The following is a 54,261-nucleotide window of genomic DNA, read 5'->3' on the forward strand; positions in this document are numbered from 1 at the left end:
TGCGGCAAAGGTGGCGACGGTTTGCCCGGCCTCGGTTGGCCGATAGCCGTCCGTCAGCCGGTCAAACAGGGCAACGCCCAGGGCGGTCTCGGCCCGGGTGATCCGGCGGGATACGGTGGTGTAATTGACGCCAAGCTCGGCCGCCGCCCCCGCAAGCGAGCCGCAGCGCACAAGGCATAAGACCGTCTGAAGATCATCCCAATGCGGTTCCATGCCGTGCGTATTCGCACATGTGGGATGCAAATTCACGCGTTTTCGCATGCTGCGTGAAAATCTATGGTGCAGATACCCCAAAAATGAAGGAGACCCACATGATTTATGCCTATGCCAGCCTGACCATCACCAAACCCGAAGCGCTTGCCGCATATCGCGAAAAGGCCGCCGCTGCGCTTGCCCTGCATGGTGGTAAGATCGAAGCTGCAAGCGCTGATCTACACGCCATCGACGGTGTGCCGCCTATCCCGGATGCGGCGGCTCTATTGTCATTTCCTGACCGCGACGCGGCGCTGGGCTGGATCAATGACCCGGCCCTGGCTGACGTGCATGCATTGCGCCGCGATGCGGGTGCGTCGGATATTATCCTGCTTGGATAGGCGCGCAATCGGGCAGGGCTGCATGAAAATCCAGCCCTGTCATCCGTTCGTATGACAATGCAAACACGCATAACGGCGTATCTTGCAGGAAGATCATCCATCATCCTGAAGGAGCGCCCATGCAATCGCTTATCTATGTCAAACCGCTGCAAGATCAGCATTTGAAGTTCGACCCCAGCCAGGAAGATGCCTATTATGAAACGGCAGGCCAATGGCCATGGTGCATCCGCATCCTGGGCAAACTGCCTGCTGGCATCAAATGGGTGTGGCGCTGGGTCGGTTCTATCAAAGCCCTCCGTTCAACACCGCTTAGGCAGCGCAGGGCAAGGCATCAATGAAGGATTTCGAGGACGACCGCAGCGCCATTATCGCCGTGCTAGAGGCCGAGACCGACGCCTACCTGCGCCGGGATTATGCCGCATGGGAGGCCTGTTGGCATGACGGCCCCGAGATCCGCCGTATTCATGGCCATGCGGGCACAGGGGTGACCGTGTCCGAAGGCGCGGAAATCCGTCAGCAGATGCGCCGCATTCTGGCGGATGAGGAAGGTTGGGCGCCCCCTGTCGCCATCATCCGCGAAAACCTGAATATCGTTATGGGCACGGATATGGCCTGGGTCAGCTATGAACAAAGGGGCGATCCTGCCGGTTTTCTGACCGAAATGGCCGGCCACTATCATGAGCTGAAGATCCTGCATAAGGTGGATGGGGCCTGGAAAATCGCCTGTATCGTGGGCAATCAAGTGCAGATTGACAATATTGCCGCCCCTTTGATCGAGGTTGATGAGACGGCGCGGGTGCTCTGGATGAACCCGGCAGCGCGCGACCGTCTTCCTGATCACGCCCGGCTGGGTCTGCGGGGCAAACAGCTTTGCGCGATTGACCCGCGTGCGCAAAGCGATCTGATGGCCGCCATTGCCTGGATTGCGGAAATCCGGGACCGCCACAAGATTTGCCTTATCACCGATACCGTCAACCGCCCGATTGCGCTGGGTCAGGATGATGCCGGTCTGGCGCATATCTGTTGGGCGCTTTTGCGCGATGGCAAATGTCTGATCACATTTGATGACCCCACCCGGCTTGATTACCTGCTTTCCATCGCGACCGAGGTGTTTGGGCTTTCCAAAACCCAAGAAAAGCTGGCCCATCAGGTGATTGCGGGCTGTGATTTGTCGCAGGCGGCGCATGCGCTGGGCATCAGCCCGAATACGGCCAAGACCCATTTGCAACGGATCTATGATAAAACCGGCGTGCGCACGCAGGCTGCGCTTGTGCGCATATTACTGAGCGTGGATCGTCACGGTATGTAGGGAACCGGCCCCCGGGCGGGCCGATTATTCGGCCGCCACCCGTTTATCACTTTGCCCGCCAATATCGACAAGGGCGGCCATCACATCGTTCAACAGCGCCTTGAATGCGCCGAAATTCTCGTTCGGTTCAAGGCTGCGCTCATCCATGTAAAGCTGCCGGTCGATTTCGACCTGAATGGCGTGTTGCCCGCGCGATGGGCGTCCGTAATGCTGGGTGATATACGCTCCGGCAAAGGGCATGTTCCGCGCCACGCGTAAGCCAGCACTGGCAAAGGCGGCTTCGACCTGTTCGACGATATCACCCGAGGCCGCAGCCCCGAACCGATCACCCAGAACAATATCCGGGCGTGGGCTGCCGGGCGGGCCGACGCTGTTGAGCGCCTCATGCGGCATGGAATGGCAATCGATTAAGATGGCCTGCCCAAAGGTGTTAAAGCTTTCATCAAGCAGCGTTTGCAGCTGATCATGATAGGGACGCCAGAATTGGGCGATCCGGCCATGCGCCTCGGTCAGGCTGATCTTGCCGCGATAAATCTGCCGGCCATTGGCGACCACACGTGGAATAACGCCCAGCCCGCTGGCGATGCGCGGATTATGGGCTGACCGGCGGACACCTTCGATCAGGGCAGAATCAAGCTCATCCGCGCCCCGATTAAGATCAAGATAAGCACGCGGCGCACGGGCTTTGATAAAGGGCGCCCCATAAGTGGGCGCATCCGCAAAAAGCCGGTCGACATATGCATCTTCAGAGCTGCGTACCTCGCGCTGGTTCAGCACGCTTTGCTTCAGGAACGCATCAGGATAGTCCCGCCCGCTATGGGGCGAGGCGAAGACAACGCATGTTTTGCGCGTCTGGGGTCGGTCAAGCTGATAGGTCGTGATGGGCAAACATTCCTCCCTTTGGGTTTTATGATAGCCCGGTTTTGGAAATTACCAAAAGCCCTTGATCCCCTCTTCGACTCCTTTTATAGACCGCCGGACTGACGTGGGTATGCCTCACGTCCTATTTCGTTATAGGGCGGGCGTATTTGTGACAGATCAGGACGATTAGCTCAGCGGTAGAGCACTTCGTTGACATCGAAGGGGTCACTGGTTCAATCCCAGTATCGTCCACCATGAATTCACTGGGCCTTTGGTCCGAAACCGTAACCCAAGGCGCAATCCGCGCGCCGCGACACGAAGGAACGACCTTATGAAGGTACGGAACTCCCTCCGCTCGCTCAAGCAGCGTCATCGCGATTGCCGCGTCGTGCGCCGCAAGGGCCGCGTCTATGTGATCAACAAGACGCAACGCCGGTTCAAAGCCCGTCAGGGCTAAGCCAAGCGAAAGCAAGGATACAAAAAAGGGCCGCATCTGGGATGCGGCCCTTTTGCGTTTCAGAATGTCCAGTTTGGGGACCCTACATCAGGGGCCAAACGCGGTTTGGGATTACCATTTACGACGAAGTCGGTCGTCAAGGGATCGAGGCTTATTGGCGAAATACGAACGCCGAAACGATCGACGGTTTCCAGACCGGACTTTCGAAGACAAGGAATGAATGGCCTCAAAGCTGCCATTGGCGAACAATGCAGCGAAAGACGATGTTGAGCCTGAAGTAGCCAATGCTGCATTGCGCTCAAATGGCCGCTTTGCTAACTCGATGCGCGAGAGTGCCGTCTCAACTTAAGCGAGGCCCCATAACGAACTTGATCGGAGCAATAAGCATCCAAAACCCAACGCCGAGCATGGTGCTGCCTGTTAGGTTTCCACCCCAAAAAGACAGGTTTCTTGATCCGAACCGGCTAACGATTTGCTTTTTTATAGTTATTGCAGTCAGGGCGATGATGCTGAAACAGATCAAACCATTCAGATACATAAAGAAGCCGAGCGTAAGGATTTGGGCGCTGACGTTTCCGAGCTCTACTGCTACGAATTGCGGCAGAAATGACGTCAGCAATACTACCATCTTCGGGTTCCCCAAATTTGTTAGAAGCCCTTGGATGAAGGCTGCAATCAACGGCTCTTCCGACCGTAGCCCAGACATGTGACTGGACTGATCGCGAACGCTGCGTGACGCAAATGAAGTGCGCAGTATCTTGTATCCGATATATATCAGGTACAGGGCCCCACCGGCGCGGACGGCCATCCAGATTGCAGGCGACAAGGAGTTCACAAATTCCATTCCGAACGCAATGGCAGGGACGAAGAACAGACCGGCCGAAATAACACCAAGAATACATGCGAATGCGTGCCGCATCCCTTGAGAGGTTGCCCGTGACACAACAACGATACTGTCAGGCCCGGGTGTTAGAAACATAAGCGCATGTATTCCGACCATCACAGCCACCAAGCTCCAGTCCATAGCGTTTTCCTATCGTCAATTTTACCTAGCTTGGTCGGACGGTAGACTGCGTGAAGTTTTTTGTAAATCAAGCGTATTTCGAAATGAAGCAGACATTCATGCAGCGACAATGAGGGTCGGTTTTGTCCGCATAGCTGCCATCCGAACAGCATTTGAGCGAGCTGCGCCACCGCGAGCCCGGTTTAAGCCCATCACTACCGATGCTGCGCGGCGCACGAACGGTTGCTTTCGGAGTCCATGTTTGACAAATTAGGACATTTGTCCTAATCTACCTGAAGCAATTCTTTAGGGATTTCTATGTCACGATCAGCTACTCGCGAACGTATCGAAGAAAAGGCTGATACTCTCTTTTACGAGGCAGGCTTCGAGGCAACATCCTTTGCGGACATAGCCAATGCAGTTGGCATCTCTCGCGGTAACTTCTACCACCACTTCAAGTCCAAGGACGATATTCTGAACGCGGTTGTGAGCCGCCGCCTGGCGGCAACGCGGACAATGCTCGAAGCTTGGGAAACGGATGCGGCCCCAAAAGAACGAATACTGTCGTTTATCCGCATCCTCATCGTCAATCGGACCAAAATCATGGCGTTCGGGTGCCCGGTCGGGACGCTAACGACCGAATTGGCCAAGCTGGATCATATCGCAGGGACCCGTGCCACGGAAATTTTCGGCCTGTTTCGCGACTGGCTCGCGTTTCAGTTCAGGGCACTCGGGTACGAAGACGGTGCCGAGTCTCTGGCGTTGCATGTTCTAGGGCGATCGCAAGGCATCGCAGTGTTGGCCTCCGCTCTCAAGGACGAGGCATTCCTCAGGGCGGAAGTCTCCGCGCTGGAGGTGTGGCTCGACCAGCTTCCTGATCAATCTTCAATGAAAGACTAGACAACAGTGTTTATCATTTTTCTTCGATTCTCCGAAAACAAATCCGCCGCCCCTCATTTCATGCCTGCCCACAACGAATGGATCGCTCAGGGTTTCGAAGATGGCATATTTCAATGCGTGGGTTCCCTGACGCCGGACGGCGGTGGCGCTATTCTCGCCGCAGGAGAAAGCCGCGAAGAGATCGAGAGGCGCATCAATGCCGATCCGTTCGTTGAGCACAATGTCGTCATTGCACAGATCGCCGAAGTCGACGTCAAGAAGACGACGCCTGCGCTCGACTTTCTGAAAGCCTGAGCGATGCCGACGCTCTTCACAGGACCCGACGGCGAACCGCGCTGCAAGTGGTCAGGCGCGGCACCGGAGTTCCTAGACTATCATGATAAGGAATGGGGTTTTCCGGTTGCTGACGACACCCGTCTCTTTGAGAAACTCTGCCTTGAGAGTTTCCAGTCCGGATTGAGCTGGCGTACTATTCTGGCCAAGCGGGAGAATTTCAGGGCCGCTTTCGCCGGGTTTGACTATGCGAAAATTGCCGCGTTTGGAGACGCGGATCGTGCGCGATTGATGGAAGATACCGGCATCGTTCGGAACAGGGCCAAGATCGCGGCCACGATCAACAATGCCGGGCGCATGGCCGAGTTGGTTAAGGCTGAAGGATCGCTTGCTGCCTTCGTCTGGAGCTTTGAACCGAAGCGCGAAGAACTGGCCGAGCCACAAACGGTTTCCACGTCCGCAACTTCGCAAGCGCTTTCCAAAGAACTGAAAAAACGCGGTTGGAAATTCCTGGGGCCGACAACGATATTCGCCTTCATGCAGGCCATGGGATTGATCAACGATCATGCAAAAGGCTGTGGTATTAGGAAAAGAGTCGAACAAGCAAGGTCGGAGTTTGTCCGACCGGGCCGCTGAGGGGGCAGGTGAAAAAGCGGTCTTTGGTTCAAGCGCAGCGAATTCACACTTTGTCCCGCATAGCAGCCATCCGAGCAGCTTTTGAGCGTGCTGCACCACCGCAAGTCCGGTTTGAGCCCAAGGTGCGTGATGCTGCAAACCACATGAATGGCAGCTTCAGCACTGCCATAGCTGCTCTCTGGTATCTTTCAATCGTTGTCCTAATCGTGCCGTTTCAGATGGCTCCTTGGTCAAGAGTAATGCTAATAGCAAATTCGGGACAATTCATGAACCCAGAACAGACATTCCAACCAACGTAAAGGCTAAAAGGAAAGGCTGAATGCTCCAGGCAATCGAAATCATCAAAAATACTGTCAGCGCGATGCTGAGCCAACAACGTATGGCGCTTGTACATGTAGCAATGCTTCTAATGTTGAGCGCAAAAAGCACCGCAATTATTATGGAAACGGATCCAAAGTAGATAAGTGTCGCGGTATCACCGCTGAGCAGCGCCCTAAGAGATGTTGCTTCCCGTAGCTGCCATCGCGTTGGAAAAAAAGAAAGATAGGAAACCAAATTATAAGGGAAAAGTGCAACAATCAAAACGATTATCTTTAGTGAGATAACGTCACGGCGGTCTTGCTTGTGAATCAATAGAAATGCTGGCAACCAAACCAAAAGCAACACCAGCAAGAAGTTCGGTATCGTCAGAATTTCTATGGAAAATGGGATAGATAGAGCACTTTCTACAAGTAGCTTTGTTTCAGGATCATTGGCATTGTCGATTTGACTTAACACAATGAAAATTGAGTAAAGCATGTACCAAAGCACTGCCGTGAGAGAGTTGCCAACACCCTCCTTGCCAAGAGCAAGCCGATGCAGCGAACGCGGCCTAAGAAGCGACATGAACAGTATTTTTATTGGCAGTATGACAAAGTCAAAAACACTAGAAAAATGGTTGCTCGTACTATTCGACATGCACATAACCTAGGCTGTTCATTTAGAAACTATCGGATACGTTACAGACTTGCCCAGCGATGTCATCCTCTTGTAAGGAAATTGTTGCAACCCGATTAGTCTAACCGGCCATTTAGCCCGAAAACCTCATTAGAAGACGTTGGTCCTGCCGTAACTAAGGTCCGTTTTGTCCCGCATAACTTCCATCCGAACAGCTTTTGAGCGAGCTGCGCCACCGCAAGCCGGATTTGAGCCCGTAATGTCAAATGCTGTACATTGCAGGAATGTCCGTTTGGGGCCTCGACCATTCCAGAGCACACCCACCGCTAAATTAGCAGCAACTCTGCAGCTCAGCGCTGCCCCGACAGCAATCCTCCATCAAAAAGTTAATTAGCGCACCAATTGTCTTGAAGTCGATCCTATAGGTCAGAGTCCGGGACTGGCGGTCTTTTGTTGCGAAGCCTGACTTCGACAAAGCTGTCAAGTGAAACGACGTTCTTGACGGGCTGGCCCCGATTTTGCGTGCAATTGCACCTGCGCTCATTCCGTCCGGTCCCGCCTCAACCAAAGCCCGTATGACGTCCAAACGATCAGAATTTGAGAGCGCTCCAAAGAGTAAGGCCGCGTCCTTCGAATTCATATTTCAATACCTCTTGAAATATCTGCGTTGGTCTGTACCTTATTTCAAGAATCATTGAAATAAAAGAGGCCATGATGAACACATTGCTTGATCTTCTGGACACCCTTCAACGTCAGGACCACACGCATTCATTGGTATTTGAGACCGCTGACGGTGCAATTTCTCCGGGTTACCATGTCACTGAACTCAGGTATTCTACATCGAAAGGCGTCGACTGCGGCGGCATGATAGAGACATGGTCGGAAGCGAGACTACAGCTTCTCGATGGGCACGGACAAACCCATATGAGCGTTGGCAAGTTCTGCAGCATTGCAACCAAATGCCTTGCGGCAATTCCAGAACTCGCCAGCGCGTCGCTGATGGTCGAGTTTGGGCACGACAACGCAGAACTACGGATTATGTCGCTGCATCATCCCGAGCGTCGAGGAACCCGCGTCGTTGTTGGGCTTGGCAATTCGCGGGCAGTTTGCAAACCGGCCCAAAAGTCCGAACTTGAAAGTGGCGGCAGTGAAGCCTGTTGTGGTCACGACCAAACCGCTGCAAAAACATCTTCCTATAGCTCACCCGATGGGTTGCGGGAAAACGCCAGTCCGTGTTGCGCATAGCCGCCTACGGAACATGATCGAAGGCCAGCACTACGGCGTTAGCCCCAAGTACCTGCACCAGTATGCATGGCTGGAAGACAACCGAAGCACAGACAACGGCACACTAGCGCATGTCGTGGTCAGCAATGCGATGGACGCGCCTGTAAGCGGCAACTGGAAAGGTTATTGGCAGCGGGCTGCTTAAATCGCAGTTTTGACGAATGCGTCAAAAATAAGGCACACTTATGGAAAGACAAAGATAGACTCGCGTTAAAGGCAAAATTCCGCTATTGATGGGATCGTGAGTGGCCGGGCGGGTTCTACCAAAACCCTACCCGGCATTTTCTTAATCGCGCTGTAATCGCGATCACCTACTCACGGTAGCCTCTGATAGCCCTTATAATCAAGGGCAGTCAAGGACGCATTGCAGCGCACAACGTCCGGAAGGGACATATCGATGCAGTATGCAATGAAGCTAATTGAGCATGAAATCCAAGGTAGTCCAGTACAGCAAAGGCAGTCGGATGGCTTTATTAACGCCACCGCGATGTGCCGAGCGGCAGAAAAGCAATGGTTTGACTATAAGCGCCAAAAGACAACAGACCCTTTCCTTGAGGCGCTTAGTGCCGAAACGGGAATTCCCGTTTCGGGTTTGGTAAAGTCGATAAAAGGTGGTGAGCCACATCTACAGGGCACTTGGGTCCATCCGCAGGTCGCGGTTCATTTGGCTCAGTGGTTATCACCAAAATTTGCTGTCATGGTAAGTAAGTGGGTGTACGATTGGCTGAGTGGTCAAGGCACACAATCAGGCTATAGCTATCATTTGAAGCGCTACACTACCAATATGCAGAACGTCCCTTATGGATACTGGTCTATGTTGCAAGAAATGATGATCGGCCTTATCGGCCCGATGGAATCTCGGGGCTATGTGCTGCCTGAAAACCTTTTACCTGACATCTCCGAGGGCAAGATGTTCTGCAAATTCCTTCGCGAGGAACTGCATGTAGATACAGACTCATTGCCCACGTATCGCCACGACTTCGAGGATGGGCGTGTCGTATATCCAAAGGCGTATCCAAATGAATTGCTGCCGGCGTTCCGTGCACACTTTTTTGAGGTCTGGCTGCCGGAAAAATCATTGAATTATTTTCAGGGTCGCGACTCCAAAGCACTTGAATATCTGCCTTATCTGTTACCCAAAAAAGACGCAGCGGAATAGAATTGAGCTGGCCCTAAGGGGCCAGCCTTCACAAACACCTATCCGGCCCAAAGTCCTGCACAACCCGCCCGACATTCTGCTCGCGCTGTAACGCATGACGGACCCGCTTAAGTACATCCGCCTGCACGTCAGCATCCCAGCCCTTACAATCGATTATATGCGCCGCAATGGTCTCATCATCAGTCGGCCCTTGCCGTAGCCTGTCGCGGATCATCAGCTTCAACTCATTCCGCCCGAATAGCTGCTTGTACTTCCCACGCGGCGCGATGCCCTTAGGATCGTCCTGATAGCCGCACAGCACCAGTGCGCGGTCTATGGCGTCCAGATCGGCCTTTAGCGCATCAGCGGCTTTGAGCGCGACCTTGGGCTGGCCTGCTATCTCACCGCGCTTCTTAATCAATCCGTGTATGGTTTCCTGCATACCCGCATTATGGATTCATAGCCTTGTTTTTATAAGGTATGTTGTTGGTGCGTTTGATACATAAGGCCGCCTTATCGCGATCTGCAGCAGGGCCGTCGTCTTGGCGGGGCCTGTATCGCCCCCGCCAGTGGGCCGGTTGCTTAAGTCTGCGCGGCGATGAATGCCGCCAGCTTATCAAAGGCCTGGTTCCAGCCGCCTTCGCCGGCAGAGCCTTCAGGCACGCCGACATGCACCATTGTCATCTGGGTTTTGCCGTTTGCCTCGGATAATTCGATGATCACTTCGGTGATATCTGGGGCCCCTTCGGGCATGCCCATCGTCTGTGGCGGGATGATCGTGCCGTTTTCGTCGCACATGCTTTCGGTATAAACCAGCCGTGAAGGGCTGCTGACCTCTTTATAGACGCCGGTGAACCACATCGACATGGTGCGATCGGGGGTCTTCATCTCCATGCAGACTTTGCGGGTGCCGCCGACAACCACGTCCATTTCGGCAACCGGCACGGTCATGCCCATGGGGCCGTACCATTGTTTGAACAACTCTGGATCAGTCCACATTTTCCAGACCTGCGCAATCGGTGCATCGAATGCGCGCTGTATCTTTACCCAGGTTTGCTGATCACTCATCTTGTTGTTCCTTCATGGTTTTAAGAAGCCCGGCCATCACATCAAAGCGGTTGTCCCAGATATGCCGGTAGCGGTCGGTCCAGCTGGCCACGACCTGCAAGGGTTCGGTATTCAGGGTGCAGGGCCGGAATTGTGCGTCCCGTCCCCGTGTAATCAGACCTGCATCCTCAAGCACCCGAATATGGCGGGATATGGCAGGCAGGCTCATCTCAAACGGTTCGGCCAGGGTGTTGACCGTCGCCTCGCCCTGGGCCAGTCGCGCAAGGATGGCCCGGCGCGTCGGATTGGCCAAGGCCGCAAATGCAGCATCAAGTTGATCTGATTCCTTCATAGAGGCTTTATTACACATATCTATTAATTAACAAATATGTAAAATAATGATTGGGTCAGATTTCCCTGACTTTACAGAGTTCGCACTGGCCAACGGGCGGGCAATCGGATTAGGCTTCGCCATCAGATTAAGAAATTCAAAGGACCCCATCAAATGGCCCAATTGTTACGATTCTCAACCGCTTTGCCCCTTGCGGTGCTTGGCTTTGCTGCCCCTGCCTTTGCGCAGGATGGTCTTTGTGGTGGCAGTGGCTCTAACGGCATCTGGATCGGCGGTGATGAGGCCGCATCAGACATCGCAACCGCTGGCACCTATCAAGAACAGATGGCGCTGGTTCTGGGCGGAAACGAATACGTATCGCTGTTTACGGTCAGCGAAGGGGCTGATGTGCGGGTCGAAGCTGCGGGTCGCGGGGGTGGTGACCCTGTAATCGACCTGCTTGATGCGACAGGCAGCGTGATCCTGTCCGATGACGATTCCGGTGGCAACAGTGCCTCGCGGGCCGAGACCTATCTGGATGCCGGCACATATTGCATGTCTGTACGCAGCTATGATGGCGGGCCGATGACCGCTTTTGTCCGCGTGGGCCGGCAAGAACAAGAGGCCCTGACCGAAGGCGTGAGCTATTCCAGCGGCGGCAGCGCCGATGGCAGCTGTGATGAAGCGACCCCGCTGGGCAGTTTGGGCAGCTCTGCATCGGCATCCGTGGTCGATACCCCCTATTGGAGCTTCACCTTGGACGCCCCGAGCCCGATCAGCATCACGGCAGAAAACCCCAGCGCGGACCCTGTGATCACGCTGTACGGTCCAAATGATAACTACATTGACGACAATGATGATTTTGACGGGCTGAATTCGCGTATCGACGTGGCCGACACACTTGATGCCGGAACTTATTGCATCGCGATGGAAGCGCTGAGCGATGAATATGCCCCGATCACCGTTACCGTCAGCGCCTATGATCCTGAAGAAGCCCTGCAATCGCTTTATGATCGCGGTGATGCGGCCCCGCCACTTGATGGCAGTGTCGATGTCAAAGATCTGGGCCTGCTTGGGTCCCGTATCCGCGAAGATGTGCAGGCCAATGAAGATGTAACCTGGTTCAGCCTCGACGTGGCCGAAAACAGCCTGTTGGTGGTTGAGGCCATTGGCGGCGGTGGCAGCGATCCGTGGCTTGTTGTCTATGATGATCTGGGCCGTCAGATTGGTCAGAACGACGATTACGGTGATGGGCTGGACAGCTTGGTGATGGGCCGTGTGGAACAAGGCACTTACATCATCGGCGTGCGCCAGTTCAGCAATGATCGCGGCTTGATCCGCCTGCTGGCAGAGCGCTACGTGCGGGCTGAATAAGGCTTCGCGCAGAAAAATCGGCCTTCCCGCGTCGGTGGGGAGGCTTCTGCGAACTTACCGCAGATGAATACCGCTTGATCGGTGTTTTGAATATTCGTTTTGACACCGATGAGTTGCACATGCGCAGGGTCTCATATCCGCCCCCGATGATCGGTCATCGGTGATGCTGGGGCTTAACCCAGAAAAAATCACCAAAAAAAGACGCCGCAAACGACGTCCTTGTCTAATCATCTTTTGGCGATTTGGTGTTCTTAAAGAATGACGTTAGCCATCCTTGTAGTAGTAGCTGTATCCGTTCAGCGCAGGCGCGCCGCCCAGATGTGCGTAAAGCACCTTTGATCCTTTGGGGAAGAACCCTTTTTGCGCCAGATCGATCATCCCCTGCATCGATTTGCCCTCATAGACCGGGTCGGTCATCATCGCTTCGGTCTTTGCCGCAAGCCGGATGGCCGCATTGGTTTCCTCGGACGGGACACCGTAGGCAGGGTAGGCGTAGTTCGGGTTGATGTGGATTTCATCTTCGCGGACCTTGCGCCCCAGCCCCACCAGATCGGCGGTGTTATCGACAATCTCGCGCACTTGCGCCCGTGTCTGATCAAGCGTGCCAGACGCGTCGATCCCAATCACCCGGTCCGCCCGGTCTTGCGCCGCAAAGCCGACGATCATGCCCCCTTGGGTCGAGCCGGTGACGACGCAGACAACGATATAGTCAAACTTGAAGCCCAGCGCGGCCTCTTGTTCGGCGACCTCTTCGGCAAAGCCGATATAGCCCAAAGCGCCGTATTTATGCACCGATGCACCTGCGGGGATCGCGTAGGGTTTGCCGCCCGCGTCCTTGACCGATTGGATCGCGTCCTCCCATGATTGGCGGATGCCGATGTCAAACCCGTCATCAACCAATCGGCTGTCTGCACCCATCAGACGGGTCAGCATGATATTCCCAACCCGGTCATAGACCGCGTCGTGATGCGGCACCCATTTTTCCTGAATGACCACGCATTTCATGCCGATCTTGGCGGCTGTGGCGGCCACCATCCGTGTGTGGTTCGACTGCACTCCGCCGATCGAGACCAGCGTGTCCGCACCGCTCGCGATGGCGTCGGGGACGATGTATTCCAGCTTGCGCAGCTTGTTGCCGCCAAAGGCCAGGCCTGAATTGCAGTCTTCCCGTTTGGCATAAAATTCCACATCGGCCCCCACGGCCGCGGTCAGGCGGGGCAGATGTTCGATGGCGGTTTTGCCAAAGGTCAGGGGGTAGCGCTCGAATTTGTCGAGCAGCGACATGGGGCGGGTCTCCTGTTGTGTTTTGAAGAGCGTAACAGGCAACGGGCGAAATGTGTTTTCAAAGAAGGCCTTCTGTTTTCATCCATGGGTCGTCATGGTAGTGTTGGTGGATAGGTTTATCTCACATAGGCAATAGAAATGGAAGATTCTTCCTCAATCGATCTGGATCGAATCGACCGGAACATTCTGCGCCATCTGCAATCTGATGGGCGCTTGACCAATGCCGAGCTGGCCAAGGCTGTCAATGTCAGCCCGGCCACATGCCATAGGCGCACGCAGGCTTTGGTTGAGGGTGGCCATATTGCAAAGACCATGGCGCATGTGAACCCGGCCTCGGTGGATCTGGGCACGCTTGTGATGGTCGGGGTGATCCTTGACCGGTCCACCCCCGATAGTTTCGCCGCGTTTGAGCAGGCGGTCGACGGGATGAAAGAGCTGCTGGACTGCCACCTTGTCGCGGGGGATTTTGACTATCTTCTCAAAATCAGGGTCCGGGACATGAACAGTTTCAACGCGCTGCACACGAAAATGCTGATTGCATTGCCCGGCGTGCGGCAAATCAGGACGTTCTTTGTTCTCAAGGAAATCAAAGAAAACGCCCCGCTTGCTTTTTGATCTAACGTCCGAACGTATCAGCCAGCAGCCTGGCCAAAGTGGGCTGGTCAAGATAGCCGGTCGATGACAGCCCGTGCCGGGTCTGATAGCGGCTGATCGCGCCGCGGGTGTCGCGGTCAAAGCGGCCATCAACGCGCCCGGGGTTAAAGCCAAGCTGGTCCAGCCGGTTTTCAATCAAACGGGCCACAACCGGGTTGATGTTCAGCGCACGCTCGCGCGCGGCGGCGGCATCCGTGTCATCGTCCAAGGCGTCCAGCTTGCTGCGCGCCTCTTCCGCAAAGATGCCTTCGGGATAGCGGTCCAGATAGGCACGATACCCGGCCTCATCATCGCGGGCGCCGGTTTCTTCCCAATAGGCGCGCTCAAGGTTCAGGGCCTCTTCGCGGGCGCGGGCCTCTTCGGCCTCAATCTCGGCGGTGCGGCGGCTAGCCTGAGCGTCCAGACGGTTGATTTGTTGGGCGGTCAGAAACCCGGTCTGGGCAAAGCCATTGGTTTGCTGCCAGTTGCGGATCGCCCCGCGCGTGCCCGAACCAAAGATCCCATCTACGCCGCGCGTATTGAAATCCATCAAGGTCAGGTTGCGCTGGATGTTGCGCCGTTCGTTCCGGGTCAGTTCAAGCGCGTCTTCGGCGATCTCGGCCAGGCGAAGGGGATCGTTTTCAATCGCATCCAGGCGGCGCCGTGCCTCGCGTGCAAAGGGGCTTTCGGGATAAGCAAATAGGAAATCACGATAGCTGTCGGCGGTGTTTTCGGCCTGCGCTGCGTTCCATTCGCTCAAGGCATCAGGACGGGCGGGAACCGGCGCGGGGGCAGGGGCCTCGGGGCGAAATGCCAAAGCGCGGGGCGCGTAACCGGCAATATTCAGGCCACGCGAATTGCGTGCAAAATCCATCGCGTCACCGCCGGGCACAGTGATCGCCTCAGTCACAACACCGTCGGTAAAGTCAGGTTCGCCGTAAAAGACTGTCACGCCTTGCGGGATATCCAGCGGGCCAACACCCTGGCGCAGATATGATCCGATGGGCGTATCAGCATCCTGATCATAACCCAGGATCAGGACGGCCTGACCGGGGGTTTGGGCCAAAACCTGCAACACGCTGTCAAGCGGCACGGCATCACCCATGCCAAAAAGGGTCGGGCGCGCCGCGTCTGACGGCAACAGCCAGCTGCGGTCGCCATCGGTCACGAACCGGCCGGCCAGCCCCACAATCACCCGATCAGCATCGCCCGCATCAACTGCAAAACGCTGCAAGGCGCGCAGCATCGCATCGCTTTGCCCATTGGCCAGACTGTTCACCTGATAGCCCGCATCCCGTAGGGCCGTTGCACCATTGAGCACATCAAGCCCATTTCCAACCCGGCGAAATTCATCATATCGGTCTACGCCCATCAAAAGGGCCGTATCTTCGGCCCAAGCGGGCAAGGCGAGGGCCGAAAGCAGGGCCATCAAGATACGTTTACGCATTGCGCGTCTCCTTATCGTTCACGTCTCATAGCTGCGCCGATCCTCTATCACGAGGCCATCGCGCGGCAGCGTATCCGGGGCGAGGCACTGCACCTCGCCCTTCAATTTCAATATATCCCGAACGGCATCGGCCGCGGCGGTCTGATCAAGCTGGCCTTCAAACTGCACGATCATCGTATCTGTATCACCGGCACGGTCGGCAATCACCCGGGCGCGGTCGGCCCCGGTCTTTTTGACCAGATCGGCGACCTGTTCGGGGCGGACAAACATGCCCTTGATCTTAGTGGTTTGATCGGCACGGCCCATCCAGCCCTTGATACGCATATTTGTGCGTCCGCAGGGGCTGCCCCCCGGCAGAACAGCAGACATATCGCCCGTCGCAAAGCGGATCAGCGGATAATCAGGGTTAAGCGATGTAACAACCACCTCGCCCACCTCGCCCGCAGGCACCGGATCGCCCGTGCCGGGGGTGACGATCTCAAGGATGACACCTTCATCGACGATCATGCCCGCGCCCGGCGCCGTCTCATAGGCCAGATGGCCCAGATCGGCAGTGGCGTAGCATTGCATGCAGGTGATGCCGCGATCCTGGTAGTATTGGCGCAGCTGCGGAAACAGCGCCCCGCCCGACACAGCGGCCTTGGTGATCGCCAGCTGAACGCCCATCTCATCGGCCTTTTCAAGGATCACCTTCAGGTAATCCGGCGTGCCCGCATAAGCGGTTGTGCCAATATCGGCAGCGGCGCGCACCTGCAGCTCGGTCTGGCCTGTTCCGGCAGGCAACACCTTGGCCCCCACGGCGCGGGCACCGTTTTCAAACATCATTCCCGCCGGGGTCAGATGATAGCCAAAGCAGTTCTGCACAATATCATCGGCACCAATCCCGCAAGCATGCAGAAACCGGCCAAAGCGCCACCAATCATGGGAAACACCGCCCGGCTCATAGATCGGGCCGGGGGACTGGAACACATGGGTATAGTCGCCCATCAGAGCCCCGCCAAAGGGGGGCGTTTCCTTCTGCCATGCATGTAAGGTGGATTTGCGCAGCACCGGAAAGCGCACCAAATCGGCAAGGGCACTGATCTGACCGCTGGGAAAACATGGTCCGGCATGGGCCTGCACACGGGCGATCAACGCCTGAAGCCGGACCAATTGGTCGGCCTCGCGTTCGGCGCTGGGACGTGTCTCCAGATCATCAAAATAGGTCGTCATTGCGGTCTCCTGTCCTGCATCAAGGGCGATGCGGACATGCACCTAGCTAGGGTCCGCAGGCCGTGTTATTCAATAGCATGACCGCCCGCATGGCGCGGACATGCAGCTTTTGGCGCTGTCACTTATGGCGATCGACCCTTAACCTGAGGCATCAACTATCACTTTTCGCCTTCGACCAAAGGAAGAGGCAGCGACACAGTGATCCAGGTTTAAGGTCGATTGCATTAGCCTTTCGGATCAGGCCAGCCAGCGTTTTCGGCGGCGGTAACTGCGCACATCGCGAAATGATTTACGGCCCTCGTCTGACATGCCCAGATAGAACTCTTTCACATCCGGGTTCTCGCGCAGCTCATCTGCGGGGCCCTCCATCACGACACGGCCGCTTTCAAGAATATAGCCTTGATGGGCAAAACGCAGGGCCACATTGGTGTTCTGTTCGGCCAGCAGAAAGGACACGCCTTCCTGCTCATTAAGGTTCTTCACGATGGTGAAAATCTCTTCCACCAATTGCGGGGCTAGACCCATTGAGGGCTCATCCAGCAGGATCATCTCGGGGCGGGACATCAACGCGCGGCCGATGGCGCACATCTGTTGCTCACCGCCAGAGGTATATCCGGCCTGTGATTTGCGGCGCTCTTTGAGGCGGGGGAAATAGGTGTAGACCATATCCAGATCAGCACTGACCGCGCTGCCGCCATCACTGCGGGTATAAGCGCCGGTCAGCAGGTTTTCCTCGACGGTCAGATGTTCAAAACAATGGCGGCCTTCCATGACCTGAATGACGCCTTTCTTGACCAACGCTTCGGGCGACAGGTCCTGCACGCGTTCCCCACGGTAGGTGATCGCACCTTTTGTGACCTCACCGCGTTCCGAATGCAAAAGGTTCGAAATCGCCTTGAGCGTCGTGGTTTTGCCCGCACCGTTGCCGCCGAGCAAAGCGGTAATCCCACCTTTGGGCACCGTTAGCGACACACCTTTCAGCACAAGGATCACGTGATTATAGATCACCTCGATATTATTGACCTCCAACAGGGTCTCGGTCTTGGCAGCATCCAGCATCTTATCGCCCTCTTGGCCTTCTTATTTCGCCAAAATACTCAAATTGCGCAGGTGGCAGCGGGTGCCGCCGCCTGCATTTGTTAGATTACAGGCACCCCGGGGTGATGCTGTTTTCTGCGGCAAAGGCGGCCGAATCCTCGGCCACAAGGGGCGAGATGACGGCATCATCAGGGGCTATGAAATCGGTCAATGGCTCCCATGTGCTGCTGGAGGCATTCCATTGCTGCACAAGGCCCTGACCAGCGCCGCCGTGATCAGCGCAGGATACACTGAACTCCGGCCCAATGCCTTCCATGCCCAGCTCGGCCATGCGCGCATCGGTGATCTCCAGTGCTTCCATACCGTCACGAACCATGGCCGGGGTCACATCCGCAACGCCATGGATTTCCTGGGCCTTGGCAATCGCCTCGGCGGCCAGCATCGCAGCATACATGCCCCGGACATACAGGACCGAGCCCATGTTCGATCCATCCCCGGCCGCATTACCAGCGTCATGCACCAATGATGTGATCTCAGCCAGCACCGGGTAATCGACAACGCGGTTCATGTTCAGCGACTTATAACCATTGGCCGCTGCGCCTGCTGGGGTGACATCATGTTCCGCGCCAGCCCACCAGTTGCCAATGAAGTTCTCCATCGGAAAGCCGATATTGGCGGCCTCTTGCACGGCAACCTGGTTCATCACGCCCCAACCCCACATCAGGACATAATCCGGACGCTCACGACGGATTTGCAACCACTGGGATTTTTGTTCCTGACCGGGATGATCCACAGCCAATTGGGACAATTCAAACCCATGCATATCCGACAATGCCTCAAGCGTGCGGATCGGTTCTTTGCCATAGGCCGAGTTGTGATAGACTAGCGCGATAGATTTGCCGTTCAGATCGCCGCCATTCTCATCCAGCAAATAATTCACAGCGACCGAGGCCGCATCCCAGTAATTGGCCGGATAGTTGAACACCCAGTTGAACACTTCACCATTGGCAGCCGAGGTGCGGCCATAACCCATGGTGTGGATCGGGATTTCGTCAGCGGTGGCTTTCGGGATCAGCTGATAGGTGATGCCGGTGGACAGCGGTTGATAAATCAACGCGCCTTCGCCCTTGGTGGACTCGTAGCATTCCACGCCGCGCTCAGTGTTATAGCCGGTCTCGCATTCCACGATGCGGACAGGCTCACCGCCGATGCCGCCATCGCGGGCGTTGAGCAGATTAAAGTAATCCTGATAGCCGTCCGAAAACGGGGTGCCCCCCGCCGCATAAGGGCCGGTGCGATAGCTCAGATCAGGAATGACCAGATCCGCCAGTGCCGGACCAGAGGCAACAGCCCCCGCAAGGGCCATTGCGGCCAGTGTCTTCGTCTTCATCGGTTTTCTCCTCCCATAGATAATTCCGATTGTCGTCGTGTCATGCCGTCCCGGACTTGATCCGGGACCTCAATATGGAAACGGCCAGAGCCGCAGTTTTTCCTTCGCCAGACGCCAAAGCTGGGCCAGGCCATGCGGTTCTTTGATCAAAAAGAACATGATCAGCGCGCCGATAATCACCAATTGGAAATGGGCGACCAGATCGGTGGGCCAGCCCAGCCAATCGACGCCCACAACCTTCAGCGCCACGGGCAGGATCACCAGAAAAGCGGCACCCGCAAAGCTGCCAAAAAGGCTGCCAAGGCCGCCAATGATGATCATGAACAGGACGAGGAACGACTTTTGAATGCCAAAGGCCTCGCCCACCTCAACCGCGCCCAGATAGACCGCAAAGAACAACGCGCCCGAGATGCCGATAAAAAACGATGACACCGCAAAGGCGGTCAGCTTGGCCTTCAGCGGGTTCACCCCGATAATCTCGGCCGCGATATCCATGTCGCGAATGGCCATCCAGGTCCGGCCAATCGTGCCGCGGGTCAGGTTGCGGGCAATCAGGGCACAGAGTGTCAGGAACACCAGACAAATCAGATATTGCGCCCAAGGGGCGGTATTGGGGCCAGTGACGGCAAAGCCCGCCACAAAACGCTCTGGCGCGTTGATCTGGCCCGAGGCCGAATAATTGTAGAACCAACTGACCTTATTGAACAGCCAGACCAAAAAGAACTGCGCGGCCAGGGTCGCCACCGCCAGGTAAAAGCCCTTGATACGCAGGCTGGGGAGGCCGAAGGCAGCCCCGACAGCGGCCGTGATCCCACCGGCCAGAATGATGTGAATGATGATGGACACATCCGGAAATGCGGTCATCAGTTTGTAGCAGGCATAGGCCCCGACAGCCATAAACCCGCCCGTGCCCAGGCTGACCTGTCCGCAATAGCCCGTCAGGATATTCAGCCCAATCGCGGCAATCGCATAGATCAGAAACGGCACAAAAATCGCATTGGCCCAGTAATCATTGATCAGGAACGGGATAACGCCAAAAGCCACCACCATCGTGGCCCAAAACCCGATCCGATCAAACTTGATCGGAAAGGTCTGATTGTCGGCCACATAAGAGGTCTTGAAGTCACCAGCTTCGCGATACAGCATCAAAATCTCCCTTTCGGCGCGTGGGTTTCACCCACCCTACACACCGCCCGTAGGGTGGGTGAAACCCACGCATTATGAACCCAAACCCCAATCACGAAATCTGCCGCCCTGCGCTGGGCCGCGGCACTTCGCCAGAGCCCATTGGCCGATGTCCGGGCCCAAGGGTGTCCCGCCCCGCAGTTGCGCGCGGCACGGCAGATGGGCGTTTGTCGGTCAGTGCATCCCGGGCGCGGGATACGCCGCCCGAACTCATCAAGCCGATCAAGGCCAACAGCCCCGCGACGATGGCGACGCCGCCAAAGATGATCAGCCCCCAGATATAACCGCCACCCGCTGTTTCCGCCTCGATCATGGCGAGCAGGCACCACAGGAATAAAAGCAGACCTGCCAACGCCAGCGCAAAACACCCGGCAGTGCGTAACCCCCAAATCATATCACCCTCCTGTGGTCTTGTGTCAGACACGTTCAATAATCCGCTCCCCAAATAGCCCCTGCGGGCGGAACACCAGGAACAGCAGCGCCAGCATATAGGCGAACCAGTTTTCCGTAGCCCCGCCCAGGAAGGGCGCGCCGATTGTATATTCGAACAGTTTCTCGCCGACCCCGATGATCAGCCCGCCAACGATGGCGCCGGGGATCGATGTGAATCCACCCAGCATCAACACCGGCAGCGCCTTGAGCGCGATCAGCGACAGCGAAAACTGCACACCCGATTTGGCCCCCCACATCACACCGGCGACCATCGCCACGATCCCGGCCAGCGACCAGACCAGCACCCAGATATAGTTCAGCGATATCCCAACGGACAAAGCGGCCTGATGGTCATCCGCGACGGCCCGCATCGCGCGGCCTTGTTTGGTGTATTGGGCAAAGGCGATCAGGCTGATCACAAGGATGATCGCCACCACGGTTGCTACCATGTCCAGCTTGTCGATAAAAAACCCGTAGAAATCATCGCCGCCCAAACCCGAGGTGATATCCTCGACCCAGAATGATCCGCCTTGCGGTAAGCCCAACGCGATGGTCTTGATGTCCGACCCCCACATCAAATCGCCCACGCCTTCCAGGAAATAGGCAAGGCCAATGGTCGCCATGAACAGGATGATCGGCTCTTGCCCGACCAGATGGCGGAACACGAAATGCTGCACGGCCGAGGCGAAGGCAATCATCACCAGCACCGTCAGGAAGATGGCCAAAAGGGCCGGGACCTCCCACCCGAAATGATGGATTTTCGTGCCAAAGATTGCGTTGATCAAATGGGCAAAGGGCACCTGGCCTTCCATGATGCCCACAAGGGTCAGGGCGGCGAAAAGGGCCATCACCCCTTGGGCGTAGTTGAAGATGCCGGAGGCTTTGAAGATCAGCACAAAGCCCAGCGCCACCAGTGCATAAAGCACCCCTGCCATCAGCCCGTTGATGACAACTTCGATCCCATAGAGAAAATCAGCGGACATGGGCCACCTCCTGCACGGTGTGTGTACAGGTGCTGTACGGGTTCTGTACGCAATCTGGCTGCTTGAAATCAGTCATGCGCCACCCCCAGATAGGCATCGATCACCTCTTGGTTGCCACGCACCTCATCAGGCGTGCCATCACCAATCTTGCGCCCGTAATCCATCACAACAACCCGGTCGGACAGGTCCATCACAACGCCCATATCGTGCTCGATCAGCGCGATGGTTGTGCCAAACTCATCATTCACATCCAGAATAAAGCGGGACATGTCCTCTTTCTCTTCGACATTCATACCCGCCATCGGTTCATCGAGCAGCAACAGCTTCGGTTCGGCCGCCAGCGCGCGGGCCAGTTCGACCCGCTTTTTCAGCCCATAGGGCAAGCGGCCCACAGGGGTTTTGCGGATTGCCTGAATCTCAAGAAAATCAATGATTTGCTCGACTTTTTCGCGGTTTTCTACCTCTTCGCGTTCGGCCTTGCCGCGCCAGATCGCCTGGGACAGCATATTGCTTTTCATATGGGTCAAACGGCCGGTCATGACGTTGTTCAGAACGCTCATCCCTTCAAAAAGGGCGATGTTCTGAAAGGTGCGGGCAATGCCCAGACGGGCGACCTGATAGGGCTTCATCGGCGGGCGCTTTTGGCCACGAAACCACACCTCGCCGTCTTGGGGGTGATAAAAGCCCGAGATGACATTCAGCATCGATGACTTGCCCGCACCATTCGGCCCGATAATGGCGCGGATCTCACCCTCGCGGATGTCAAAGGAAATATCTTTGATCGCCTCAACCCCGCCAAAGCGAAGAGTGATATTTTTCATATCCATCAGTATGTTACCGATGGTGCGACCGTCCTCTGTGACATAGCTTTGATCTAGCATAAGCCTCTCCGCCAAAAGATACGCGCTTTCGTCATTCCGCCGCCACCTGTTGGTTGGCGGCCACAACATGCGCATCGCGCAAATCAAGCGTCGCGGCGATCTTGCCTTTGCGCCCGTCCTCATAGGTGACTTCGGTTTCGGTATAGACCTCGGGTTTGCCGCTATAGAGCGCGTCGATCAGGTCTGCGAATTTGTCCTCGACAATCCGCCGGCGGACCTTTCGGGTGCGGGTCATTTCGCCGTCATCGGCATCCAGTTCCTTATGCAACACAAGAAAACGATGGATCTGGCAGCCCGCCAGCATCGGGTCAGCCGCCACTGATTTATTCACCTCGGCGACATGGCCCTCAATCGTTTCAAGCACCTGTGGGTTTTGTGACAATTCCTGATAGCTGGAATAGGCGATATTGTTCCGCTCGGCCCAATTGCCGACGGCGGTCAGATCAATATTGATGAAGGCCACGCAGTGATCGCGGCCTGCGCCAAAGACGACGGCCTCAAGGATATTGGGATAGAATTTCAGCTTGTTTTCCACGTATTTCGGGGCAAACAGCGCACCGGAGGCCATTTTGCCGACATCCTTGGCCCTGTCGATGATCCGTAGATGGCCTGTGCCCTCTTCGATAAACCCGGCATCACCAGTCGCCACCCAACCTTCGGCATCTTTGGTTGAGGCGGTGCTGTCGGGGTTCTTGTAATACTCAACAAAAACGCCGGGCGAGCGGTAAAACACCTCGCCACTTTCCGCGATCTTCAACTCAACCCCCGGGCTGGGCACCCCAACCGTGTCTGAGCGGACCTGACCATCAGGCTGCTGGGTGATAAACACCGTCGCTTCGGTCTGCCCGTAAAGCTGTTTAAGATTGATCCCCAGCGCGCGGTAGAAATCGAAAATCTCGGGGCCAATCGCCTCACCCGCCGTATAGCCCACACGCACGCGGCTGAGGCCAAGCGTGTTTTTCAAAGGCCCGATCACCAGCCAATCAGCCAAAAGGTAGCGCAGCCGATCCATGGCCGAGACCGCCTGACCATCCAAGATCTTCGGCCCGATATCGCGCCCAACGGCCATGTATTTGTCAAACAGCCATTTTTTGAACCGGCCCGCATCCTCCATCCGGATCATCACATTGGTCAGCTGCTGTTCAAACACGCGCGGCGGGGCAAAGTAATAGGTCGGGCCGATCTCGCGCAGATCGGTCATCATCGTATCGGCGCTTTCAGGGCAATTGACGCAAAAGCCGGTCCACATGGATTGCCCGATGGAAAAGATGAAATCGCCCACCCAGGCCATGGGCAGATAGGCTAGCACCTCATCCCCGGCTTTCAGATCGTCAAATTCAGCTGAATTTTTCGAGGTCTCAATCACATTGCGATTGGACAGCACCACCCCTTTGGGCCGCCCGGTGGTGCCTGAAGTATAGAGCATCACGCAGGTATCATCGAGGCCAAGCGCGTCGCTGCGCGCGGTGACTTCGCCCATCATATCCGCTTTGCGCCCCGCCTCTTGCAGGTCCGCATAGGATGTCATTTGGCTGTGATCATATTTGCGCAGGCCGCGCCCATCCAAATAGACCACATGGTCCAGCACGGTCAGCTGGTCGCGCACATCTGCAATTTTGTCGACCTGTTCCTGATCCCCGGCCACAACAAAACGTGCACCGCAATGATCGAGCGCATAGGCGATTTCCTCGGCTGCCGCATCGGCATAAAGCGGGACAGGCACGCAGCCAATCTTTTGCGCGGCCACCATCGCCCAATAAAGCGCAGGGCGGTTGCGGCCCGTGATCGCGATATGATCGCCCTGCGTTGCGCCCAAGGTCAGAAACCCCGCAGCGAGTGCGTCAATTTCAGCGGCAGCTTGCGCCCAGGTCCAGCTTTGCCAGATCCCAAATTCCTTTTCGCGATACGCTGCCTTGTCCCCATGCAGGGCGACATTGCGTTTCAGCAAATCCGGAATCGCGCGCAGCCCCTCCTCAAGGGCCGTTGAATTCGTCACGTGATCTCCTCCCTGACCGCCGTTACCGGCTTGTTTTGCAGGACACGTGATTCCTGCTGATTTGAGCATGGGCGAGGTTGTCGGAACCTGTCAATTCTTTCTTATTTGCATCCAAATACAACAAAATGTTACAGGCTAATCATGCAACTTGCCGATACCCTTCACCGATCCCGCGCGACATCTGTGATGTTGAAATCGGGGCTGAACCTGATCCAACAGGGCCTGTCGATCTATGGCGATGACCTGAAACTGATCTTCGCGAACCGTCAATTTGGGGCAATGTTCGCGCTGCCTGCAAGCCTGTGCGAACCCGGGGCGGATTTTGCCGAAACCATCTGGCATCTGGCGACAAAGGGCGAATATGGCGAAGTTGGCGATCTGAAAGCCTTTGTCGATCAACGGGTGCGGCAGGCGCTGACCTTTGAGCAGCATTATATGGAGCGTGAACGGGCGAACGGGCAATGGGTCTCGGTCGAGGGTGGTCCGCTGCGCCAAGGCGGTTGGGTGACGGTCTATACCGATATCACAGAGGTGCGGCGGCAAGAGGAAATGCTGCGCTCGCGCTCGGATGAGCTGTCGGACAGACTGCTGGACCGGTCCGAAGAACTGGCCCGCACCAACCGGGCCCTTGAAGCGACGATCAATCGGCTGCATGAAACCCAGCAGCACCTTGAGGCGGCAGAGGCCCGTATCCGGCTGGCCGCAGAAACAACGCCCGCCCATATCGCCCGGCTCGATCTGGACGAACGATATACATACACCAACCAACGGTTGCCGCTGAAACCGGCCAATGGGGCAGAAAATATCGTTGGGCACACAGCGCGCGAGGTGCTGGGCGCGCCCATCTATGACGCAATCACCCCTGCCCTAAGATCGGCGATGTCGGGAGAGCCGAAAGTGGTTGAATTCACCGATCCGCAAAGCGGCTATCAAATCCGGGCGGCCTTTACGCCTGATACAAACGCCGCCAATGCGGTCACCGGCGTCTATGTTTTGTCGATGGATATCACCCATTCCAACGGGTCCGAAATGCAGGCGGCCAGCGCAGGCAAAAGCATCGCGCGGTTCGGGGAATGGACCGCTAAGCTGGAGAGTTTAGAGCTGATCTCAAAACCTCCAACGCCGCCGGTTCACCTGACTCTGGCCGAGGCGGCGTTGCTACGCGCCTTTCTGGAAAACGCCAATCGGGTCATATCCCGCGCCGAGGTGCATCAGGCAGTTCCTGGTCCTGCTTGTTCTGACCGGACGCTTGACGTGCGCATCGCCCGGCTGCGGCAGAAACTAAAAGATCCCGCCAAATCCCCAAGGCTACTGCGCACAATCTATGGGGCCGGGTATGTCTTTACCGCCGATGTGGAGTGGATCGGTTAAGGGTTTGATCCTCATAGAAAAATTTATGACTACCTTCATCCCGGATATAGCAGTCTGCGACAATCCACTCATCAAACAGGATTTTTATGGCACCGTCGCCTGGCAGGGTGTGGGCGGAAAAATCGATGGCTTGATTGCCAGCGATGCCGTGATCGCCCCCATTCAATGAAGTGACGATGATATCGTGTATGCAGGCATTGTTAATGGCGACCCAGAATAACAGATAATGTTCTTTACTCTGCTGCGATAGAGTCTGCCCTTTCAATCCGAACCGCCGCGAATTTAAATTCAGGGATCTTCCCGTAAGGGTCCACCGCCGGGTTGGTCAGCACGTTCGCTGCCGCTTCGACATAGGCGAAGGGCACAAACACCATGTCAGGGGCCACCGCCCGGTCTGAGCGGGCCATAATCTCAATACTGCCGCGCCGGGTCGACAGGCGGACCATGCCGCCCGGCTCTACACCCAGCTTGCGCAGGGTCGATGGGTGAAGCGAACAGTTTGCCTCGGGCTCGACCGCGTCCAGCACCTTGGACCGGCGGGTCATGGACCCGGTGTGCCAATGTTCCAGCTGTCGACCCGTCGTCATGATCATCGGATATTCCGCATCGGGCGCTTCATCCGGGGGGATGACGCTGGCAGGTGTAAATTTGGCCCGCCCATTTTCCCGTGGGAATCCATCGCCAAAGACAATCGGCTGCCCAGGATCATCGGCCGACAAAGAGGGGTAGGTGACGGCGTTTTGTTCTTCAAGCCGGTCCCAAGTGATATTGCTGAGGGATTTCATGGATTTACCCATCTCGGTGAAGACCTGCGATGGATGATCATAGGTCCAGCCAAGCCCGAGCCGTTTCGCCAGCTGGGTGGTAATCCACCAATCCTCTTTCGCTTCGCCGGGCGGCGGCACAGCGGGGCGACCCATTTGTACCTGCCTGTTCGTATTGGTGACGGTGCCTGTCTTTTCGGCAAAGGCCGAGGCAGGCAGGATCACATCTGCGAAATTGGCGGTTTCGGTGATAAAGATATCCTGCACGACAAGATGCTTTAGCTTGGCCAATGCGTCGCGTGCATGTTCGACATCCGGGTCGGACATGGCAGGGTTTTCGCCCAAGATATACATCCCATGAATGTCGCCCGCATGGACGGCATCCAGAATTTCCGTGACGGTCAGCCCTTTATTCGGGTCGATTGTGCCCTCATCCCAGATCTCTTGGAATGCGTTGCGCACGCCCTCATCCCCGACGGGCTGATAGTCGGGCAGGAACATCGGGATCAGACCGGCATCAGACGCGCCTTGCACGTTATTCTGACCGCGCAGGGGGTGCAGACCGGCGCCGGGGCGGCCCACTTGACCCGTCATCAGCGCAAGGCTGATCAGGCAGCGCGAATTGTCGGTGCCATGGATGTGTTGGGACACACCCATCCCCCAGAAAATCATGGCCGCTTTCGCCCCGGCAAAGGTCCGGGCAACGTCGCGCAATGTCTCGGCCGGGATGCCGCAGATGGCTTCCATCTTTTCAGGCGAAAAATCGGCCAGATGCGTCTTCTCGGCCTCCCAGTTTTCTGTGTAGGCTTCGATATATTGCCGGTCGTAAAGCTCTTCTTTGACGATCACATGCATGATGGCGTTCAGCATCGACACGTCTGCACCAGGGCGGAACTGCAGCATGTGGCTGGCAAACCGCTTGAGCGCCTGCCCGCGTGGATCCATCACGATCAGTTTGCCGCCACGCTTGGTAAACTGTTTGAAATAGGTCGCCGCCACGGGGTGGTTTTCGATGGGGTTGCATCCGATGGCGATGGCCACATCTGCATTTTCGATCTCGTTAAACGTCGCAGTTACAGCACCTGAGCCCACGTTCTCCATCAACGCAGCCACAGAGGATGCGTGGCACAGCCGGGTGCAGTGATCGACATTGTTATGGCCAAAGCCCTGGCGGATCAGCTTTTGAAACAGGTAGGCCTCTTCATTGGTACATTTAGCCGAGCCGAACCCCGCGACCCCGGTTCCGCCAATATCCTTCAGCCCCTTTGCGGCAACATCAAGCGCTTCATCCCAGCTAGCTTCCCGGAAGTGGGCCTGCCAATTGCCAGGGTCCACATTTAACCCCTTTGCGGGTGCATCCGCGCGGCGGATCAGGGGTTTGGTCAGCCGGTGGCCGTGATGGATATAGTCGAACCCAAAACGCCCCTTGACGCAAAGCCGCCCTTCATTGGCGGGGCCATTGATCCCTTCGACGAATTTGACCTTGTCATCCTTGACCTTGAGGCTGACCTGACAACCCACACCGCAGAAGGGGCAGACGCTTTTGACCTCGCGATCGTAATCCTTGGTGTCGCCATGTTGATTTTCATCAGTGACAGTCGCGGGGAGTAGCGCGCCAGTGGGGCAGGCCTGAACGCATTCGCCGCATGCCACGCAGGACGATGCGCCCATAGGGTCATCCATGTCGAAAACCGGATATGCGTTATGGCCCCGTCCGGCCATGCCGATCACGTCATTGACCTGTACTTCGCGGCAGGCGCGCACGCAAAGCCCGCATTGAATGCAGGCATCCAGATTGACGGACATGGCCACATGGCTGTCATCAAGCAGCGGGACGTGATCGCTTGCCATCGTCGGGAAGCGGCTTTCGCTGATATCTTGTTTTTGCGCCATGTCCCAAAGATGGCTGGATCTGTCATGCGCAACCTCTTGTTCCGGCTGGTCGGCCACAAGAAGTTCCATGACCATCTTGCGCGCCTGTCTTTCGCGCGGTTGATCCGTTGTCACGACCATGCCTTCGCTGGGCTCGCGGATGCATGAGGCCGCAAGCGCACGTTCGCCCTCAATCGCGACCATACAGGCCCGGCAATTGCCGTCAGAGCGGTAGCCCGGCGCGGGTTTATGGCACAGATGCGGGATCACCAGACCGCGCCCATTGGCGACTTCCCAGATCGTTTCGCCTGGCCTTGCGGTCACGGTTGCCCCGTCTAGGGTAAAGGTGATCTGGTCTGACATTGCGGCTCTCCCAGGTTGATGGACAGAATACAGCATGCGTGCGCCGCCGCCGAAAGGTCATGCGCGACTGCAGGACGCGCATTTGCGCCATGTCAGATTTCCGATGCGTTGCAAGCGTTTCGTTTGGGAGGCAGGGCAGGCGGAGCTGACCCTAGGATTGATCCCCTTTCGCCTGCGCCCGAAGCAGAGACATAAAGGCCAATTGGCGCGGCGATGGTTTCGGGCGCTCTTGCCCTGTCATCTTTGGAATAGACCCATCAGGTGAGCCTAACATAACCACCAAGCTTGCACCGTTCCGCGATTGCGGCGCGGACATCGCAAGCAACATAAAACGACTGACACGCATCGAAAATTACCTTGCTAATCAGCAAAGCATATCACGGGCCGTTCATAATCCAAACCCTGCGACTGCCATATGCGCGGATGGCCGCGTTGTCTGGTAAAGTTGCCAGGCGGTGTTCATCCGCCCGGCATTACAAAGATGTTTAAAAACGGTATGATACCGATAGAGACACGTAAGGATAAAGCGTGATATCCTCGGCATCAGATTGCGCCTCTTGGACGTCTGGGTCATCATCGACCTGATCCTGCACAGCGGCATTGTCGGCGTCAAAACTCAAATCGATTCCACCGGTGAAGATCAGCCCCGCCTCGGTGTTGAAGGCCCAGCCGCTATCCCCGAAATTCGCATCATAGCCGGTTGTGATCATCGGGGCGATATCATTTACGAAAGCGGCTGATATGGTGACGTCTTCTTCGCCGAGACCTTCAATATCGGCGGTGCCAGTCGCGCTGAGTTCCGAGTTGGAAAACAACAGTCCGCCAGACACGCGCCATCCGTTCTGCAGTGGATAGAAATCGCCAATCAAAGCCAGGCCGCCCAGTTCGATACTGCCTTCGAAATCTGCCTCGTCGTCGCTTTCTTCATAATCAAAATCGATCCCGCCGATCAGTGCGCCACGCACCCGGTAAGTTGGATCAATCTGATAGGCGGCCTCAATATTGGCGCCCAGTGTCGATACGCCCAAAGCGACCGAGACATCCCCAGCCTCTTGCGCCGTCGCGGCGTTTGCACAGATTGCGGCCACACAGGCCAGGCAGAAATTCTTCATTTTGTCGCTCCTGTAAGAAAAGTCGTTTTGCGCTTTATCGGAACAGGATTGACAAAAAGTGGACGAAACTAAGACGGCCCCGACAATAAATCCTGTATTGGTCCCCATTCGACACAGTTTTGGAAAAGGACCCATTGCGTTGCCACTGCAAGCCTGCGCTGGGCGGGGTGCAGATGGGTCCTGATTTTCATGCAATTATTCGTTTGATGGGGCTTGATGGGATCGTGTGCAGTCCATTCACCGTGCGCCCATCCAATCACTGATCAGGTTCAACACGCTGGTAGATAGAGTGATGTCTATCTTTTCATATTCCGAAGGGTGGCCAGACCCAGCCGGTTGGAAAAGATGGTTTGCACCGCCGATGACCTGCACCTTCGAACGCGGGTGGCGCAAGGCTGCACGCATTGCAGGCGCTTCGTAGGTGGCAGAGACCTGCAAATCCTTCTCGCCAAACAGCGCAAGTACGGGCATGCGCAGCCGTCGCAGGGCGGCAGCGGGATCGTGTCTTGCGTGGCTGATGCCCCAACGTGTTGCGAATTGATCCAGATAGGTCCGGCGCTCTGTCCGGCCCAAACCTTGGCTTTTTAGGTATGCGTCCAGATCCGCGCGGATTTGGGAAAGCGGCGCGTTGCGCCCCAAAATTGCAGACCCATCGCGCACGATGGTGTCGCTTGCCGCAATTTCAGCTTCACTGGCCCCTTCGACCCGCGCGATATCTGCCAATTGCGTTGCCAGGACATCGGGGAAAAGTTGACGTGCAGGGGCTGCCAGAAAGACCATGAAAGCCGGATCGACCTGATCTGCGGCAAGCGGCGCGATTACGCCCCCTTCGGATTGGCCGATAAACCCAACCGATGAGGCATCCACGTCGGGCCGTGCGGCAAGAAAGCGGAAGGCGCCGGCCGCGTCGGCAGCGAAATCATGCAGATCGGCTGTGTCAAACGCGCCCGTGCTTTGTCCAAAGCCCCGATCATCGTAGCGCAGCACCGCGAAACCGGCACGCGTCAGGTGATCGGACAGAACAAGAAATGGCCTATGGCCAGCCAGCGCCTCATCCCGGTCCTGCGGGCCAGAGCCTGAGACTAGCACGACAGCCTTGAACGCGTCACCTGCCAAAGGCATCGTCAGCTCCCCTGCGAGGGTGACGCCGGAACCGCCCGGAAACCGGACGGTTTCAACCTTGTAGGGGCGGTCCACCGGGTCTTGGGGACGTTTGGCGATTTGCGATACCGCCCCACAGGCCGATAGAACAACGGCAGCGGTTACAGCAAAGAACGTCATCCGGCCCCGTTGTCTGGTTCGGTTGGGACGCGTATCTGCACGAGAATTGAAAAAAGACATTTTGAACTTCCTGATCGTTTGTTGATGCGATCAGGTTTCGTGCAATTGTCCTGTTGCGTCGTCCGATCCCTCCCGGACGGACATTGATTTTCGATAACTGCTCGGAGTTTGACCCGTCACCTTCTTAAACGCCGTATAGAATGATGAGCGTGCGTTGAAACCGACATCATAGGTGATGTTGAGAACGGTTTCATCGCTTTGCGTGAGCAGTTCCATGGCCTCGGCAATACGGTGTCTGTTCACGAAGTCGAAGAAGCTTTCGCCAATCACCTCATTCAGGGTTTGCGAGATATAGTTTGGCGTCGCCCCCACATGGCTGGCCAATGCCCATAGCGATAGGTTTGGATCCCGGTACAGATGGTCGATTTCCATGGCGGCCCGTAGCTTGCGGGCGATCCGGGCAGCGGCTTCGGCGTTCAGGGCAGATTTTTGATATTTCTCAGTGTCGTCCTTGGCGGGCGTCTCTGATGGGGGATCAAGCGGCGGGGTGTCGGGCTCTGCCGGGGCTAAGGGGGGTCTTTGCCGCAGCCCCCAAAAAGTCATGACCGCAAAAAGCGCAAATCCCGCGAGCAAAAAGCCATTATGTGCGGCCATGCCGCCGCCGACACCAAGCGCGATCCCAACCATCAAGAGCTGCGCGAGCCAGAAGATGATGCCTAGGATTCCTATCAAATAGATCCAGCGTAACTCATGTTCTTCGGTGCTGGCATAAACATCACGCAGGCGTGCGCGATATCGCGTCAAGCGGCGTAGGATAAAGAACAGGTAAACGGCTATCTGAACGACGATCGCCAGATCAAGCAGCGACAGAACGACCACCAGCAAAACAAGCCCGAGCGATGAAAGTGCCGCCTCATCCCCATCCATGATCGCAAGCCACAGCTCAGTAGGTACGAAGATCATGCATAGATTGGGGATCAGCGCTATCGCTGGCAGGATCAGATGCCGCCATAAACGAGCGGGCGGCTTTTGATCCGTCGATGTCAGTGTGAAGACATAGAACCAGAAAAACGGCGCCAGACACAGCCCTGTGGTCAGGTTCAGCGAAAAGAGTAACGGTGTTTCCGGTGGGATGCCCCACGCGGTTAACATGTTGGAAAATGCCTGCGGTGCGTTGTTCAGTGCGACCGCAACAAGGAACAGGGCAAAGCTGTACGACACCGTCCGAAATTGCGCCTGCATGACGCAAGAAAGCGCCCCGAAAAGCGCGATGGCCAGTGTGGCCAGACCGATCATTTCGCCGATGGCATTGTCCATGCCGCAACCTGTCTCAATAGCAGTCGGGATGCCAGTGGCTGCTGTCCGAATGGCTCAGAAAATGTCCGTCCCTATGGAACTGGACGACGGCCAAGCGTGGTCGGGCGATAGAGCGCCCATCAAAACACGCAACAAAGGATATCAAACGATGAAACGACTTTATTGGGCCGCCTTGCTGGCATGCGGCGCAACAGAGGCAGCGGCTGAGGGCCAATGGACACTTGGCGTGATCGCGGGCGGCTCTGATGGGATATATACCGGCGCAGAGGACGAATTCGGCATTATCCCATTCGCCAGCTACGATACTGAAAGACTTCATATCGGGTTGGATGGTCTGTCTTATAAGATTATCAGCACCGATCAGGGCCAAATCACCGCCCATCTGGGGTATCGCGCAGCCCCCGGTTTTCCCGACACCGATCTATTCGAAGGTCTAGAGCGTGAAGATGCTGTCGAAATCGGTATTGGGACCCAATGGCAGTTTGGCAACGCCTATGCCGGGGTCAACATTATGACGGACGCCTCAGACGTCCATAATGGGGCCGAGGCTATCACCAGTTTGGGCTATGTCATGTCTATTGGCGATTTGCAGCTTGATGCGTCGGTCGGCGGCATCTATCGTAATGCAGAACTGAACCAATATTTGTTCGGGGTCGGCGCGGATGAGGCGACCGCCACCCGCCCTGCGTTTGCTGCCGATGATACGGTGTCGGGCTTCGCCAGTTTGACAGCGGCCTATCCGATCACAGATCAGATCGTGGCCTTTGGGCAGGTCGGTTATCAAGATCTTAGTGTTCATGAGGACAGCCCCCTTATCGACAAGGACGGCGTTGTCGATGTCGGGCTTGGGGTCATGATGACTTTCTAGGGTGTGCGTCAAAGCCGGGGCAGCTGGTTACGGCTGCCCCAGCTGCACGAGGATTTGTTGACCGGTTTCAGGTCAAAACCTGACCTGTCACGAAATACAAAAACAACGACAAGAAACCTGGCTAATGTGCCTAATAGTACATTTGCGGTTTCTAGCGCCGGTACAGTATAGGAAACTATGCGCAAGGATTTGTTCGGTGTTTCATCAAGCGGACGACATACATCTGTTCTTATCGCCCTTTGATTTGAGCGAGGTTTCAACCAAGGCACCAGCCACGGCTGCGCCTATGGGAGCCGATGATCTTGCGCGCCTTGTCGTCGCCAGCTTTGCGGACAGAGGCGATGATGCTGCGGCTGCGTTTCTGGCAAAGCATGGGCTTTCGGCAGATGACACCGAAGAACTGACCCTGTTGATCGCAACATGCGCAGCGGGTCCTGTTGCCGCCTATGACACGGGTATGACCGCCTTTAAAAACGGACAGATCGGCGCGGCTGTCCAGACCTTTGCCGTGCTTGCCGTCTACGGCCCCCTGCGCGCGCCTGCGCTGACGGGGCTTGCTGCATGTGCTTGTTTTCAAAAGGATTATGACGCAGCTTTGCTTTTCGCGCTTGAGAGCATCACCTGCAAGGAAAACCACCCGCGCACCCATTTGATCGCTGGGTATAGCGCGTTGAAAGCGGGTGACAAAAAAACCGCGAAACGCCAGCTTGCGCTGGCCACCCGGCTTGCCCGTGGCGCGCCGCTTTACCGTGATGAGCAACGCTGCGCGCAGCGCGAATTGCTGTTGATGCAATTGTCCAGTTAAAGCCGTATTGCCCGGCGAAGCTGCGCGTCTTTTCTTTGAGATATGAACACAAGAAGACAGGCCCGAAAGCCCGCCAACTCGCCCTGCCAAGACTGCTCGCGCGCACCGATTATTTGGGTGCTTTGCGTTGGAAGCGACACTAAGCGATGAAGTGATTCGGGGTCAATCCCCTGATTCGCGAATCGGCAAAGAACCGATTCGTGAGGCGGCTGCCGGGGTCACGGCGAATTCGGATCTTCTGACGCCGCTTCCCCAAAGCTTTAGGATAAGCGCGGCGTTCTTGAGGGCATCATCTTGGCCGTTTACAGTGATATCATAGACCCGGCCCCTGTGGACGGTCTGGTAATCACGCGCAGCGCTACCGATGGGCCGGTCGCCCCGTGCTTTTTCGCGTCTGTTCAACGTATCGATGTCACACTCTACCCCGACAAAGAACACGTCGTAAGGCATCAGAAGCTGTTTGAGCGTGACGACCCAATCAGGCTCGTCGAGAATATGCTCGATGATCAGATTGTTTCCCGCCTTTGCAAAGGCGGCAATTGCACCGTGGAACCCATCAAAAAAGGGCTTGCGCAGGGCGGACCACTTGAAGGCATCCTGACCTGTTCGCGGCCCTGGAAGAACATCAGCGTCGCGCAGATGATCGATTGAGAAATGCCAGAAGGGGATTGGGGCTGCATCGCGCAGCGCCAGCGCCAATGTGGATTTTCCACTGCTTGAGGGGCCGTGCAGCAAGATGATCTGTCCGCTCATATGCAACGGCCTGCGCGGTCAACTTGTCGGTGCATAAACCCGGCAGAGCGGGTCAACCGGGGTTGGGCTGACCAGAAAGGTGGTTTCGGGGGGCATACCGCTTTCCTCAACCCAGCGCCCGTTCAGGCAGAAATCCTGCGCATAATTGCCAAGGTTGAACCCAAAGCCGGGGTCACCGCAATCATCGGCATCTCCGCCCGCGTTCCAGGCCTGGCTGATCCCAAGCCCCACATCCCCGGGCGTCATGAAGGCGTTGCGCGCAGGGTCAAAATAGAGCACCCATTGGTCGTCAGATCCGCGGGTCGCTATGTCCCATTTGCCCAAAAGCGTACCTTCGCGGTAGCCGGCGATTTTGAATAGGGTCACATCGTCCTGTGTCACGACAGGCTTGTTCAACGCTGATGGATTCAGCGACATCTGCCCGGTCATTGTATAGTCATTGGCCCCCTGCCAGCAGAAATAGAAATCCGCCGCATGCGCGCTGCTTGCCACAAGGGATATCGCAAAGGATACCGCTTTGATCATTTTACGTTCTCCCGCATCACATCCCCAGCAAGATAGAGCGATCCGCAAATCAAAATACGCGCCTGTGGTGCGTTTTGCACGATCTGGTCAATTGCCTCGGCAACACTGTCTGCTGTCGTCGCCTGCAGCCCCAGCTTGGCTGCCTCGGCGGCGGTTTGAGCCGCGTCCAATGTGCTTTGCTCGCCCGGAATAGAAACCCCCGTTAGACTATCGGCCACGTTAGCCAGCGGGCTGAGATAACCACTGATATCCTTGGTTTTCAACATCCCGCAAATCAGATGCAAAGGACGGGCAGGCAGGGCGCGCAGCGATTGTGCCAAGGCCCGCCCGGCCGCGGGGTTGTGCCCCCCGTCCAGCCAAAGCTCGGCCGTGCCTGCCCGATCCGCGAGCGCACCTGCCGTTAATCGTTCCATCCGCGCGGGCCAATAAACCTGCGTCAGCGCGGCCTCGCATGCTGCTTCTTCTCGGCCAAGCGCGCGCAAGGCGGCAATCGCGGCCCCGGCATTCATGATCTGATGGGCCCCGGGAAGTTTTGGCAGGGGCAGGTCAAGCAACCCGGTTTCGTCTTGATAGACTAACCGTCCCCGTTCAGAGGCAACATGCCAATGCTGTCCATATGCTAAAAGCGGCGCGCCTTTTTTCGCGGCGACTGCTTCGATCACATCCATGGCTTCATCATGTTGTGGGCCGACAATGCACGGGACACCGCGCTTGATGATCCCGGCCTTTTCGCCAGCTATTTCGGGCAGCGTGTCCCCAAGGAATTGCTGATGGTCCAGATCCACGGGTGTGATGATTGTCAACGCCGGTGTATCGACCACATTGGTTGCATCAAGCCGCCCGCCCAAGCCAACCTCAAGCAAGGTGTAATCTGCGGCAGTTTCCGCAAAGGCCAACAGGGCCGCAACGGTGGTGATTTCAAAATAGGTGATCGGCGCGCTGTCATTGGCGGCATAACACCGATCCAGCACGGCGGTTAGGGTCTCTTCCGAGATCAGATCGCCGGCCAGTCTGATCCGTTCGTGAAAACGGGCCAGATGCGGCGAGGTATAGGCATGCACTGCAGCGCCGCCATGCTCAAGCCCGGCGCGGATCATCGCCTGGGTGGAACCTTTGCCATTTGTGCCTGCCACATGAATGACGGGTGACAGCTTGTTCTGGGGGTTGTCCAGCGCGTCCAGCAATGTCCAGACACGATCAAGGACCAGATCGATGACCTTGGGGTGCAAGGCCAGCATCCGTTGCAGGATCACATCGGATTTTGCTGTCACTTTGGCGCGTCCGGTGCGATTGGATCGCTCAGTTGCAGCGGCTCTTGTGGTTTGATTTCAGACAGGTTTCCAGGCGCGGGCAGATCACCTTTGATCGCCGGGTCTTGTTTCATCAAAAGGCGGATAATGGTGACCAGTTCGTCTTTCAGGTCAGTCCGCTTGGTCACGCGGTCCAGCATCCCGTGATCCAGCAGGTATTCGGCGCGTTGGAACCCTTCAGGCAGTTTCTCACCGATGGTTTGTTCAATCACGCGGGCACCGGCAAAGCCGATCAACGCATTGGGTTCAGCGATTTGTACATCGCCCAGCATCGCGTAAGAGGCTGTCACTCCGCCAGTGGTTGGGTGCGTCAACACAACGATATAGGGCAGCCCCGCCTCTTTGAGCATCTGCACGGCGATGGTCGTCCGGGGCATTTGCATCAGGCCCAGGATGCCCTCTTGCATCCGTGCGCCGCCAGCGGCCGAGAACAGAACCAAGGGGCGGCCCAGTTCGATAGCCCGTTCGGCAGCAGCGACGATAGCGTTGCCGACATACATCGACATTGAACCGCCCATAAAGGAAAAGTCCTGCACGGCTACAACAACACCGGTACGGCCCATTTCGCCTTCGGCCACAAGCATCGCGTCCTTTTCGCCGGTTTTGCGGCGCGCTTCTTTGATCCGGTCGGTATAGCGTTTCTGATCCCGGAAATGCAGCGGATCGGCCACAGGTTCGGGCACGTCAACCTCGACGAAGACGCCGCCATCAAAGATGGAAAGCAGCCGGTCACGCGCCCCAATGGGCATATGGTGCCCGCAATTGGTGCAGACATTCAGATTGTCCGCCAGTTCCCGGTGGAACAACATCGTCCCGCAATCGCTGCATTTGGTCCACAGGTTCTCGGGCACTTCGCGGCGCGAAAAGAGCGAGTTGATCGTGGGGCGGACGTAGTTGGTGATCCAGTTCATGGGCGGCCTTCTGGGTTAACCCGTTCCAGATATGCTGCAAGGGCAGAAAATGCAATCGCAGCCGGCCACCAGATCATGCAATTTCGCACCTATCACCGCCGCAGCGCGACCCGGGCCGCCAGCCACATTGTCAGCACTGAGAGCGTGCTGAACAAAATGCTGAACGTCATCCAAGGCCCCGCGATTGCTGCGATCTCGGCGCTGACCTCATCGGCGTTTACGCAGGGCAACAAAAAGAGCGCCAGGCCAGACATGGGCCATTCATCAACGGCGACAAACAGTGTTGCCGCCACATTTGTTCCCAGATGCAGGCCGATAGCTGCCCCCAATGTCCCTGTCCGGGCCGTCAGATCGGCACAGGCCGCCCCCAGCATTCCTGCCCAAATCGCATAAACGAACCCTTCGGGCCCGCTATTGCCGTTCCAGAAATGGATCGCGCCAAACAGGATTGAGGGCACGCCCATCCACAGCCAGCGGCTTGTCGACAGGCAGGCCAGCTGTTGCTGCAAATAGCCGCGAAAGACGATCTCTTCTGTGATGACCTGAATCAATATGGCGGCCAGCGCGAGGGGGACAATCATCAACCAGACAAGTGGATTATGGGCCAGCGATGGCTCGCCCCATTGTCCCCATGGCAAGACGACTTGCACCAAGATCAACAACAGACCCACCGCAACGGCGACCTTTCGCATGTGATGCCAGGCGGTCTGGTAAGGCCCAATCAGTGACCAAAACCCCCGCCCATGATAGCGGCGCACTGCTTTGACAAAGATCAGTGCCGATATCCCGAAAATACCAAACTGCGCCAACGAGCCACTGACAGTGGTGCCTTCATAAAGCGCCGTCTGGGCTGCAAGCGGCAGCACCATCGAAAGCAGAAAGGGTGTGCCGATAAATGCGATTGCAAAGATGGCAGCCACCCCAAGCACAATCCTTGGTTGCGTGACGTGTCGGGCAGGGCGCACAAAGTCCTGGTGGGGGCCGTAATCATCTATCATTTTCCCATCTACGCATGGCCCAGACGAGGCTGCAACCGTGACTTCAACCTTGCGCCTGCCCCGCCCACTATTTAGACCCGAACCCAATAGTTTTCCGGGAGACAAAGAGATGCTCAAAGGCAAGGCCGACAAAACCAATCTACCTAGCCGCCACGTGACGATGGGACCTGCGCGCGCGCCGCACCGGTCCTATTACTATGCGATGGGCCTTGATGAAGAGGATATCGCAGAGCCGTTTATCGGCGTCGCCACCTGCTGGAACGAAGCGGCCCCCTGTAACATCTCTTTGAACCGGCAGGCCCAGGCCGTCAAACTTGGCGTGAAAGCAGCCAATGGTACCCCGCGTGAGTTCACCACGATCACCGTCACTGACGGGATCGCAATGGGGCATGAGGGTATGCGCTCATCCCTGGCCAGCCGCGAGGCGATCGCCGACACGGTTGAGCTGACAATGCGCGGCCATTGCTATGATGCGATTGTGGGCCTTGCCGGATGTGATAAATCTTTGCCCGGTATGATGATGGCCATGGTGCGTCTGAACACCCCATCTGTCTTTATGTATGGCGGATCGATCATGCCAGGCCGGTTTAACGGCAAAGACGTCACCGTGCAGGATGTGTTCGAGGCCGTGGGCCGCCATCAGGCTGGTGCGAATTCAGACGAAGAACTGCGCGCTCTTGAAAAAGTGGCCTGCCCCAGTGCGGGCGCCTGTGGTGGTCAGTTTACCGCCAATACTATGGCCTGTGTGTCCGAGGCTGTTGGGCTCGCTCTGATGAATTCGGCCGGTGCGCCAGCGCCATATGAATCCCGCGATCAATATGCACAGGCCAGCGGCGAAGCGGTGATGAACCTTCTTGAAAAGAACATCCGCGCCCGTGATATCGTTACGCGCAAGTCGCTGGAAAACGCGGCCCGTGTCGTTGCTTGTACGGGCGGGTCCACCAATGCGGGTCTGCACCTGCCCGCGATCGCCCATGAGGCAGGCATTGATTTTGACCTGTTTGATGTCTGTGACATTTTCCACGACACGCCCTATTTTGTCGATCTGAAACCGGGCGGGCAATATGTGGCCAAAGACCTTTATGAGGTTGGCGGTGTGCCTGTCGTGATGAAGGAATTGCGCAAAGCGGGTCTGATCCACGAAGATTGCATGACCGCGTCCGGCCGCCCTATCGGTGAAGAGCTGGACAAGATCGAAGGCGAAGCGGATGGGCGCGTGATCTACCCTGTCGAAAAACCAATCACAAAAACCGGCGGCGTTGTTGGTCTGAAGGGCAATTTGGCCCCTGAAGGCGCAATTGTGAAAGTCGCAGGCATGTCCGAAGACGAGCAAGTCTTTACCGGCCCAGCCCGTGTGTTCGAATGCGAAGAAGACGCGTTCGAAGCCGTCAAGGCCCGCGGCTACAAAGAAGGCGAGGTTCTGGTGATCCGTAATGAAGGCCCGTCCGGCGGGCCGGGCATGCGCGAGATGCTGGCGACCACGGCCGCCCTGTCTGGTCAGGGCATGGGCAAAAAAGTTGCTTTGATCACGGATGGTCGTTTCTCGGGCGCGACACGCGGCTTCTGTGTTGGCCATGTTGGGCCAGAGGCCGCCCATGCCGGTCCGATTGGTCTTTTGCAGGATGGCGATATGATTACTATCAATGCGGTTACGGGTGAATTGTCTGTCGCCCTGAGCGATGAAGAGCTGGCCACCCGCCGCGAAAACTGGAAAGGCCCGCGCGAGACGATCTATGCATCTGGTGCGCTGTGGAAATATGCCCAGCTTGTTGGCGGCGCGCAGCAAGGCGCTGTCACCCATCCCGGCGCAAAATCCGAAAAACACATCTACATGGATTTGTAACAGAATGATCCGTGCCTTTTGGGGGGGTATCTGTGCGGGCGCGATTGCGGCCTGCACCCCCGTTGCTCCGGCCCAAACGGTTGCGCTGGCTGGCGGCGATGTCTCGGTCACAACCCCTGCCGGTTATTGTGTCGACGGTCAGGCCAGCACACCCCGGAACGGGTTTGCCGTGCTTGCCCCATGCGCAACTTTGGGGGCGCAAACCGGGGCGCCGTCGGTCATCGGGGTGGCTACCGTGCAGGTCGGCGCGCCCGAAAGCGGCACGATCATGGATGATGAAGCCGCGCTGCGTGATTTTCTGATCACCGATGCCGGAAATGCGCTGTTGAGCAGTGAAGGCGAGGGGGCGGATGTGACAATCCTGTCGACCCAGGCTTTTGACAATCAGGTTATGGTCCATTTTGCCGATGCCGGGCCTGCCCCATTGGCGGGGTTGCAGCCCGAAGAATGGCGCGCCTTCACGCGGGCAAATGGCCGCTTGGTGACGATTGCCGTCAGAGGTCTGGCACAGGCACCGCTGCAAGATGGCCCAGGGGCAGGATTGCTGAAGCTGGTAATCTCCGGGGTCAAGGCCGTGACAAGCGCGGCCCCGGCCGCAACACCGGCTGCGATCTAAGTTGTTTCCTTCTTCAGTCGGGTTTGGCACAGTACCGGTCAACCCAGCGCAAGGGCTTGTATGGCAATATCACAGCATAGTTTGATCGGACGTCTGCTTCATGAACGCACGCTTGCCCGTTGGCGGCGCGCGGCACGAAATGCGGGCAATGCCGAGCTGGGATCGTTGCGTACCCAGCGCAAACAGGCTCGGCAGCTCTTTGCGTCTTTGCAGGAACTGGCCCATGTTGCTGATGCACGGCTTGCGCTGCCGCGGATCGGGTCGACCACATTCCCGCGCCCCGCCGGGACCGATTGGTCATGGCGGCCAAAGGCTTGGCGGTCGACCTATATTGGGGGTGGTGCTGCCCCGGCGGAAAATAAATCCGGCGTTGGGGATGAGCTGACCCTGTTTCACGATTGCCCGCAATCCGAAGTCACGCTGCGCCAGATCCGCAACAAAGGCGAAGCTGATTTTGCCCCTTTTGGTTTGACGCTGGAGGTGTTCCACTTTGCCGGAAGCTTTCTGTCCCTGGTCATCGAGGTGCCGCCTGCTTCTTGCAACGGCTTACAAAAACGGCACCTGATCCAGCTGGGGGCCGCCATTGACCGCGAAGCGCCGATCACCATCCATGCACGTTTGAATGTCAAACACGGGCCCAATGTAGAACAGATCCTGATGACATTGCCCGACGAAGGGGGTGATGTCGCGGTTGAGTTCGACCTGGCTTATTCCCAGTTGAACGAAAAGCGGGCAGAGCGGATGTGGATCGACCTGATGTTCGAAAACCCCTCCATGAACAGGATCGCCTTGCGCGATATCAACCTAAGCCGTCACCCACGGGCGGAAATCTGATATGGATGAGGAATGAGCGGTCTTAAACTGACAAAAACCGGCCTTGCCAATGGTGTCTGGCAGGGGGTTCTGACCGGCGCCGGGGATCAGGCGCCGCGCTTGCAGGTGACCTGCGACGGACACCCGATTGATGGGATTACCCTGCAGCATGATCAGGAGGCTGGTCTCTGGCAGGTGGCACTGCCGATCCCATCACAGCTGATCAATGACGGGCTACAAACCATTCTCATCCGGGATGAGGACGGTGAAACGCTTTGCAGTATTGCGCTTTTGGCCGGGGACGCTTTGGCCGATGATCTGCGGTCTGAAATTGATTTGCTACGCAATGAGCTTGATCTGCTCAAAGGTGCATTCCGCGCCCATTGTCGTGATAGTGCGTAAGGTCCGGCATATGTAAGCCAATATGCCGAACCTGAAACCTTTTGACGCTACTATACCCTTGTCATGAACGCTTCTGTGTCCTGGGGGGCCGCGGCCGTGTTCATCACCTCTTCGTCGCCTTGCAAATAGCTGGCGGCTTCATCGCTGTTCCAGAACTGCACGTATTTCAGAAAATCTGTCATCAATTCTTCGAACAGGACCGTGTCGATCGCGCGCACATCGATCCGACTGCATAGCGCGAGTGTTTTGAAATCAGGTGTCAGGGACAGTCGCGCGGCGCCGGTCATGCCGCCCTGATAATTCCCGATCAACAGGTTCGTACAAATTGTCGCATCTGCAACGCCTGTGAATTTTTCGATGACATGGACAAGCTCAATCGTGTGCATATCGATTTTGACAAAATCGATGATTGTCTCATCTTCGAATTTGATGCTGGCATGGTCGCCCTGCCAGACAAGGCTTTCGGCGCCAAGTTTTGTGTTCAGAAAGTCGAGAATTTCGTCAGCTTGTTGCATGGTTTCAGTCCTTTAAGTTTTTTTTGAGTGGGTTGGGAAAAACGAATATAATGCGCGTCCTAGGGCGCGCCGCTTTGCAACTGGATCAACCGATCCAGGCAGTGTTCTATCTTTTGCAGATCAAAGGCGTTGCTGGGTATGTTTGCGGCCAGCACGAACGCGCCTCCGACCATTCCTGCCGTGATGGGCAGTTGCGTCATTGGATCGCGCTGGGCCAGGCTAAGGAACCGGGCCATGTCATCTGCGGTTGGCCGGTCTGCCCGGGCGGCCTTCAACGACATAATGGCACGTTTGCCGTCGGCGCTGGGCGCAAAGCCTAAAATGCCTGCGCGTTCAAAGGCGAAATTGTAGCTGCCATCCTCGGCTGGCCCTACCGGCGACATGCCCAGATTGCCGACAAAGTCGTTGATGGCTTGCACTGATTTGGGAGAGAAACCTTGCATGTTCAGATCCTATTGGGCGGTGGCGCTAAACGCGGCTTCTTCTTTGGCGGAAAGTTCGATCTGCAGATTTTGCAGCATCGTGCTTTGCTGCAAACGGGCAGGGTTTGACGCCACAGACCGATCAGAGATCAGCCGGTGCATGTCATGCAGACCATTGGCAAAGACAACCATGGTCTGCTCAGACGCTGGTTCAAAACCCTCTACTAGGCGTCTTGCGTCGCTCAGGCTGGGGGATGTTTTGGCGCAGTAATTCAGGAGCGCACTCGTCAGCGCAGTTGATGATTGCGCGGAATCCGGTGCAAAGCTGGGATCAATGCGTTGGACCTGCCCGATCAGCCTGTCGCCTTCTTCGTAAACGGTGCGCATTTCTTTCAAAGCGCTCAGTTCTTTGACCAGCCCGCCCAAGATCACAGGGTCGATCTGACTGTCGGCATTGGCCAATTCGCGGCCCGCAGTATCAAGGAACAGATCGATTACTTCGTTAAAGTGCAGGCGTATGTTAAAGCCAGACAGCTGGTCAAAAAGCTGGCCCATGTCTTTATTGCCGCGCAGCATCTCGCGATAGGTGTCACGTAGGGCGCCGGGCGCGGTTTCCAGGGTCGGGGCCTTTTCTGAGGCAGCCTCCGCGATGGCATAACCTGCGGCGATATCCCGTTTGATATCCGGGTCGTCAAAAGAACGCTCGGCCTCGTTTAGCAGGGCTTGGAATTCGGGGCTGGCATCCGTCTCTTCGAAGTAACGCCGCGCGATCTGAAGCGCTCCATATTGATGGGTGACGTCCCCATCAAAATCGCGCAAGGCCTCCAGAATGTCATCGGCTGTTGGGGATTTCCCGCCGCCGCCGCTGAGCAGATCTTCGAAGCCTTGCAGTTGGCTGACAAGATTGCGCAGCTCTGCTTCGCGGGGCATGTCTGGCAGTTTGTCGTAATATTCGGCGATCCGGGTCAGGGCTTCGATATTCACGCCAGCACCTTGCCGGATTTTCGCCTGGCCCAGCGTTTTCTTGTCCGCGAATTTGCCGACGGCATTGCCGATTTCTTCCTGGATGTCGCTTAGGTCGGAATTCTTGGGAATAGCCGTTGCTGCATCGCCCTTACGCTCGCCGCGATTCGCTTGCTGCACTTCGGCCCCAAGCTGGGACTGCACGTTGGCCGAGGCAACATTCTGTCTGGCAATGCCGAGTTCGCTCATAATTCCTTACCCTTTTGCGCCCAATGCGGGTGGCCGCGTTGGCACAGACTTTAGCGAAGGGCGCAGCGCTGATTGTGTCGAACAGTACAGCAACGCCAAATTTGCACCCTATGGTGAGGGTCAAGCGGTTCGCCGCAGCCACACCAGATTTCGACAAGACAGGCGGATATGACCCTGGCCGAACATCACTCAGAAAACGCATTGCGCGGGCAGGACCCTGCCGCCGTGCTTGCACGCGTGCGCAAGGATAGTCAGCGCCGTTCGGCGCGGTATGAGGCAATCTTTGATGAGGTCGCCAAGACCCTGGATATTTTGACCAAGCATCGCCTTTTGAAAGAGGATGTGCAGTTTCAGGGGTTAATGCAGGCCCTGATCGGCATTGAAGACGCCGATATCCTGCATGACCGTGTTCTGGCGCTTGTTGCTTACGTAAACCGCGTTTCCGAGGCGCATGGTGTGAAGCTGCAGGCGGGCATTAGCGGCCCACCCGACCCAGTTGTCCTGAACCAACGGCCCACTCACCTTGCCGATCAGGATGACGATCTTCTTCAACGGACAAGACTACAGGTAAGATAGCATGGATAATGTAGGCGACACACCAACCGGTAATGTCTTTCTTGACGCAATAAACCCGGTTACGGACCCCACCGAACCTGTCCCGACCAGCCAGATCAATGGCTCGGCTACCGGTGCCGTGTCGCCGACAAACGCTGAAATCTCTGCAGAGTTGTTCCCGGTCTTTGATGGGGTGACGAACACCTTGTCATCCAATCCGATATCCCAAGACGGGCTCACGGAATATCTGTTCCCCGGAACAACCCCCACCATGACGCCTTCCGAAGACGCCAATGGCAATCCTTTGACGTCCGAACAGCTGTTTGAAAATATCGTTTCTTTGAACGGGACGGATAATGAAGTTCCAATTGCGGATTTCTTCAACTTCCACTCCAGCCATCAGCTTGAATATGTGTTGCAATTTGGCGAAGTTGTCACCGGTTCTGTTGATGCGCGGATCCTAGAGCTAGACCAGGATGGCGTTCTTTTGCATGTTGTGGCTATTCCCGGTGACCCGCGTGTTTTCGTGCTTGAGCAATTGACCAAGGCTGATCTGGCGATCATCGCAACCGACACCGAAGAGGCGTTGGCGAACGCCATTGGCATGCTTGATCCGACGCTTCAGACCGAAATCGAAAGCGTCTTGGGTGCCGAGGCCGGGGTCGCGGCGCTGGCTGCCTTGCAGGACATCATCGACAACGCCAACGATCAGATCGACGGATATTTTAACGCGTCCAATACAAGCGATTTTTCCGCGGCAGAAATCGCGGAATTCAAGGCAGTTTTTGCCGATCAGATCGAAAATATCGAAACGCGCGCCGCTGAATCGCGGTTTTTCGCATTGGCCGAGATTCAAACGCGTGTTGAGGCTATCTTGGCCCGGGCAAATCGCGCGAATGAATTCTTTATCACCGTCGAAAACCCGCCCGAGCAGTTTATCAGAAATGGCGTTGCATTGTCCGATCAGTTCATAAACGTGAATGCGCCCGACGGGGCTGATACGTCCCAATCGGGTATTCTGGCCTCATTCAACGTCTTCATCGCGCAGGAAACCCGTATTCGTGATTTGGACAATCAACGTCTGCAGCTTGCGCAGACAGGATTACTTAGCACGGGGCGGGCGCTGGATGGGCCGAACCTGATTGCCATTTTCCAACTCAATTACAATCTGACCCGCGAAGCCGAGGTGAACGCAGAAACCGAAGAGCTGAACCAACAAAACGCGCTTTTGCAAGTCTACGCGAATATCCAGCAACTGGTGAATGATGCATTGCGCGAATTTGCGACCGGTGAAGATGGCGCAGAGGAAGAGCGAAACATACTCGGGATCAAAGATGATGATCAGGGTATCTCGACGCTAACGGCCACACAGCGAAACCTCATTGCATTTGTTGAGGACCTTCTGGTGGGTCAAAGCACAGTAAGCCATCCAATCGAAAGCCTGCGGGGAATCAATAGACCAACGCTTGATATCATTGCGAACGGCGATGGCGATGAAGAGGGTACGTTGAATACATTCTCGCAAAACGCGTTGAATATTTTCGCCAGCCAATTGGCCGATACTGTGACCCAGATCAATCAGGAAAGTCAAATTCTGACCAATGAAATCTCGAGCATCAACCGCGAACGCAACCGGAATTTTGACTTGGCCAACAACGCGTTACGCCGGTTGAATGACACGCTGCTGACGATTGCACGGGCGTAAGGGATGCGGGTTCAGAAACTAGATGTCGGCCTTGCGGAAATCTCGCGTTGGCAGGTGGAAGATGAACAACATCTGCCGCGTGATGGTGCGCTTACTCGCAAGTTCCTGCCGCAAATACAGGCGCTTGATCAGATCTTGCGGCGCCCGTCACTTGATGAACGGCTTCCAGATATGCTTGAGCCCGAAATCGTCGATCAGGATCTGCTTGATCCATCTGTCATGACCGAAGCGCGCCTTGGCGCGCTGGCGGTGTTTGACCAGGCGGGCAATCAGGCCAGTGGGCAAGCACGCCAAGCCTTGCAGCAGGTCGCGGCGATCTTGTCCGAAGAGGTGGCGCTTGACCGCGATATTCGCACAGCGCTGGCCGCGCTTTTCCGAGGGTAGGCGCATGACAGATCAGACAAAAACGCAGCCCGCATTAACCGACCGGCAGCGCGATTATCTTTTGCTGACTATCTTTGTTTTCGCACAACATGGGGATCACGCGCGGGCCAAGCAGATTGTCGATGGCATGCTGGCGCTGGGCGAACGCTCTGAAAAGGTATTCATCAGCCAGGCTGTGCTGGAATTCTTTTGCGGCAATCACGCCGAGGCGCTGCGTTGTCTTGATCATCTTGATCAGGTGGCGGGTACTGGTAAAGCGCTTGATCAGGATACAAAACGCATGCGGCAATATCTGCGGGCCAGATGTTATTATGCCAGCGGACAACAGGCCGAGGCGCAGTCGATTGCCGCCAAACTGACCGCCCCCACCCGCGAAGCCGTTCGTCAGTAACTTTGGAATGTGGATCAGATCCCAAGTATTTTCGAAAGTGTATTCAATAGCACAGCGACGGGTTCGCGCCGGGCTAGGGTAAGCTAACCCAAGAACAGGCCCAATGATGTCAATTCTCAACTTTGATTACGAAGATCCCTCTGCGTTGATTGACGAAGTCAATGACATGATGCCGATGATGGATGCGGTGATCGCGGATTTGGGTTTGTCCGATGAAACAGCTGTGCAGGCGGTGCGCGAAGGAATATCGCCGCATATCGCACTTGGGCTGAGCGATGATCATCTTGATGCGATTTTTATGACCGGGCTGAAATCCATGCAGGCGGGCGATGTCGCGCAGGCGCAAACGGTCTTTTTCAAGCTCGCGACGCTCAAGGCGATTGACTATCGGTTCTGGTACGCGCTGGGCACGACATTTCAGGTGCAGGATCGTTTTGCCGAGGCCGGGCGCATTTATATGGTGTCGCTTAGCCTGCGGGCCACGGATGTGGATGGTTATCTGCGTCTGGGTGAATGCTTGCTTGCCTCGGATGAGATGCAAGAAGCGTTGGAATGCTTTCAAACGGCTTGGGCGCTCTGCGACGACGGGCATGGCACCGATGCACAGCGCGATGCCGCAGAGCGGCTTGTCACACATATGGATGAACGGATGCAGACCGCATTGGCGGATGCTGTCCCACTGTCTTCGAAAGGGAACTGATCATGTCTGATATTTCTATCGCCGGGGCCAGTCCGGTCCAAAAGATCACAACCGAACCCGGTGCCACTGATCTGGGTCCATCGGGCATTGGCTTGGGTAGCGTCGCGCAAAACGGCGCTGTTCCGGACGCTGTAGGTCAAAGCTATCAAGCCATCACCATGAGCCTGTCAAAGTTCTTTTTGACAACATCCGGTGACAAGGTTGACATCAAAGTGGCCGAGGCGACGCTGAAGTTGAAAGAGGTTGTCGGAAAAACCGAAACCGGCGAGCTGGTCACGATGGAAGAAAAAAAGCGCCAAAATGCGGCCGAGCAGCGTGAGGCCGCAGAAGAATCCCAAAAAAGCATCGAAGAGGCCAAAGAGGCGCGCGAAAAATCAAAGAAATCTGGCTTGTTTGGCAAGATTTTTGGTGGGATTGCAGCAGCATTGTCGATTATCGCCGGGGCTATTCTGATTGCGACCGGGCCTTTTACCTTTGGCGCGACAGCCGTCTTAGGCGCTGCGTTGATTGTTGGCGGGGTGACCAGTTCGATGATGCTGATCGATCAGAAAGTCGCCGAAGAAAAAGGAACGGGTATTTTTGGCACCATTGCGACCAAGGTGATGGAAGCGCGCGGCTTTAGCGACGAAGCGATCGAAAAGAATGCCGCGAAATGGGACAAGGCGTTCACAGGTATTGCGATCAGCATCATGATCATTTCGGCTGTGGCCACCATGGGTGCAGGTTTTGCGGCCAGCGGCGCATCATTAGGTGCTGCTAGCGCGACGGCTGCCTCGGCGGGTTCAACAGCCGGTGGGGCTGCGGGGGCCGGGTCTACCGTTGCCGTCACAGCAGCCTCAAACTCAGTCAGCTGGACGGCGCGGTTCCAGCAAATCTCAAGTGTTATCGGATCGGTGATAATGGTCGGCCAATCCACCGCAAATATGTCGAGTGCAGTGTTCGGTTATCAGGCGGCGGAAGATCAAAGTAATGCGCAAAAACGACAAGCGGACAACTTGCGTTTGCAGGCATTCAATGAACTTTTGAATGATTTCATTGATCAGATCCTGGCCCGCGTGTCGGGGACACAAAAACAATTCAACGCAATGCTGGATGAGGTTGTCACGTCAATCAAAGATCGTGGTGACACTTTGGCGCGTGCCAAATTCAGCGGGTAGAGGAAGGCGAAAACATGGATATCAACACACAAAACCAAGCCAATTATGCTGGCGGTTTAAGCGCCCAGCAGCAGGCAAACACAGCCAATGCCCAAGAGACCCAGGTTTCGCAGGGCATTCAAGCCATCATTGATGGCCTCCCAGACGCACAACGCGAGCGGTTTGAGCTGGTTGTCAAGAACCTAAGCTTGACGCCAGAGGCACTGGCTAGGCTCGGTTTGGACCCCGAGGTCGAAGCCACAGTCAAAAATGCACAGACGGCGCTTAGTGAACGAAGCAATTTTGATATGTCGAGCGTCCTGGGCCGTGCCTTGGTTGAGTTGGGCGCGCTGCAACGAAAAGAGGCTTTGACTGACCGTTTGAATGCCCGCGAAGCGGCAAAAAATGAGTTGAAAGCAGCAGCGGGCGAGCTGGATCGTGCGGCCAAAGCGACGATTGCTGGCGCGATTACCAATCTTGTGATGAGCGTTGTTAGCGTGGCGATCTCAATGGCTTTTGCAGGGCGTTCTGGCGCAGCTATGGCCGGTGCAAAAGGGGACGCTGCAGTCAATGCTGCCGCCTCGAAAGCGCAGACAATCAATATGATGGGCGGCGCAGTCAATGGTGTGTCAACAAGCCTCGGCGGTGTTGGTCAAGCGTCTGCTGATGCGGCGTCGAAAAACTTCCAGGCCGATCAAAATAGGCAACAAGCAGATGCCGAGGTCACCAAAAGCGAAGGTGAGCTGGAAGCGAATGAGCAGCAGGCCTTGAACGAATTCCTGAGCCAAATCATTCAGTTCATCAAAGAGCTGCGCGATGCCGAGGTCGAGCAACTGGCCGTTGTTACCCGTGGCTAACGTGGCCTTTCCCTGGATGGATTTGCAGTGACACAGGCTTTCCGACAAACCATTGCGGAACTGTGGCGGCGTGCGGAACTTGGCACGCCGCTCTTTGCCGCTGATGGGTCAACATCATTGAATTTTGACGATGTCACTTTGCAGCTGACAACCTCCCCAAATGAGGAAGAGCTGCTGGTTAACGCCGATATCGGCCCCCTTACGGATGGGCTGGCGGCTGACGCGGATCGTCTGCAAAAAATCCTTGGGCTGGGCTTTGCGTTTCTGGCGACGCATGACGTACTTGTGTCGCTGGATCGGGACCGTCTTGTCGTCAGCGGCAGCTACCCTTTGCGCGCGCAGGATATGGCGCGTCTTTCAGATATTTTGTCGGATGTTGTGTCGGCGGCAGAGACATTAGCGCGGCTGATGGATCATCATGCAAGCATGCCTGTACAGGATACTGAACCGGCCGGATATGATCCGGGCGTTATGATTTTCCAGCCCTAGAACCACCACAATGACAACCGCATCGCAAAAGCTGAGCTGGATATGAATATGATTGATAGTAACGAACAGGGACAGACAGACGCGCCAGCGAGTGCGCTGTTGCTGGATGGTGCATTCGCCAAAGAACTGGGTCTGGGCACACGGGAACTGGACACGGCCCTGGCCGCTGCCAATGCAAAGTTGCAAGCAGGCAACCATGACAAGGCGCTTTCGATGTATGCCATGCTGGTTCTATGCCGTCCGCAGAACGTGAATTATCAATGTGCCTTGGCAAATTGTGCGTTGAAAATGCAGGAATATGAGATGGCCTTGCAGGCTGCATCGGCGGCTGTCGCGCTCGATCCGCGTGATTGCAGGGGGTATTATCTTTCGGGTGCCGCTTGCTTTGGCCTGGGCCATCTTGATGAGGCGCGCGAAGATATCGCCGACGCGCTGTCATTTGCCGAAGGCAGCCCCCATCGCGACGTTCTTGAAGCCAGCCGCCGGTTAGACATGCAATTGAACGCAAGCCTTACCTGATGGTTGATCTGAACGATGATCGCAATCCGGTCGGGCTTAGCCCGGATGCCACCAAGGTGGCTGCGCAGGTTTTTGCTGCCTGCACCAAAAAGCTGGGTGTTGATGGCAGCAAGATTTTCCAATCCTTTCTGGATACCGGATCATTCAAAGAGGCACTGGGCGTCACCGATGCTGCCATCGAAGGTCTTTATGGACGCGCCCACCAGCAATTTCGCATTGGCCAATATGACCGCGCCGAAGAGATTTTTCGCACCCTTTGCGCGCTAGATCGGTCGCGCAGCGACTTCTGGGTAGGTCTTGGCATCTGCTACCGGGTGCGCGGCGATGATGATGCGGCGCTGCGCATGTTTGATTGCGCCGCCAAACTGGTGCCATCATCGGCCATCCCGCATTTCCACCGGTTTGATATCTTCATGCGGCAGGAAAAATGGGCAGCTGCGGCACGGGCCTGTGCGGCTTTTGAGGCCAAGAGCGACGGATCCGAGCATGAAAACATCGGCAAAACATTTGCAAAGCTGAAAACAGCGCTGGAGATCCGGCGCGGCTGACATGGAACCCGATCACACGATATCGCAATGGTTTGCCGCGATGATTGGCCGGCAACAGCCAGATGACGCGGTGCAGGTCGACGATGCCTTCGCCATATCCGACCATGTGCATTGGGATGATGAAGCTGCCCATGTCTTGCGCGACGTTGTCCAGATTTTGCTACGCCCGCCGCAGTCGGAAAATGATCTCAGCCTTACCGAAAGCCTGCCGTCGCCATCGCCCGCAATGCTGACCCAATCGGCACAAACCGAAACCAATCATCTGCTTGCCGATATGCTGGGAAACGTCGCGGCGGGTGCATCCACATCCGAGGCCGTCACACCCTATGTCCAGATCTCGGATGGGGGGCCTGGTCTTGCCATTTATAACGCGGCCTTCATTCCCGGGTGGCCCTTGCCCGCTTTCGCCAAAAACCCCAGCGAAGGCGAGGCGCAAGCCGCTCAATATGTCCGCAACGAAGCCGAGGTGGTGGCCTACCTGACCGAACAGGGCCTCAACAAAGATCTTCTTTCCAAGGTATTGAAGACCTTCAAGACGGCGGCAGATCGGGTTGGATTCTTGCTGTGGCTCAGCACGTTGATTTCTTTGGCTACTGCAACCCTGCGGACCCTCAGCAAAGAGGCGCAAGGGCCGGCCATGGACCCAGATGAGGCCGATACCAAGGCAGATACAGCCGCCCGGACCGGCCGACGGGTATTTAGAATTTAGACGCAAGAGTACTGTTCGGCACACTCCACGATATTCATCCAAGTTAAGAACAACCCACAGATAACCGCAAGAAGGTAGAGACGATCATGAGCACATTGGATGGGGCAGGGCTTTCAACTGTTGTAAACCCGACGTCTTTGCCGGTGGACACATCTACCCCGCAGGCAGAGGTGACCGATAACGTGATCCCGGACGGGGCTGTGCCCAGTGCGGGAAACACAAGCGGGCTGCTTGCTAATTTCCTACCTGCGAAGACATTGCTGGATGCGCTTGGTCTGTTGCGGCCTAGTAACCAAGGCGACAGCGAAGTGTTGATTGCGCAGGCTTATCTGACAAATGAACGTCTCGGCGATGAAAGCGAAAGCGCCGCGGCGTCGGCGCTGGGCTCGATGGCCGCCGCGCAGTCCAACCTTCTGGAATTTTTCCGACTGCAGCTCGCTGCGCTTGAAGCATCGAACCGGGTGGACAGGGAAACGATTGCGACCAACAGCACAACGATTGACCAACTGAATACTGATATTGATCAGGCCTCTGAGCAACTTCAGGAATTTGAGACTGAACAGCGAGATCTCAACGAACAGATTGCAGCGCTTAAAGATATTGACCCGCAGACCGAGCAAACCGCCGCCGACATCGTGGCGCTTCAGCAGCGGCTGGACGGCGTGAACAGGCAAGTCACGGATGCAACGACAGCGTTAGAGGGGCTGCGTGATGAGCGCAGGCAGCTTGAAACACAAAACACGGGCTTGCAAAACGATATCGATCAGCGCCAAAGCAGCATCAATAGTCAGACCGCCCTTGTCTCGGTCATCACCATCACGCTTGAGCGTTTTGTCAACGCCACCCAAGGGGTGAATAGCGACGTTGATGAAGCGCAGGACGAGGTCGTGATTGAAGCCGCTGAGGTCTTGCTCGAGGAAATACTGCCCGAGATGCAAAGAATTTTTGAATCCGACATCGAAGATGCGGGTCTTGAAGAAACGATCAGCAACACAAGCCTTGATGACCGTGAGGTTGCCGATGCGAATATCATCGCTTTTGGGCTGGTGGGCACCTTTCTCGAGGCGCTTGGCGTGTTTTTGCAACTGGCCAATCTGCAGCAGCTCGATTTGGACAGCACAGCCTTTGGGAACAACAAAAGCCAACGGATGCAAATTTCCGTTTGATCCCCGCGCATTTCATGTGGCGCATCCACGCCCTCAAGAAAGAAGAAATTCATGTTAAGAGAAGACGCAACGCTTGCGCTGGATGCATTTTCTAAGAAAGTGGGCATCGACGGGCTGCGCTTTGACCAAAGCGGCACAGCTCTATTGGCGTTCGGCGATCATCAGGAACTGATCCTTTACTACGCCGAACCGTCCAATGAGATCCAAATTTGGTGCCCGCTCAGCGATCTGATGTTGTCTGGAAAGGCGGATTTTGACAACGCGATGATGCAGCACTTGCTGGAAAAGAACTTTCCTGCAACCACGTTGAGCGGGTCATATTTTGCCGTTGATGGTGAGCTGGGCGTCGTTCTTTTGGGCCGCGCCGTAAGTGTCGATGTCCACAATCTGGATCGGTTTGTTGAGA

At 56.3% G+C, this 54,261-nt stretch carries 62 protein-coding genes, 1 tRNA gene and 1 pseudogene (2 of these 64 cut by a window edge); 34 read left to right on the forward strand and 30 right to left on the reverse strand.

Annotation, left to right across the window (positions count from 1 at the left end):
• Positions 1 to 213 carry the 5' portion of a LysR family transcriptional regulator gene (locus tag AABB29_RS08420; protein ID WP_373636876.1) on the reverse strand. Its footprint begins 660 nt before the window's first position, so 213 of the gene's 873 nt are visible here — the first part of the coding sequence; its start codon is at positions 211 to 213; the stop codon falls past the left edge of the window.
• Positions 214 to 311: 98 nt separating this feature from the next.
• Here AABB29_RS08420 and AABB29_RS08425 point away from each other — a divergent pair, with 98 nt between their 5' ends.
• The 3 genes from AABB29_RS08425 to AABB29_RS08435 all read left to right on the forward strand — a co-directional run bounded on the left by AABB29_RS08425 (position 312) and on the right by AABB29_RS08435 (position 1,902).
• Positions 312 to 593, forward strand: coding sequence for a DUF1330 domain-containing protein (locus tag AABB29_RS08425; protein ID WP_341367353.1), 282 nt, complete (start codon positions 312 to 314; stop codon positions 591 to 593).
• Between the two features lie 119 nt (positions 594 to 712).
• The gene (locus AABB29_RS08430; RefSeq protein WP_341367352.1) at positions 713 to 931 is read left to right on the forward strand and encodes a hypothetical protein; all 219 of its coding nucleotides are present in this window, start codon (positions 713 to 715) and stop codon (positions 929 to 931) included.
• A complete protein-coding gene (locus tag AABB29_RS08435) occupies positions 928 to 1,902 on the forward strand; it encodes a DUF4440 domain-containing protein (RefSeq protein WP_341367351.1) in 975 nt (324 codons plus the stop codon). The genes AABB29_RS08430 and AABB29_RS08435 overlap by 4 nt, the downstream gene beginning before the upstream one ends.
• A gap of 24 nt (positions 1,903 to 1,926) precedes the next feature.
• Here the strand turns inward: AABB29_RS08435 and AABB29_RS08440 are convergent, their stop codons facing one another.
• Positions 1,927 to 2,790: an N-formylglutamate amidohydrolase gene (locus tag AABB29_RS08440; protein ID WP_341367350.1), complete on the reverse strand. Its 864-nt coding sequence runs from the start codon at positions 2,788 to 2,790 to the stop codon at positions 1,927 to 1,929.
• Positions 2,791 to 2,943: 153 nt separating this feature from the next.
• Here AABB29_RS08440 and AABB29_RS08445 point away from each other — a divergent pair.
• Positions 2,944 to 3,018: transfer RNA gene (locus AABB29_RS08445), tRNA-Val, on the forward strand.
• A gap of 76 nt (positions 3,019 to 3,094) precedes the next feature.
• The gene (gene ykgO / locus AABB29_RS08450; RefSeq protein ID WP_010141322.1) at positions 3,095 to 3,220 is read left to right on the forward strand and encodes a type B 50S ribosomal protein L36; all 126 of its coding nucleotides are present in this window, start codon (positions 3,095 to 3,097) and stop codon (positions 3,218 to 3,220) included.
• Positions 3,221 to 3,560: 340 nt separating this feature from the next.
• Here ykgO and AABB29_RS08455 read toward each other — a convergent pair whose 3' ends face one another.
• Positions 3,561 to 4,244 carry a LysE family translocator gene (locus tag AABB29_RS08455; protein ID WP_341367349.1) on the reverse strand — a complete coding sequence of 228 codons (684 nt, stop codon included), beginning with the start codon at positions 4,242 to 4,244 and terminating at the stop codon, positions 3,561 to 3,563.
• Positions 4,245 to 4,541: 297 nt separating this feature from the next.
• On the opposite strand from AABB29_RS08455, the gene AABB29_RS08460 reads away from it, so the two are divergent.
• From AABB29_RS08460 to AABB29_RS08470, 3 genes are read left to right on the forward strand one after another with little or no spacing between them, the layout of a single operon-like run.
• Positions 4,542 to 5,123: a TetR/AcrR family transcriptional regulator gene (locus tag AABB29_RS08460; protein ID WP_341367348.1), complete on the forward strand. Its 582-nt coding sequence runs from the start codon at positions 4,542 to 4,544 to the stop codon at positions 5,121 to 5,123.
• Between the two features lie 6 nt (positions 5,124 to 5,129).
• Positions 5,130 to 5,417 (forward strand): YciI family protein, encoded by a 288-nt coding sequence (locus AABB29_RS08465; RefSeq protein WP_341367347.1) that lies wholly within the window; start codon positions 5,130 to 5,132, stop codon positions 5,415 to 5,417.
• Between the two features lie 3 nt (positions 5,418 to 5,420).
• Positions 5,421 to 6,032, forward strand: a complete 612-nt coding sequence (locus AABB29_RS08470; RefSeq protein WP_341367346.1) for a DNA-3-methyladenine glycosylase I — start codon at positions 5,421 to 5,423, stop codon at positions 6,030 to 6,032.
• A gap of 264 nt (positions 6,033 to 6,296) precedes the next feature.
• Here AABB29_RS08470 and AABB29_RS08475 read toward each other — a convergent pair whose 3' ends face one another.
• Both AABB29_RS08475 and AABB29_RS08480 read right to left on the reverse strand, forming a co-directional pair.
• Positions 6,297 to 6,989, reverse strand: coding sequence for a hypothetical protein (locus AABB29_RS08475; protein ID WP_341367345.1), 693 nt, complete (start codon positions 6,987 to 6,989; stop codon positions 6,297 to 6,299).
• 310 nt (positions 6,990 to 7,299) lie between these two features.
• Positions 7,300 to 7,608, reverse strand: a complete 309-nt coding sequence (locus tag AABB29_RS08480) for an ArsR/SmtB family transcription factor (RefSeq protein WP_373636877.1) — start codon at positions 7,606 to 7,608, stop codon at positions 7,300 to 7,302.
• A gap of 74 nt (positions 7,609 to 7,682) precedes the next feature.
• On the opposite strand from AABB29_RS08480, the gene AABB29_RS08485 reads away from it, so the two are divergent.
• The 3 genes and pseudogenes from AABB29_RS08485 to AABB29_RS08495 all read left to right on the forward strand — a co-directional run bounded on the left by AABB29_RS08485 (position 7,683) and on the right by AABB29_RS08495 (position 9,411).
• Positions 7,683 to 8,213, forward strand: coding sequence for a DUF6428 family protein (locus tag AABB29_RS08485; RefSeq protein ID WP_373636911.1), 531 nt, complete (start codon positions 7,683 to 7,685; stop codon positions 8,211 to 8,213).
• Positions 8,212 to 8,397, forward strand: a pseudogene (locus AABB29_RS08490) (IS1595 family transposase); the annotation flags it as partial. The gene AABB29_RS08485 and the pseudogene AABB29_RS08490, both read left to right, overlap by 2 nt.
• A 252-nt stretch (positions 8,398 to 8,649) precedes the next feature.
• On the forward strand, positions 8,650 to 9,411 hold the full coding sequence (locus AABB29_RS08495; RefSeq protein WP_341367343.1) for a KilA-N domain-containing protein: 762 nt from the start codon (positions 8,650 to 8,652) through the stop codon (positions 9,409 to 9,411).
• Positions 9,412 to 9,439: 28 nt separating this feature from the next.
• Here the strand turns inward: AABB29_RS08495 and AABB29_RS08500 are convergent, their stop codons facing one another.
• The 3 genes from AABB29_RS08500 to AABB29_RS08510 form a co-directional block, all read right to left on the reverse strand.
• Positions 9,440 to 9,811, reverse strand: coding sequence for a hypothetical protein (locus tag AABB29_RS08500; RefSeq protein WP_341367342.1), 372 nt, complete (start codon positions 9,809 to 9,811; stop codon positions 9,440 to 9,442).
• Between the two features lie 161 nt (positions 9,812 to 9,972).
• Positions 9,973 to 10,458, reverse strand: coding sequence for an SRPBCC domain-containing protein (locus AABB29_RS08505; RefSeq protein WP_341367341.1), 486 nt, complete (start codon positions 10,456 to 10,458; stop codon positions 9,973 to 9,975).
• Positions 10,451 to 10,789: a metalloregulator ArsR/SmtB family transcription factor gene (locus tag AABB29_RS08510; RefSeq protein WP_341367340.1), complete on the reverse strand. Its 339-nt coding sequence runs from the start codon at positions 10,787 to 10,789 to the stop codon at positions 10,451 to 10,453. The genes AABB29_RS08505 and AABB29_RS08510 overlap by 8 nt, the downstream gene beginning before the upstream one ends.
• A 153-nt stretch (positions 10,790 to 10,942) precedes the next feature.
• Between AABB29_RS08510 and AABB29_RS08515 the strand changes: the two genes are divergently transcribed.
• Positions 10,943 to 12,142 carry a DVUA0089 family protein gene (locus tag AABB29_RS08515; RefSeq protein WP_341367339.1) on the forward strand — a complete coding sequence of 400 codons (1,200 nt, stop codon included), beginning with the start codon at positions 10,943 to 10,945 and terminating at the stop codon, positions 12,140 to 12,142.
• Between the two features lie 264 nt (positions 12,143 to 12,406).
• Here AABB29_RS08515 and AABB29_RS08520 read toward each other — a convergent pair whose 3' ends face one another.
• A complete protein-coding gene (locus AABB29_RS08520; protein WP_341367338.1) occupies positions 12,407 to 13,426 on the reverse strand; it encodes a 1-aminocyclopropane-1-carboxylate deaminase in 1,020 nt (339 codons plus the stop codon).
• A gap of 138 nt (positions 13,427 to 13,564) precedes the next feature.
• On the opposite strand from AABB29_RS08520, the gene AABB29_RS08525 reads away from it, so the two are divergent.
• Positions 13,565 to 14,041 (forward strand): Lrp/AsnC ligand binding domain-containing protein, encoded by a 477-nt coding sequence (locus AABB29_RS08525; RefSeq protein ID WP_341367337.1) that lies wholly within the window; start codon positions 13,565 to 13,567, stop codon positions 14,039 to 14,041.
• 1 nt (position 14,042) lies between these two features.
• Here the strand turns inward: AABB29_RS08525 and AABB29_RS08530 are convergent, their stop codons facing one another.
• From AABB29_RS08530 to AABB29_RS08570, 9 genes are all read right to left on the reverse strand, one after another.
• Entirely contained in the window at positions 14,043 to 15,506 is a 1,464-nt protein-coding gene (locus AABB29_RS08530; protein WP_341367336.1) for a peptidoglycan-binding protein, read from the reverse strand.
• Between the two features lie 18 nt (positions 15,507 to 15,524).
• Positions 15,525 to 16,718, reverse strand: coding sequence for a phenylacetate--CoA ligase family protein (locus AABB29_RS08535; protein ID WP_341367335.1), 1,194 nt, complete (start codon positions 16,716 to 16,718; stop codon positions 15,525 to 15,527).
• A gap of 237 nt (positions 16,719 to 16,955) precedes the next feature.
• Positions 16,956 to 17,777, reverse strand: a complete 822-nt coding sequence (locus AABB29_RS08540) for an ABC transporter ATP-binding protein (protein WP_341367334.1) — start codon at positions 17,775 to 17,777, stop codon at positions 16,956 to 16,958.
• 85 nt (positions 17,778 to 17,862) lie between these two features.
• On the reverse strand, positions 17,863 to 19,146 hold the full coding sequence (locus AABB29_RS08545; RefSeq protein WP_341367333.1) for an ABC transporter substrate-binding protein: 1,284 nt from the start codon (positions 19,144 to 19,146) through the stop codon (positions 17,863 to 17,865).
• 69 nt (positions 19,147 to 19,215) lie between these two features.
• A complete protein-coding gene (locus tag AABB29_RS08550) occupies positions 19,216 to 20,292 on the reverse strand; it encodes a branched-chain amino acid ABC transporter permease (protein WP_341367332.1) in 1,077 nt (358 codons plus the stop codon).
• A 91-nt stretch (positions 20,293 to 20,383) separates the two neighbouring features.
• Positions 20,384 to 20,725: a hypothetical protein gene (locus tag AABB29_RS08555; protein ID WP_341367331.1), complete on the reverse strand. Its 342-nt coding sequence runs from the start codon at positions 20,723 to 20,725 to the stop codon at positions 20,384 to 20,386.
• A 22-nt stretch (positions 20,726 to 20,747) separates the two neighbouring features.
• A complete protein-coding gene (locus tag AABB29_RS08560) occupies positions 20,748 to 21,746 on the reverse strand; it encodes a branched-chain amino acid ABC transporter permease (RefSeq protein ID WP_341367330.1) in 999 nt (332 codons plus the stop codon).
• A 68-nt stretch (positions 21,747 to 21,814) separates the two neighbouring features.
• Positions 21,815 to 22,627 (reverse strand): ABC transporter ATP-binding protein, encoded by an 813-nt coding sequence (locus tag AABB29_RS08565; RefSeq protein WP_341367329.1) that lies wholly within the window; start codon positions 22,625 to 22,627, stop codon positions 21,815 to 21,817.
• A gap of 31 nt (positions 22,628 to 22,658) precedes the next feature.
• Entirely contained in the window at positions 22,659 to 24,623 is a 1,965-nt protein-coding gene (locus tag AABB29_RS08570) for an AMP-binding protein (protein WP_341367328.1), read from the reverse strand.
• A 141-nt stretch (positions 24,624 to 24,764) separates the two neighbouring features.
• Here AABB29_RS08570 and AABB29_RS08575 point away from each other — a divergent pair, with 141 nt between their 5' ends.
• On the forward strand, positions 24,765 to 25,994 hold the full coding sequence (locus tag AABB29_RS08575) for a PAS-domain containing protein (RefSeq protein WP_341367327.1): 1,230 nt from the start codon (positions 24,765 to 24,767) through the stop codon (positions 25,992 to 25,994).
• 25 nt (positions 25,995 to 26,019) lie between these two features.
• Positions 26,020 to 26,163: a hypothetical protein gene (locus tag AABB29_RS08580; protein ID WP_341367326.1), complete on the forward strand. Its 144-nt coding sequence runs from the start codon at positions 26,020 to 26,022 to the stop codon at positions 26,161 to 26,163.
• A 64-nt stretch (positions 26,164 to 26,227) separates the two neighbouring features.
• Here AABB29_RS08580 and fdhF read toward each other — a convergent pair whose 3' ends face one another.
• The 4 genes from fdhF to AABB29_RS08600 all read right to left on the reverse strand — a co-directional run bounded on the left by fdhF (position 26,228) and on the right by AABB29_RS08600 (position 32,703).
• Complete coding sequence (gene fdhF / locus AABB29_RS08585) at positions 26,228 to 28,993, reverse strand: formate dehydrogenase subunit alpha (protein ID WP_341367325.1); 2,766 nt, start codon at positions 28,991 to 28,993, stop codon at positions 26,228 to 26,230.
• A 485-nt stretch (positions 28,994 to 29,478) separates the two neighbouring features.
• Positions 29,479 to 30,105 (reverse strand): hypothetical protein, encoded by a 627-nt coding sequence (locus tag AABB29_RS08590; RefSeq protein ID WP_341367324.1) that lies wholly within the window; start codon positions 30,103 to 30,105, stop codon positions 29,479 to 29,481.
• Between the two features lie 237 nt (positions 30,106 to 30,342).
• Positions 30,343 to 31,386, reverse strand: a complete 1,044-nt coding sequence (locus AABB29_RS08595) for an alpha/beta hydrolase family protein (RefSeq protein ID WP_373636878.1) — start codon at positions 31,384 to 31,386, stop codon at positions 30,343 to 30,345.
• A gap of 90 nt (positions 31,387 to 31,476) precedes the next feature.
• Complete coding sequence (locus AABB29_RS08600; RefSeq protein WP_341367322.1) at positions 31,477 to 32,703, reverse strand: AraC family transcriptional regulator; 1,227 nt, start codon at positions 32,701 to 32,703, stop codon at positions 31,477 to 31,479.
• A gap of 148 nt (positions 32,704 to 32,851) precedes the next feature.
• On the opposite strand from AABB29_RS08600, the gene AABB29_RS08605 reads away from it, so the two are divergent.
• Positions 32,852 to 33,571, forward strand: a complete 720-nt coding sequence (locus AABB29_RS08605; RefSeq protein ID WP_341367321.1) for a MipA/OmpV family protein — start codon at positions 32,852 to 32,854, stop codon at positions 33,569 to 33,571.
• A gap of 196 nt (positions 33,572 to 33,767) precedes the next feature.
• Positions 33,768 to 34,376 (forward strand): hypothetical protein, encoded by a 609-nt coding sequence (locus AABB29_RS08610; protein ID WP_341367320.1) that lies wholly within the window; start codon positions 33,768 to 33,770, stop codon positions 34,374 to 34,376.
• A gap of 162 nt (positions 34,377 to 34,538) precedes the next feature.
• Here the strand turns inward: AABB29_RS08610 and AABB29_RS08615 are convergent, their stop codons facing one another.
• The 5 genes from AABB29_RS08615 to AABB29_RS08635 form a co-directional block, all read right to left on the reverse strand.
• A complete protein-coding gene (locus AABB29_RS08615; protein WP_341367319.1) occupies positions 34,539 to 35,129 on the reverse strand; it encodes a chloramphenicol phosphotransferase in 591 nt (196 codons plus the stop codon).
• Positions 35,130 to 35,147: 18 nt separating this feature from the next.
• Positions 35,148 to 35,654, reverse strand: a complete 507-nt coding sequence (locus AABB29_RS08620; RefSeq protein WP_341367318.1) for a hypothetical protein — start codon at positions 35,652 to 35,654, stop codon at positions 35,148 to 35,150.
• Positions 35,651 to 36,892, reverse strand: coding sequence for a folylpolyglutamate synthase/dihydrofolate synthase family protein (locus tag AABB29_RS08625; RefSeq protein ID WP_373636912.1), 1,242 nt, complete (start codon positions 36,890 to 36,892; stop codon positions 35,651 to 35,653). Before AABB29_RS08625 ends, AABB29_RS08620 begins: the two co-directional genes overlap by 4 nt.
• A 29-nt stretch (positions 36,893 to 36,921) precedes the next feature.
• Positions 36,922 to 37,875: an acetyl-CoA carboxylase, carboxyltransferase subunit beta gene (accD, locus tag AABB29_RS08630; protein WP_341367316.1), complete on the reverse strand. Its 954-nt coding sequence runs from the start codon at positions 37,873 to 37,875 to the stop codon at positions 36,922 to 36,924.
• Between the two features lie 92 nt (positions 37,876 to 37,967).
• Positions 37,968 to 38,795, reverse strand: coding sequence for a type II CAAX endopeptidase family protein (locus tag AABB29_RS08635; RefSeq protein ID WP_341367315.1), 828 nt, complete (start codon positions 38,793 to 38,795; stop codon positions 37,968 to 37,970).
• 187 nt (positions 38,796 to 38,982) lie between these two features.
• On the opposite strand from AABB29_RS08635, the gene ilvD reads away from it, so the two are divergent.
• From ilvD to AABB29_RS08655, 4 genes are read left to right on the forward strand one after another with little or no spacing between them, the layout of a single operon-like run.
• Positions 38,983 to 40,716, forward strand: coding sequence for a dihydroxy-acid dehydratase (gene ilvD / locus AABB29_RS08640; protein WP_341367314.1), 1,734 nt, complete (start codon positions 38,983 to 38,985; stop codon positions 40,714 to 40,716).
• Between the two features lie 4 nt (positions 40,717 to 40,720).
• Positions 40,721 to 41,332, forward strand: a complete 612-nt coding sequence (locus AABB29_RS08645) for a dihydroxy-acid dehydratase (RefSeq protein WP_341367313.1) — start codon at positions 40,721 to 40,723, stop codon at positions 41,330 to 41,332.
• Positions 41,333 to 41,392: 60 nt separating this feature from the next.
• Positions 41,393 to 42,166: a DUF6478 family protein gene (locus AABB29_RS08650; RefSeq protein WP_341367312.1), complete on the forward strand. Its 774-nt coding sequence runs from the start codon at positions 41,393 to 41,395 to the stop codon at positions 42,164 to 42,166.
• Positions 42,167 to 42,178: 12 nt separating this feature from the next.
• Positions 42,179 to 42,547 (forward strand): hypothetical protein, encoded by a 369-nt coding sequence (locus tag AABB29_RS08655; RefSeq protein WP_341367311.1) that lies wholly within the window; start codon positions 42,179 to 42,181, stop codon positions 42,545 to 42,547.
• Between the two features lie 50 nt (positions 42,548 to 42,597).
• On the opposite strand, the gene AABB29_RS08660 is transcribed toward AABB29_RS08655, so the two are convergent.
• Genes AABB29_RS08660 through AABB29_RS08670 form a run of 3 tightly spaced genes read right to left on the reverse strand, consistent with a single transcriptional unit; the run spans position 42,598 to position 44,696 of the window.
• Positions 42,598 to 43,062, reverse strand: a complete 465-nt coding sequence (locus AABB29_RS08660) for a type III secretion system chaperone (RefSeq protein WP_341367310.1) — start codon at positions 43,060 to 43,062, stop codon at positions 42,598 to 42,600.
• A 59-nt stretch (positions 43,063 to 43,121) separates the two neighbouring features.
• Positions 43,122 to 43,505 carry a CesT family type III secretion system chaperone gene (locus AABB29_RS08665; protein ID WP_341367309.1) on the reverse strand — a complete coding sequence of 128 codons (384 nt, stop codon included), beginning with the start codon at positions 43,503 to 43,505 and terminating at the stop codon, positions 43,122 to 43,124.
• A 9-nt stretch (positions 43,506 to 43,514) separates the two neighbouring features.
• Entirely contained in the window at positions 43,515 to 44,696 is a 1,182-nt protein-coding gene (locus AABB29_RS08670; protein WP_341367308.1) for an HrpJ domain-containing protein, read from the reverse strand.
• Between the two features lie 168 nt (positions 44,697 to 44,864).
• On the opposite strand from AABB29_RS08670, the gene AABB29_RS08675 reads away from it, so the two are divergent.
• The 13 genes from AABB29_RS08675 to AABB29_RS08735 form a co-directional block, all read left to right on the forward strand.
• A complete protein-coding gene (locus AABB29_RS08675) occupies positions 44,865 to 45,272 on the forward strand; it encodes a hypothetical protein (RefSeq protein WP_341367307.1) in 408 nt (135 codons plus the stop codon).
• Position 45,273: 1 nt separating this feature from the next.
• The gene (locus AABB29_RS08680; protein ID WP_341367306.1) at positions 45,274 to 46,956 is read left to right on the forward strand and encodes a hypothetical protein; all 1,683 of its coding nucleotides are present in this window, start codon (positions 45,274 to 45,276) and stop codon (positions 46,954 to 46,956) included.
• A gap of 3 nt (positions 46,957 to 46,959) precedes the next feature.
• Positions 46,960 to 47,340 carry a hypothetical protein gene (locus AABB29_RS08685; RefSeq protein ID WP_341367305.1) on the forward strand — a complete coding sequence of 127 codons (381 nt, stop codon included), beginning with the start codon at positions 46,960 to 46,962 and terminating at the stop codon, positions 47,338 to 47,340.
• 4 nt (positions 47,341 to 47,344) lie between these two features.
• Positions 47,345 to 47,731, forward strand: a complete 387-nt coding sequence (locus tag AABB29_RS08690) for a hypothetical protein (protein ID WP_341367304.1) — start codon at positions 47,345 to 47,347, stop codon at positions 47,729 to 47,731.
• A 103-nt stretch (positions 47,732 to 47,834) separates the two neighbouring features.
• Positions 47,835 to 48,431: a hypothetical protein gene (locus AABB29_RS08695; protein WP_341367303.1), complete on the forward strand. Its 597-nt coding sequence runs from the start codon at positions 47,835 to 47,837 to the stop codon at positions 48,429 to 48,431.
• 2 nt (positions 48,432 to 48,433) lie between these two features.
• A complete protein-coding gene (gene sctE, locus AABB29_RS08700) occupies positions 48,434 to 49,588 on the forward strand; it encodes a type III secretion system translocon subunit SctE (RefSeq protein WP_341367302.1) in 1,155 nt (384 codons plus the stop codon).
• A 14-nt stretch (positions 49,589 to 49,602) separates the two neighbouring features.
• Positions 49,603 to 50,424, forward strand: coding sequence for a hypothetical protein (locus AABB29_RS08705; RefSeq protein ID WP_341367301.1), 822 nt, complete (start codon positions 49,603 to 49,605; stop codon positions 50,422 to 50,424).
• A 27-nt stretch (positions 50,425 to 50,451) separates the two neighbouring features.
• The gene (locus AABB29_RS08710; RefSeq protein WP_341367300.1) at positions 50,452 to 50,913 is read left to right on the forward strand and encodes a type III secretion system chaperone; all 462 of its coding nucleotides are present in this window, start codon (positions 50,452 to 50,454) and stop codon (positions 50,911 to 50,913) included.
• A gap of 48 nt (positions 50,914 to 50,961) precedes the next feature.
• On the forward strand, positions 50,962 to 51,432 hold the full coding sequence (locus AABB29_RS08715) for a hypothetical protein (RefSeq protein ID WP_341367299.1): 471 nt from the start codon (positions 50,962 to 50,964) through the stop codon (positions 51,430 to 51,432).
• On the forward strand, positions 51,432 to 51,980 hold the full coding sequence (locus AABB29_RS08720; RefSeq protein ID WP_341367298.1) for a tetratricopeptide repeat protein: 549 nt from the start codon (positions 51,432 to 51,434) through the stop codon (positions 51,978 to 51,980). The genes AABB29_RS08715 and AABB29_RS08720 overlap by 1 nt, the downstream gene beginning before the upstream one ends.
• A 1-nt stretch (position 51,981) precedes the next feature.
• Positions 51,982 to 52,689, forward strand: coding sequence for a hypothetical protein (locus AABB29_RS08725; protein WP_341367297.1), 708 nt, complete (start codon positions 51,982 to 51,984; stop codon positions 52,687 to 52,689).
• A gap of 86 nt (positions 52,690 to 52,775) precedes the next feature.
• On the forward strand, positions 52,776 to 53,855 hold the full coding sequence (locus AABB29_RS08730) for a hypothetical protein (RefSeq protein ID WP_341367296.1): 1,080 nt from the start codon (positions 52,776 to 52,778) through the stop codon (positions 53,853 to 53,855).
• A gap of 51 nt (positions 53,856 to 53,906) precedes the next feature.
• On the forward strand, positions 53,907 to 54,261 hold the 5' portion of the coding sequence (locus AABB29_RS08735) for a type III secretion system chaperone (protein ID WP_341367295.1). It continues 128 nt past the right edge of the window; only the first 355 of its 483 coding nucleotides appear in the window; its start codon is at positions 53,907 to 53,909; its stop codon lies beyond the right edge, outside the window.

This window comes from Yoonia sp. BS5-3, assembly GCF_038069655.2.
Lineage (GTDB): Bacteria > Pseudomonadota > Alphaproteobacteria > Rhodobacterales > Rhodobacteraceae > Yoonia > Yoonia phaeophyticola.

What these genes read in the sequence shown, in the direction of transcription:
- AABB29_RS08425 (WP_341367353.1), top strand. Translation starts at nt 312, where the DNA reads ATGATTTATGCCTATGCCAGCCTGACCATCACCAAACCCGAAGCGCTT.
- AABB29_RS08430 (WP_341367352.1), top strand. Translation starts at nt 713, where the DNA reads ATGCAATCGCTTATCTATGTCAAACCGCTGCAAGATCAGCATTTGAAG.
- AABB29_RS08435 (WP_341367351.1), top strand. Translation starts at nt 928, where the DNA reads ATGAAGGATTTCGAGGACGACCGCAGCGCCATTATCGCCGTGCTAGAG.
- ykgO (WP_010141322.1), top strand. Translation starts at nt 3,095, where the DNA reads ATGAAGGTACGGAACTCCCTCCGCTCGCTCAAGCAGCGTCATCGCGAT.
- AABB29_RS08455 (WP_341367349.1), bottom strand. Translation starts at nt 4,244, where the DNA reads ATGGACTGGAGCTTGGTGGCTGTGATGGTCGGAATACATGCGCTTATG.
- AABB29_RS08460 (WP_341367348.1), top strand. Translation starts at nt 4,542, where the DNA reads ATGTCACGATCAGCTACTCGCGAACGTATCGAAGAAAAGGCTGATACT.
- AABB29_RS08470 (WP_341367346.1), top strand. Translation starts at nt 5,421, where the DNA reads ATGCCGACGCTCTTCACAGGACCCGACGGCGAACCGCGCTGCAAGTGG.
- AABB29_RS08475 (WP_341367345.1), bottom strand. Translation starts at nt 6,989, where the DNA reads ATGTCGAATAGTACGAGCAACCATTTTTCTAGTGTTTTTGACTTTGTC.
- AABB29_RS08480 (WP_373636877.1), bottom strand. Translation starts at nt 7,608, where the DNA reads ATGAATTCGAAGGACGCGGCCTTACTCTTTGGAGCGCTCTCAAATTCT.
- AABB29_RS08485 (WP_373636911.1), top strand. Translation starts at nt 7,683, where the DNA reads ATGAACACATTGCTTGATCTTCTGGACACCCTTCAACGTCAGGACCAC.
- AABB29_RS08495 (WP_341367343.1), top strand. Translation starts at nt 8,650, where the DNA reads ATGCAGTATGCAATGAAGCTAATTGAGCATGAAATCCAAGGTAGTCCA.
- AABB29_RS08505 (WP_341367341.1), bottom strand. Translation starts at nt 10,458, where the DNA reads ATGAGTGATCAGCAAACCTGGGTAAAGATACAGCGCGCATTCGATGCA.
- AABB29_RS08510 (WP_341367340.1), bottom strand. Translation starts at nt 10,789, where the DNA reads ATGAAGGAATCAGATCAACTTGATGCTGCATTTGCGGCCTTGGCCAAT.
- AABB29_RS08515 (WP_341367339.1), top strand. Translation starts at nt 10,943, where the DNA reads ATGGCCCAATTGTTACGATTCTCAACCGCTTTGCCCCTTGCGGTGCTT.
- AABB29_RS08520 (WP_341367338.1), bottom strand. Translation starts at nt 13,426, where the DNA reads ATGTCGCTGCTCGACAAATTCGAGCGCTACCCCCTGACCTTTGGCAAA.
- AABB29_RS08525 (WP_341367337.1), top strand. Translation starts at nt 13,565, where the DNA reads ATGGAAGATTCTTCCTCAATCGATCTGGATCGAATCGACCGGAACATT.
- AABB29_RS08530 (WP_341367336.1), bottom strand. Translation starts at nt 15,506, where the DNA reads ATGCGTAAACGTATCTTGATGGCCCTGCTTTCGGCCCTCGCCTTGCCC.
- AABB29_RS08535 (WP_341367335.1), bottom strand. Translation starts at nt 16,718, where the DNA reads ATGACGACCTATTTTGATGATCTGGAGACACGTCCCAGCGCCGAACGC.
- AABB29_RS08540 (WP_341367334.1), bottom strand. Translation starts at nt 17,777, where the DNA reads ATGCTGGATGCTGCCAAGACCGAGACCCTGTTGGAGGTCAATAATATC.
- AABB29_RS08545 (WP_341367333.1), bottom strand. Translation starts at nt 19,146, where the DNA reads ATGAAGACGAAGACACTGGCCGCAATGGCCCTTGCGGGGGCTGTTGCC.
- AABB29_RS08550 (WP_341367332.1), bottom strand. Translation starts at nt 20,292, where the DNA reads ATGCTGTATCGCGAAGCTGGTGACTTCAAGACCTCTTATGTGGCCGAC.
- AABB29_RS08555 (WP_341367331.1), bottom strand. Translation starts at nt 20,725, where the DNA reads ATGATTTGGGGGTTACGCACTGCCGGGTGTTTTGCGCTGGCGTTGGCA.
- AABB29_RS08560 (WP_341367330.1), bottom strand. Translation starts at nt 21,746, where the DNA reads ATGTCCGCTGATTTTCTCTATGGGATCGAAGTTGTCATCAACGGGCTG.
- AABB29_RS08565 (WP_341367329.1), bottom strand. Translation starts at nt 22,627, where the DNA reads ATGCTAGATCAAAGCTATGTCACAGAGGACGGTCGCACCATCGGTAAC.
- AABB29_RS08575 (WP_341367327.1), top strand. Translation starts at nt 24,765, where the DNA reads ATGCAACTTGCCGATACCCTTCACCGATCCCGCGCGACATCTGTGATG.
- AABB29_RS08580 (WP_341367326.1), top strand. Translation starts at nt 26,020, where the DNA reads ATGACTACCTTCATCCCGGATATAGCAGTCTGCGACAATCCACTCATC.
- fdhF (WP_341367325.1), bottom strand. Translation starts at nt 28,993, where the DNA reads ATGTCAGACCAGATCACCTTTACCCTAGACGGGGCAACCGTGACCGCA.
- AABB29_RS08590 (WP_341367324.1), bottom strand. Translation starts at nt 30,105, where the DNA reads ATGAAGAATTTCTGCCTGGCCTGTGTGGCCGCAATCTGTGCAAACGCC.
- AABB29_RS08595 (WP_373636878.1), bottom strand. Translation starts at nt 31,386, where the DNA reads ATGACGTTCTTTGCTGTAACCGCTGCCGTTGTTCTATCGGCCTGTGGG.
- AABB29_RS08600 (WP_341367322.1), bottom strand. Translation starts at nt 32,703, where the DNA reads ATGGACAATGCCATCGGCGAAATGATCGGTCTGGCCACACTGGCCATC.
- AABB29_RS08605 (WP_341367321.1), top strand. Translation starts at nt 32,852, where the DNA reads ATGAAACGACTTTATTGGGCCGCCTTGCTGGCATGCGGCGCAACAGAG.
- AABB29_RS08615 (WP_341367319.1), bottom strand. Translation starts at nt 35,129, where the DNA reads ATGAGCGGACAGATCATCTTGCTGCACGGCCCCTCAAGCAGTGGAAAA.
- AABB29_RS08620 (WP_341367318.1), bottom strand. Translation starts at nt 35,654, where the DNA reads ATGATCAAAGCGGTATCCTTTGCGATATCCCTTGTGGCAAGCAGCGCG.
- AABB29_RS08625 (WP_373636912.1), bottom strand. Translation starts at nt 36,892, where the DNA reads ATGCTGGCCTTGCACCCCAAGGTCATCGATCTGGTCCTTGATCGTGTC.
- accD (WP_341367316.1), bottom strand. Translation starts at nt 37,875, where the DNA reads ATGAACTGGATCACCAACTACGTCCGCCCCACGATCAACTCGCTCTTT.
- ilvD (WP_341367314.1), top strand. Translation starts at nt 38,983, where the DNA reads ATGCTCAAAGGCAAGGCCGACAAAACCAATCTACCTAGCCGCCACGTG.
- AABB29_RS08645 (WP_341367313.1), top strand. Translation starts at nt 40,721, where the DNA reads ATGATCCGTGCCTTTTGGGGGGGTATCTGTGCGGGCGCGATTGCGGCC.
- AABB29_RS08650 (WP_341367312.1), top strand. Translation starts at nt 41,393, where the DNA reads ATGGCAATATCACAGCATAGTTTGATCGGACGTCTGCTTCATGAACGC.
- AABB29_RS08655 (WP_341367311.1), top strand. Translation starts at nt 42,179, where the DNA reads ATGAGCGGTCTTAAACTGACAAAAACCGGCCTTGCCAATGGTGTCTGG.
- AABB29_RS08660 (WP_341367310.1), bottom strand. Translation starts at nt 43,062, where the DNA reads ATGCAACAAGCTGACGAAATTCTCGACTTTCTGAACACAAAACTTGGC.
- AABB29_RS08665 (WP_341367309.1), bottom strand. Translation starts at nt 43,505, where the DNA reads ATGCAAGGTTTCTCTCCCAAATCAGTGCAAGCCATCAACGACTTTGTC.
- AABB29_RS08670 (WP_341367308.1), bottom strand. Translation starts at nt 44,696, where the DNA reads ATGAGCGAACTCGGCATTGCCAGACAGAATGTTGCCTCGGCCAACGTG.
- AABB29_RS08675 (WP_341367307.1), top strand. Translation starts at nt 44,865, where the DNA reads ATGACCCTGGCCGAACATCACTCAGAAAACGCATTGCGCGGGCAGGAC.
- AABB29_RS08680 (WP_341367306.1), top strand. Translation starts at nt 45,274, where the DNA reads ATGGATAATGTAGGCGACACACCAACCGGTAATGTCTTTCTTGACGCA.
- AABB29_RS08685 (WP_341367305.1), top strand. Translation starts at nt 46,960, where the DNA reads ATGCGGGTTCAGAAACTAGATGTCGGCCTTGCGGAAATCTCGCGTTGG.
- AABB29_RS08690 (WP_341367304.1), top strand. Translation starts at nt 47,345, where the DNA reads ATGACAGATCAGACAAAAACGCAGCCCGCATTAACCGACCGGCAGCGC.
- AABB29_RS08695 (WP_341367303.1), top strand. Translation starts at nt 47,835, where the DNA reads ATGATGTCAATTCTCAACTTTGATTACGAAGATCCCTCTGCGTTGATT.
- sctE (WP_341367302.1), top strand. Translation starts at nt 48,434, where the DNA reads ATGTCTGATATTTCTATCGCCGGGGCCAGTCCGGTCCAAAAGATCACA.
- AABB29_RS08705 (WP_341367301.1), top strand. Translation starts at nt 49,603, where the DNA reads ATGGATATCAACACACAAAACCAAGCCAATTATGCTGGCGGTTTAAGC.
- AABB29_RS08715 (WP_341367299.1), top strand. Translation starts at nt 50,962, where the DNA reads ATGATTGATAGTAACGAACAGGGACAGACAGACGCGCCAGCGAGTGCG.
- AABB29_RS08720 (WP_341367298.1), top strand. Translation starts at nt 51,432, where the DNA reads ATGGTTGATCTGAACGATGATCGCAATCCGGTCGGGCTTAGCCCGGAT.
- AABB29_RS08725 (WP_341367297.1), top strand. Translation starts at nt 51,982, where the DNA reads ATGGAACCCGATCACACGATATCGCAATGGTTTGCCGCGATGATTGGC.
- AABB29_RS08730 (WP_341367296.1), top strand. Translation starts at nt 52,776, where the DNA reads ATGAGCACATTGGATGGGGCAGGGCTTTCAACTGTTGTAAACCCGACG.